Genomic DNA, 40,851 nt, shown 5'->3' with positions numbered 1-40,851 from the left:
TTAAAGCTGCTGACATCAAACTCACTACCACTGATAGTCCATGCCCCAGAGCCATCAGCCGTCACAGTACGCGATTGGTTATTCGAACCATCGCTGATAGTCACACTGACACTGGCATTGGCTTCTGCGCCAGAGCCGGTGATCAATACACTGCCATCTTCTACAGCATTGATCCGACCATCAACCTCAATCGGGGTGGCGATCGTCAAGGCACTCGGTGCTGCGTTATCTAAAATCACCGCGGTGCTGGCTGCGCTTGAAGTATTACCCGCCGCATCGCTTTGTGTGGCGCTGACGGTGAGCGTGCCATCATTAAAGCTGCTGACATCAAACTCACTACCACTGATAGTCCATGCCCCAGAGCCATCGGCCGTCACAGTCCGTGATAAGTTATTCGAACCATCGCTGATGGTCACATTAACCGTAGCGCCAGAGTCAGCGCCGCGACCTTGTATAAGCACATGCGCATCTTCCACAGCATTGATCCGACCATCTACTTCAATCGGGGTGGTAATACTCGGTGCACTCACGTTAGTATCAATGGTTATTGTAGTACTCGTTCCATTGGTAATATTACCAGCAGAGTCCGTCGCGCGTGCCACAATAGTATGCGAGCCACTCGTCATTGCTGAGCCCACGGTGATACTCCACACCCCACCACTAACAACAGTACTGCCTATTGAGCCATCAACACTTGAAATAAGAGTAATAGTGTCGCCTGTGGTGCCTGTACCTGTAAAAGTGGGTGTTGTATTATTGGTTATATTATCTGTACTCGAAGAACCACTATCACTGGCTGCTGTTAGATCGGCTGCGCTCGGTGCGCTCGGCGCGGTTGTGTCAATTGTCACTGTAAGTGCGCTTGAGCTACTACTTACATTACTTGCTGAGTCTGTTGCTTTTGCTGAAATAGCATGGTCTAAACCGGCAGTTAAAGTGCTAGTGGTAATTTGCCAATTGCCATCGGTCGCTATGCCAGACCCGATTACAGTTGCTCCAGCACCAACTTGGTCGCTGTAAAGACTAACTGTTGAACCGCTCTCAGCAGTGCCACTAAATGTTGGCGTGGTATCGTTGGTAATATTATCCGTAGTAGATAACCCTGAATCAGCAGCCGCATTTAAATCAGGGGTAGATGGCGCACTTGGCGCAACATTATCATTTACCGTTATAGTAAACGCTTTTTGAAAAGTTGTTGTTGCATCGTTACTTTGTACGCACACAATGTAACTTCCTGCACTAAGTGCAGCTTGCGTCTGAATTAAGGTGCCACTGATCTGAAAACTGCTATTGTTTGTGTCAGCGCTACATGTACCGTTTACACTTGCGCCTGAGCTTACAAACGTATAACTATGACTGTCGGTGGTATCTACATCTGAGGTAGTGAGCGCCCCTATATTAGCACCAGGTCCAGTTGATGATTGATTTATACTTGCCGATGAAAGTGAAATATCCGTTGGGGCATCATTTTGCCCAGTAATATTCACTATCGCTTGATTTGTACCCGCGCTGTTTGCTATCCCATCATTAAAGACATAATCCAAAGTCACTGATGATGATGGAGATTCGGAACTATTTTGATAGGTAATGCTTTGTAAAACTGAGTCAACAATTGCAGATGTAGCATTAGCATTAAAGGTCAGTACCAAGGTACCTGAGGAGTTAGTCGTTACCGTTCCGACTGTGGTCGAATTATAAGTAAACGTATTGCCCTCAATTAGCGCGCCCAATAAGTTATTGTTCGCAAAAACATCTTCAGTACTTGCCCCACCGTTTCGACTAATAGTTAAACTGGCATTATTATAATTACCCATCGCGCCATTAAGGGCATCGAGCTCAGTATCAGCGATAGTCACATCTGAGTCGATAACAATTGCAGAGCCATTTTCAATGAAGGTTGCACCGCCATTCAAACTACTAAATACGGGGGCGCTATTTGGCTCAACAAAAGTTATTATGGTATCGCTACCACTTTCAGCAACGCTAAAAGCTAAACTTGAGCCTGGTGAATTACTTAATGAGAGCGTAAGCTCAGAAATATTAAAATCGGTGGCATCTGTATCAACTTCTAATGTGCTAGTGCCATTAAATCGCACATTTGCACTTGAAAGCCCTGTCACGCCAGTAATCGTTAAGGTATCACCTACGGCTAGATCGGTGATGGTATCCCCTGATAATTGTGATGCACTGCCGACAAAATTATCGTTACCTGCATTGCCCGTCATCGAATCAGTACCACCGCCTGGGCGGATGGTATCTGCGCCGCTACCGCCAACAATAGTATCATCGCCATTGAAATTGCTGGCTGTAATCGTCAACATGTCACTGGCAAAGGCTGAAGCATTTATTGATAGGGCTGCTGTAATTTCACCGCCACTCGCATTTGACACTGATACTGCTTGACCATTGGCATTAAAGTTGTCAGTCAAGGTTATCGTGGCATTATTGTCAGTTCCTATTGCCACGCCTTCAACAGCAGACACTGAGGTACTGGTGAAATCAAACGCCCCACCATCCATAAGTTTCAGTGTTTCAGTGCCCGCACTACCCGTTATAGCAGTGCTAAAATTACCAATATTAGCGGCATCAATAGCCACTGTTGCGCCACTAGCTAACGAAAGAGTGCCTATATTTAAAAATCCACCGCCGCTAATGTCTGCACCATCAGTTACTTGTACTTGGTCGGCAACACTATTCTCGCCAATTAACGTGCCCGTGTATGCACTGTTACCAATTGCAAAAATTATGGCGTCGGTTGATGAACCAGCCGTAACATTAGTGGTCCCTGTTGATACGGTGATTGTTCTGGTATTTGTACTGTCATCAGCTACATCGTAGCTTTCAATACCAGTTAAGGTTGTGAAATCACCATCACCGGTGATAATAATCGTTTCTGAACCTGGCGCTGTTATGGTGCCCGTAAAACTGCCATGCTGGCTGGCCGTCATAGATACTGACGCACCCGAAGCAAGTGTTAAATTAGTCACATTACTAATCGTGGCATTACTAATGTTTGCGCCGCTACTCATAGACAATGTATCAGCAACACTATTTTCGCCGGTAATTGTTCCCGTATAAGCTAGTGTGCCAATGTCAAAAGTAATGGCATCAGTTACCGAGCTAGCTGTTACTGAGTGCCCCGCGGCGCTAATAGATACTGTACGCGCGTTCGTGCTATCGTCATTTAATGTGTAGCTTTCAATTGCTGATACTGTAGCGAAATTACCATCACCTAAAATATCTAGCGTCTCATTACCACTGCCTGATACAGTGCCTGAGAACAATGCTAGCTGTGATGCAGCAATACTTGCTGAACCGCCACTTGCTACCGTCAAGTTTTCAAAGCCGCTAATTGTGGCGCCAGAAATACTGCCACCACTACCAATAGATAACGTATCAGTGCCGGTGTTGCCCGCTAAAATACCGGTTGCGCTAACTGAGCCAATATTGAGAGTATCGTCGCCGGTGCTACCCGTAAGATTTTGCCCTGCAGCGCCAAGGGTGAATGCATTTGGTGCAGATAAAACATACGTTTCAATCGCACTGTTGCCTGTTAGTCCATCCGTTGCTGAGCTAATAGTTATCGTTTCTGTGCCTGGTGCTGTAAACGTTGTAAAACTATCGTGCTGCGCCTCAGTCATCAATACACTCGCACCACTGGCAAGTGTTAATGATTCAAAGGCAGATATTGTTGCACCACTAAGATCAGCACCAGTGCCAGCCTGCAATATATCGGTACCCGCAGCGCCGTTCAATGTACCTGTTACCGTGAAGGCATTAATATTAACGGTATCATCTGCGCTGCTGCCAGTTACATTTTGCGCTGCGCTACCAAGCGTAAAGGTCATCGCTGTGCCAAGCACATAGGTTTCAATATCAGTGTCGCCAGTGAGCGCTTGATCGCCATTGGCACTAGCGATAGTAAATTGATTTGTACCATTGCCATTTATAGTAGTGAAACTGTCATGCTGCGTTTCACTTAATGTCAATGAACCATTGTTATATGGCGTTAAGGTTTCAAAACCCGTTAAGCTTGTGAACCCAGTTAAGTCGCTCCCGGTAACAACACTGATTGTATCGGTACCGCCGCCGCCATCAGCCGTTGACCCTGTAATATGCGCTGCATTGTTAATATTTAATGTTTCATTATCGTCACTAAATGTAATTGCTGGGCTTAAATTTATACCGTTTAAGGTACTAAATCCAGCAGCGGCAGAACTCGCTGAAGTAATATTAGCAACCGAAATTGTCGCTGTACGACTTACACTATTTTCAGTGCCATCATTAATTACCACTGTCACCGTTCTAGCGGTTTCATTAGGTGAGCTAGAGGTATTGTTATAGGTTACCGCCTGAAGGAAACTTGCTACTTCAGCAGCGGTGGCCGTTGCCCCTGTAATGGAAATGGTGTCATTCAACGTAATATCTGCAGCACCAGAAACACCACTTAGCGCATTTTGCGCCGCAGCCGATACATTTAGCCCCTCCAATGCGCCATCTTGGTCATTGGTCAAGCTAATGGTTATGGTGGAAATAGTGTCGCCATCGGCTTCTGTAACAGCAGCATTACTAGCGATACTTACCGCACTGCCGCCTTCAGAGAAAGAGGCGCTGCTATTGTCACTCCCCGAGGTGGAGTCAAGGTCTACCTCAGGCGCAGTATTCGCAGTAGTGAAGTTAAAGGTAGTATCATCACTAATGCCAGCAAAACTATTGCCAGCTGCATCATCTACTGCTGTTGCATCAATGCGAATGGCGTAGTTACGGTTGCCGCTTAAGTTATTGGTTGGGTTAATGTAAATTTTATCATTTGTAATGCCAATACGACCTGCACTTGGGCTAGTCGTCGTACCGTCGCTTTCTGTCGCGACATCAAACACTTCAAAATCACTACTACCACTTACGTCACGAATAGTAATGCTACCCGTTCCAAGGGCTATATTTTCGTTGAAGTCAATAGTAATATTACTACTTCCCGTGACCCCTGTCGCATTGTCATTCGGTGTTGAGTTTCCACCATCTAACGTAGGTGCAACCTCATCGATATCTGTCACCGTGATGGTAATATTTTGTGTAGCCGTGTTGTTGCTACTTCCACCATCATTGGCAGTAACGATAATATTATAAATATTGTCGCCGCCGCTGTCTCCCGGCGATTCATAGTCCGGTGCAGTCTTAAACGTGATGACACCAGAGCTTGAGTTAATAGTGAACTGCGAAGCGTCTGTACCAGATAAAGTGTAAGTGATCCCTACGTCATTGCTACCGCTATCCCCATTGTCAGCATTAACATCAAGCACTGTGCCCGTGCCATTTTCTGCAAAGTTAGTAGATGGGTCGCTGTTAAAGGATGGAGAAGTATTACTAGGTGTTCCAGGATCCCAATTACAAAGCCCGGCCGTATCATTACACGAGGCCTCATCCGTGAAAATGGAACACGATGGGATCATACCCGTACACTGCAAAAACTCAAGCCGCCCCCAATTTGGATCGCGCGTGACCGTAATGGCTTTGCTAGTCAACCTTGACTGCACGTACTCTAGCGCTTGCTGATTAACAGCGGTATGAGCCGCCCCGCCCTGTAATGTCTCTGCATTTGCTAGCGTTGATGAAGCCACCGCCATAGGCAACTGAATAGCAGCACTGCATAGCAATGCGGCCTTAATATGGGTTTGTAGTTTACTGTACGTAAATACCATTGCGCTGTTATGTTCTGCATCCATAGTTTTATCCACATTTTATACCCAGAAGCTCACTTCCAAGGTAGGAACGACCTTTATCCAAATTGTTGTGTTATAAGTAGCTAACACAGCCGTTTAATTACTTTACTTACTCTGGTTGTCCAACGCTAAACCAGACACTTGAGCCAGCTTTTGTTTGACTTTACTTGCCGTTAGTTCGGGTTCAGCGGCCAACAGCAGTGCAATCATGCCCGTGCAATATGCCGCTGCGTAAGAAGTACCACCAAAACCACTGTATGCATTATTTCTTGCGATACCCCTAGCACTGTAACCTGGCATCCAAGCACTAACCGATTTACCAAAGTCGCTAAAACTTGCCGGCATACCGCTGCTATTTATTGCGCCCACCACCACCGCAGACGCAATACTCGCCTCTGTACTATTTGCTTTAATCATCTTCCCGCTGTTTCCAGCGGCTAATACCACTAAGGTTCCTTTACCGCCTCGGCCGGTTTGTGCTAGGCCATCAATGGCATCTTTTATTGGTTCTAATAGCAACTGCGTTTGCCAACTCATGTTAACAATGTCGGCTTGCGCCAGTTGCGCGATATGTAACGACTCCAATGTATGGCTTGTCCAGCTTCTTGTTTGCCTTATTGCAATAAGCCCGGCGTCGATTGCAAGACCCGCCATTTCAGCTGGCAGCAAGTTGGTTGCTCTGGCAAAGATCACTCCGACTACCTTAGTACCATGTTTATCAAAGCGGCTTTGCGGCTGTACGTCCTTGACTCGTCTTTCTATATCGTAGGTGAGTAATACCTTAGTTTTACTTAAGGCCTCATGTTTTAAATCAAAGCCATCATCGATAACAACGATTGTTACTCCCTCGCCTTGAGTCGATTGTTGTAGTTGTTTTTGCCATTTCTCTAACTGAAATAAACGAAAAGGTAAGCTTTTCATAGAATCTGATTGCGACAAGGTTTTTGTTAACCATTGCGCAGCGTTATGATTTTCAACTTCGAGCTTACTTTTTATTTGTAAAATATCTGGTTGAGCATATATTACCCCCTCCAAACCAATGGCAATCGCTAGTGCATCAGTCAAGCGCTTTACAGACGCGTCTTTTAGCGATACCACCATAAACTCGTGCTCTGCAAAGGGCCCAAAGGTGGCTAGCTGACCCACCTCTATTTTTTGTTTTAAGACGTTTGTAACGCCACCGCCCATCCCAGCCTTTATTTTTATGATTATTTTGTTACTCAGCTCTACCAATTGTTCTGAATTAGCAAACTTATAAACACTCTTAGGTTCAGCGCTGCTCTGTTCAAGTTTTATCTTGTTGCCAAAATTAACAAACTCAATTCCCTGTGCATTCGTCGTACCAATAGATAAAACAACAAATATAAAGCACAGCACCAGCTTTAACTTTATTAGATAAAAAAGCTGACAAACTTCTTTTTTACACATTGGTTACCACTCTTACAAACACCACAATAAGTTACTAATTTAAAAGCTATAATGACACTCAATTACCACCATAAAATATAAGTATTAGTAAGGATCAGCACCAACAACAAGCCAATCTCTTACCAATTCTTTGCGCCTTACTAAGCTAGTTCCTTGGTGGAAATGTACCATCTAGTGCCAATGCAAACTGAATCGCCAAAAATGGCTGGCGGTTTTCATGTCCAGCATTTGCCATGCCATTGGTACCAAGCGCAGCATAATCCATCGCTATCTGCTCTTGCGCATTAGGAGCGTTATCATAAATAGTACCAGTTGCAGACTGAGCGAGTAGATTCCCCTGCCCCGTACCAACCGTTCCGCCTAATGAAGTCGTACCATTAAGAGTATGGGTATGAGCAGGTAAGTTCGACTCATGTAACACAACTTCATTTGCGCCTTGCTTTTCAGTTAACATATTTGGTGTCAGGCCTGGACTTGTCCCCGTCCCCATCGGAACTCTACATTGTAAATTTGGTACCCCCATGGTGGTGCGACAATCACCGCCAAAGTTACAGCCTATTACCGCAAAAAGTGCTGAATTTTGCGATATAGGTAGTAGCTGTCCTTCACAACTGGTCCACCACTCTGGTGTAAAATTGCATACAAACATTCGAACTTCACCTAAAAAACAATCAGCCATTATTCTTCTCCTTAATTTCTAGGTGGATATATGCCATTTAGACATATGATAAAATTAACCCCAAGGCTAGGCATTTTGTTTTCATGAGCATGATTGCTTCCCGCAGAGGCAATAATGCCGTTATACATAGCTGAAGGGCCATCATTGTGCTGGGCCGTTGCTGGTTCACAGTAAATATCAGCTTTACCCAACACTTGCCCAGCAGGGTTTGTACCCGTAGCGGCGTTGTTACTTACCTGAAAATTATGGCTATGCGATGGTATTTGACTGATATCTAAGGTGACCGTTTCTACCCCTTTCATTGTTCCTATCTGTGTTGGCGTTAATCCGGGACCACTGCCGAACCCCATAGGTAACCGACCTCGCATATCAGGAAACCCAAAACTACTTCTACCATCTCCACCATAAGTATTCCCAAGCAAAGAGAATAACGCTTCATTCCCTGGAATTGCGGTGATCTGTCCGTAGCAAAACGCCCATTTAAACGGCGAGTAATTGCCGGCAAACATCGTTATCTGTCCAATAAACCCTTCCATTTACGACCTCCTTAGTTTCGGCTCGGATAAATGCCAGTGAGTGCAATGGCAAAGTTAAGAGATAAGCTAGGTTGCATATTATTGTGGCTCTGACCGCCGCCAATGCTTGATACCGTGGAGTCTGAGGTATTTACCAAACTTGTAGCTGCGGCATATATAGGCTCTGCCGTCTGCGTCGCCATTTGGTTTGGTCCCGGAATATTAGCAAGTGGAGAGTTAGCCGTTTTCGTACTTGCTTGCACGTCGTGGGTATGAGCGATATTTACTAAGGTTAACGTTACGTTTTCAGCGCCACCAGCATTGCCTCTATCGTAACTAGCGTTTCCTAAGTCACCAAGCCCCACTGGCACTCTGCCACGAAAGTCTGGTAAACCAAAGGTTGTTCTACCATCACCACCATACGCGGTGCCGGTGAGAGAATAAAGCGCTGGATTTTGGCTAATTTGAATTAGCTGACCGTTACATAAAGACCAATTTTTAGGTGCCCAATTGTAGCCATAGAGGGTAACCTGTCCAATATAGGGTTCTGACATTATTAAACTCCTTTATGCTTCTTTTTTTATGCTGATAATTATTTGATACTTATCTTTTTCGTATGCAGATAAAAACAGTGGCATTTCACCCAACTTTTGATGCTTTAATGTATACGTATCATCAGTAAGCGGAAAATTTGATTTGGCGGTTAACGTTACAGAAAATCCTTCGAATTCATTACTGTTTAGCTTGCACTCATCAATAGCATCAACTTGCAACTCGTTTAGCTTATGCTTGCCATCGGCCGTAAAAACTTCAACATCCTGACCGATTAAGTCTTCAAATAAACTACTAGTTAGTTTCACAACACTTGCTCCTTTGCTCATTAAGTTAGACTCGCTCTTGTTAACTAAAAAACAGTTATTAATACCAATGATCAAGCGAGGCGCTTTATTACCTTTCGTTCATTACCCCTCTTTTTAAATTAACCTAAAGCTATATTCCTAAAAGCTGGCGGATACCAAATTAGTAACTCATAAGGAGCCTTAATTGATTCAATTTTAAAGCCTAGCTTTTGATATAAACGCTTTGCAGCAAAATTATGTTGCTCAACGGTCAGTGTTAAAGGTGCACCAGATTGTAATGCGGCACTTTGAAACGATTGAATTATCGCTGAGCCAAAACCATGCCCTCTCGCACTTGGTAAAAAGCCAATATCGACGATACGAATTTCATTTGGGCCAAAATCAATGGTTGCCTTACCGATTGCTTCATGATGTTTTTCAATAATAAAGTACATTGCATTGGGGAACTTATCTCCATACCCTTGGGTTTGAGCTTTAAACTGCATTTCCACAATTGACTCTACAAAATCTTTTTCGCCATCAATTAACTGTAAGTCTTGTCGCATTAAACTATGCAGCTTTTCTAAAAAAGGCTTATCGTTTGCATTTGACGGTCTTATATTTAAGCCCTTAGGAATATTAAGTTTCATTACCTCTTTAGCTCCTTAGCTTACTTTTTTTACTACAATATGTTTTTTCTTTAGAGTTCATAATTAAATCCAACAACCACTCATTAACATTACAGTCTATGACAAGGTTGATTCTTGGTGTATCACCAGTATTTATTACAGAATGTTCCGCATCGGCATTTATATACCAACAGCTGCTCTGACTTATTGGAACTTTTAAATCATCCACTAAAAATTCAACATGTTCAGATGTCTCTAAAGAAATATGAATACGTGCCTGGGCTGATAGCTCAATACTCAATCCAAGGTCTCGGTGGGGTTTAATCAAAGAGTTGGGGGAAAGGCGCATAAGCCGTGCAGATAAAATATTACATTTAAATTCTGACAATAACTCACTAATAGAAGGTAAATATTGAAGGTGATCGCCATCAATAAAACTTGAGCTAGACTCAATTGCGAAAGATTGCAGAATCACATGCTTATCAGCATGTTCAACAGGCACTCTTAAAGGCAATACATCCCAATCGCCCTGATAACACTGGGTATTAACATGTCTAACCCATTCTAATTTTTTTGCTACAAGCAAATCGGCAGACATCTTTTTTACATTATAAAAAATTTCAAGTTTGGCAAACGAAATGACTGGAGAGACTATATTCTCACCAGCATTAACAACTTCAGGAATAAGTATGTCATCATTCATTATTTGTTCTCAAACGAAGAGAATGAATGAGCAAGTATTTAATCTTAAAACAAAGTGTATACAGGATGGGGGTGAAATCGATTTCTGTATGTATATTGTTGCGGTATGTTGAGCTACTTTCACTCACTATAACGGCTTTAGCACATGACTCTAATTGCATTTTAAGTAAAGACTTTAAATAACAAATTATTGGTTTTGCGCGCCGTAAACGCTTTGTAAGCTGTGAACTTTGTGCTTCCATACTGAAGTATTCCTTTGATATCCAATTATCGTGCTAAATTCTATTAGGGAATTAATACTACATTCAGTTAAGAGCTTAGTTTAAAAGCTATAGGGTACAACTTTAATTTTCATTTATTTTATATAGCTTTAATTTATTTGATTTATATCAAACATCATAAAAAACCATAAAAAAATAAAAGGCTTAGTAAATGCAGCTTAATTTAAATTATCTTGAGCATGGCACAGGAGTGTTATAAAAAACATTACACGTTATTACATGGCATCATTTTTATTCTTATAAATAACTGCAGGCTTGATTTTGCTTAGCTTTATAATGAGCTCATATTTATATATTGCACAATTCGAGGACTATTCGTCCTATTTGGACAACTACCATGCGGCAGTGTATGTTGCCAAACAATTAAACTGCCCGCTTTTGCAGGCAAAGGCGTACTGTGCCATTGTTGGCAATTAAAATGATGTGGATTGGTGTTTTTAGGTAAGCTAGCAAGCCAGCCGTCTATTTTTTTATGAAAACCAGGAACACAACTAAACGCACCTTGATCAGCGGTAACATCAGTAAGGTACAGTAACCCTTGCGTTGCAAAGGTGAGCGGTTTATTAAAATTAATATCCCAGTGCAGATTTGGCCCGGGAAACTGCCAACTCAATGTCTCTGGCGGGTTAAAACCAACCCTATCAGTACTTACAGTTAAATTACTTTTACCCCACAGTTGCTCAAAAACATCCCGCACCTGAGGCTGCTTCCGAATAGCTTGCATTGTTATATCATTAAAAATTTGTACCATAACTCCTTGTTTAAGATCATGATTTCGGTACCATGAAGCAGGATTGTGTTTATCCATATTCAAACGTTCATAAATCATATTACAAACGTTTTCACATAGCGTTTTTTCCACCAACTCAGGAATAATAACGTAACCATTATCATCCCAGCTTTGCCACTGCTGTGACGTTAAAACATAATGACGAGGCTGATTTAGTAATATTTTTTGTTGTTTTGGGTCTTTTTGCTGAAAAAATGCTGCTACCTTTTCATTTAACTTACTTTTAACTGTATTTGAAATAGCTATGCCATAACGCTGTTCTACCCAGTTTTCGAACGTTAAAAAACTATCCGATGAAAAAATGAATTCTATCGTCGGTGTGAGCCCTAAGCCTAAAGTATCCATGATCATGACATCAAGCGACCATTCGCCTTCTATTATTTTTTTATCCGCACAACCTTGTTTTTGTAATTGCGCTTTGTGCCACATTCGTTTTAATTGAAATAAACCTAAACGCCCAGTTTCTTTATAACAAGGTAGTATGCTCTGCGCTGTTGTGTGCAGAGATGGCACTTTTGCTATCAATTCATTTTGCATAATAACTCCTTTTTCTTGCCTGATTTTAGACAAGCAAAACACCTTAAATTGATTTATTAACGCTAACTAAACTTAGTTAGAATAGAGTGCTATATTACTGTAAGCAACAATTGTAATTGCTAAATACAGGGAGTGGTATGAACACTGAGATTGAAAAAATTCTCGCCTTTGTTACTCATATTGGAATAAAGCACAGGTATAAAACCTTAGACGAAAAAACCTTTCTACCCGGCCTTAAGCTAGAAAAAGGCGTTTTATTGCTTGATTTTGTCAATGGGTTCTATCCTGGTGACATCCTTCATGAAGCAGGGCATATTGCAGTAACCTCAGAGACAAACAGAACCTGTTTAACCGGCGATATGAAAAACCATGATCACCAAGCCGCTGAAGAAATGACCGCGATTGCATGGTCATGGGCCGCAGCCTGTTACTTAAATATTGCACCCGATGTTTTATTTCATCAACACGGTTATAAAGGCAGTTCAGCTAGCTTAATAACCGCTTTTAGCAATAATACTGGCTTTGGCTATCCGCTGTTGTATTCATGGTTTATGTGCGAACAACCTGATCACCCCAACGGTTATCCAAACATGTTAAGGTGGCTTAGAGATGACGCCTACACACAAGCTCAACTAAAAAAATTACAATAAATACGATAAGGAACATACGTGCTTGATAATAACTTTTCCTCAGAGCAGCTTACTTTACTATGTGCTGACTTAGCTCAACTAAGATTAATAGCCGATTTAACACTTGCGCCTAATATGCCTTACTTTGCTGAAAAACCTTATCCAATTGGCCGCTGTAGAGAAATAAGAGACGAGGTATTTACATTACTACAAGCACAACTGCCGCACACAAACAAACCAGGGCTTAGCTTATTAAAAGGTCTTATTGCACAGGGCAATCCTTTACAAAAAGCATGGGGTTCACTGCGGGATGAGTATTTTCAAAACGCATTTATTATTGGTCCTTGGTATATTGATGTTTCTAACGACACCGTGAATGCCAATAAACCCAGAGTAGAGATTTTGCCTTTAGCGACATCAAACTTTACCCCAATTAAAGATTTTACTCAGTTTGTAAAAATAGCCCGTAACTATTGGAAAGTTGAGGTGTATAGAAATGATGTATGCCCAGCACTTGCGCCTTATATGCCACTTTTATGTGTTGGCGATAACGGTACTAGCTGGCTAGGAGCCGCAAACGACGACATGCTAAACATCGCAATAAACAGCCAATTTACCCAATCAAAAGCAATATTAAAAGTTCTGCCAAGCCCACCAAAAGAAATAATACAGCGCTGGCAATCGCTGTTATTAAACTTCACTCACGACCCTTTATTGGTAACAAAAGGAGATGCAATCATCTTTTGTGATGAATACAGTAAAAAGTTACAGCACCCCGATCTAGCACACAGGGATGCCGCTGTGATTGCCTATTCATCGTTACCAAAGTCAGTGTGATTTAGAATATCAGTGCAACACTCATTGTAATGATGTGTAATAGAAAAGCCTGCCCTTGTTCCTGTACTCCTTAGAATTTATAAAGCGCTATGACACCTAGACTTATAGCGCTTTAACAAATTGTTAGCTAAAACGCTTGTAACCCCTGCCATGCCAATTGCAGCGCAAGTAAGGTTAAAACAACCCGAAAAATACGTTTAAACTTCTCGGCAGAAATACGGTGTAATAACTGTAAACCAAGCCACGTGCCAAGCGCACCACTGATGATCATTGCCGCAACTAAAGGCAACCACTGCCAAAACGAAAAACCTACAAAACCATACAAAATAGCTTTAAAAGTATGTTGCACACTCATACAAGCGGAAAAAGTAGCGGTATATCTTAGCTTTTCATAATTATTAACATACAAACAACTGCCCACTAACGGGCCACTTGCGCCAACAAACATCGATAAAAATGTTGTCACAGCACCAGCTGTACTGCGCCATAAAGCTGAGGTTTCACGCAACTTTGGCGTCACTCCCCACAATAAATAAAGTACAAACCCTACCACGACAATTTTCATCAATTCAAGTGGAATACGGGTCACAATAGACGACGCAGCAAACGCACCAATAAGCCCACCGAGTGAAAAGTACGCAAACATACTTTTATCAAGGTGTTTAAAAGTCAGCATAAACCTATTGGCATTTGAGCCCAGCTGCACTAACCCATGCACCGGAATAACAATACTCATAGGCAATAATGACGCCATCACCACCAACAACATCAACCCGCCACCAGCACCAAAAGCCGCCGAAATCATCGACGTTACAGCCGATAATATAATAAGCCCAATCACGCTGAGCGGCGTTAATAAATCGCCAGCTAAAAATTCCATGTAAGATCACTTGGCAAGTAAAAGAGTATAATGACGTTAACATGAGTAAAAATAAGATGCGAGTACCTAAAGCACCAGTAAAATGAAGCGCTCATTTCAATAAAATAAAAATAAGCGATGAGCTATTAAAACAATAAAACACTTCGCCTTAAACATAAAAAAACCCACCAACCTGATTGCTCAAATTGGTGGGTTTTTTAGGGTTTTTAAATCAACGAATTTAAAAACCGATATTGGTGGAGCTGGGGGGATTTGAACCCCCGTCCGAAAAGCCTCGACCGTCGGTACTACATGTTTAGTATTGTCATTTAATTAACCTTTAAGTCCCGGACAAACACGGTAAGTAAAGGCGAGGCCGCTTAGTTTTAGCGCTTCAACCCCGGCCAGGGTTTCCGTCGCGATCAGGTGTTAGGGTGACACTCCAAAATCCAGTCCACAAGAATACATGGAAGGAGCGCTAGCCAGCCTAAGCTGCTAGAGAGTAGTTATCGTCGTTTGCGATTACTTTAAATTGCGGCTTTTTAACGAGGCAAACCGCACCTCGACATGCACCTTGGGCTTCTTGAATTCCGTCGAATCCTAATCAGCCCCTGAATTAGTAAACTCATTCAGAGCGTGCAGCCAGTATAACCGAGTAACGCGCTGATACTCAAGGCCCTTTTATGCTTTATTTTATATTGCTATGGCGTTGCTGATTAAATATGCAAATATATGTTAATCCTCTTCATTGCACCAAACAATAAAATAACATTTACTTAACATTGCTTAGGGGTTATGCTCAGCAGCGTGTTAGTTTGAAAATACCCAAAAACGGTTTAGTCGAGCAGCATACAAATTAAAGCATCTAAATAAAAATAATAAAAACAGGCATATTACATAGGAAATCGATAAATGTCGTTGTTTATACATAACCCTGTAACGGGTTTTGTGTCACTGCTTGAGCACCCTAAAAATAGTGGTTTCCCAGTGACTAGCGCGCAACTTATTGAGTTAATCGAACAGTCCCCGTTCGCTGATTTCGATATAGTCAGTGCAAATATTGGTAAGTTATTCTCACCGAGCAAAAACTATCAGGATGATTCTTTAATTGTTGCTCGTGCACTCGATGCGTCGATATTCATTCAGGTTGATGAAAAAAATATGGTCGCTGAAGCCACATTAACCACTGCTAAAGGTGGGGCCTTAATGTCGATTGACAAGGCTCGCGAAGCACTGGTTGATGCTGGCGTATTACATGGCATTAGCACTCGTGCTCTGGACAATTTTTTAGGTCAGCAATTTGACAAGCCTGCGGGTGTTTCCTATAGAGCGATTGTTGCTCATGGTCGTAGACCAAAAGAAGGCAGCGACGCTAAATTTGTACGTTTGTGCGCTACAGCACAAGATCGTGTATTGAGTCCACAAGCAAAAGAAGGTGGTAAGGTCGATATGCGCAATTTAGGCGCGATCATCACTGTAAAACCGGGCACTCCTCTAATGCAGCGTGTTGCTGCAACTCCTGGGGAAGATGGTTATACGGTATTTGGTGATGTGCTGCCCGCCATACCAGGTAAAGATCTACCATTACAACCATTTGAAGGCACTAAACTCGATCCAACTAATCCCAATGTACTGATTGCAGATTGTAAAGGTGTGCCTGTCGCCCTCCCTCGTGGCATGCGCGTTGATGACGTGTTGTGTTTTGATAATGTTGATATTGGCACCGGTCATGTTGATTTTGACGGCAGCGTAATTATCAGTGGCGATATAAAAGATGGTATGCACGTGCGTGCCAGTGGTGATATCACGGTATTGGGATTTGTTGAATCAGGCCAGATCGAAAGTGCCAGTGCGGTCACAATTATGCTCGGTGCAATTGGTCGTAAGCGTGAAAATGACGAAGCGTTTACTTGCAAAATTAAAGCCGCTCGGACTATTTCAATTGGCTATGCCCAGTATTGCCATATTCATAGCGAACAAGATCTCTTTATTGAACGACAAGCATTACATTGTGACTTGAGTGCTCGGCGGTTGATCCGCGTTGGTAAAGCAAATAATCCGCGCGGTAAAATTATTGGCGGCAATATTTTAGATGCCATGCGAATTGAAACCGGAGAGCTAGGTGCCCCATCGGGCACAAAAACCCGAGTTTTCATCGCGCAGTATTGGCATGACTTGAGACAAAAACAATTGCAAATTGCCGATTTTGAAAAACTGTTAGCCACTAAATCCGCAGCATTAAAGCAAGCACGTAAAAAAGCAGTTAAAATTCCAGCACCAGCAAAACGACAATTATTTTTAGACAAAATTAGTGCCAGCGAGCAACAAATTAATATTCGTATTGCCAACACCAAACGTAAAAAACATCTAGTAAAACAAAAAATAGCACAGCTTTTAGCTACTAGCCGTTTAAAAATTAATGAGTTAATGCATCCCGGTGTGGAGCTAAAAATCGCAAAAGATTCAAAACACTTTTCGCGTATTTATCCGCCCCACTTAGTTAAAATGAGCGAAGGTAAAATTACTCAGTCGTTTTAACGGCTGAGTCTTCGTTGTCACCAGCTTGCTCTGCATCTTCCGGCACTTCTGCAGCTAAAGGCCAGCCACCCAGCTGTTGCCAACGATTAACTATCAAACAATATAGCTCTGCCGTACGTTCGGTGTCATATAATGCTGAATGAGCCTGTTTGTTGTCAAATTCAATGCCAGCTGCACGACATGCTTTAGCAAGTACCGTTTGACCAAGTGCCAAACCCGCTAATGAGGTTGTGTCAAAACTAACAAACGGATGAAATGGCGTACGCTTAATATTATTACGTTCTATTGCTGCATTTAAAAAACCATGGTCGAACGCCGCATTATGAGCCACTATGACTGAACGTTGACAACCCGCAGCTTTTTGAGCTTTACGTACCACTTTACAAATTTCTTTGATCGCTTCCTCTTCAGATACTGCGCCACGTAATGGCGAGAAAGGATCAATACCATTAAAATCAATAGCGGCTTGTTCAATGTTTGCGCCTTCAAATGGCTCAACATGAAAATGCACAGTATGATCAATACTGAGTAGGCCTTCATCATCCATTTTTAATACTGACACCGCAATTTCTAACAGTGCATCGGTTACTTTATTAAAGCCTGCAGTTTCAACATCAATAACCACCGGGAAAAAGCCACGAAAGCGTTTTGCGAAAAGAGTTTGTTCAGTATTTGCCATAGTATTCTTGGTTTGCCAGAGTAAGCTGGCTATTATGTCAAAAATCATAGTGGCTAGGCTAGCGCTTTACAGATTAAATTAACACTTACATTTAGGCATATAACTTGCTTTACTTAACTAGAACTAGAGCTAGCTAACGACACCTTGATGACTGTTAGCCTCTGTAAATGCAGCTTTTGCCAAGATATTGGCGTAATAAATTGTTGGAGATCCCGTAATGAAGCTTTCAATGCTGTTTATCAGTCTAAGCATTGCAACTGCATGCCTTTCAGATACGGCCAGCGCTGCAATGCGCCAGTACACAGCCACGGCAGATAACTCACAATGGGAAGTTGTAAAAACAACTCGCTTACAATGCCAATTAAATCATGAAGTTCCATATTATGGCGAAGCTATTTTCAGCGCTACCGCGAGCAAAAATAAAGACCTGCTATTTAACTTGGATATGGTTGTCCGTCCTGACAATTACAGTATTGCTGGTTTAAAAGCAGTCCCGCCAATCTGGCGAGCAGGTTTACCAGCACGTGATATTGCTGACATGAAATTACTACGAAAATTTGACGGCGAACTGGGTAACAAAACGGCATGGGAAATGTTGACCGAGCTTGAAAAAGGCTACCAACCTACTTTTTATTACCAAGACTGGCAAAATAGTGCCGATAAAATTGCCGTTGGCTTATCGAACATTAATTTTAAACAAGCCTATTGGGCATTTTTACAATGCCGCGATGAATTACTGCCATACAGCTTTGAAGATATTTCCTTCACGATTATGAATTATCAACCAAATACCAGTAAACTTACTAAATCATCAAAACAACGTTTAGATAAAATTGCTGAGTATTTAAAGTACGATACGACGATTGCGGCTATTTCGATTGACTCATACACAGATAGCTACGGTGGTCGTTGGAACAACTTAGAGCTGTCTAAAAAACGAGCTCAAGCGATCAAAGAATATATGGTGAGCCTAGGAATTGATGAAACTAAAGTTGAAACGCAAGGCTTTGGTGAAAAACGTCACGTAGCGACTAACGATAATATTTTGGGCCGCGATAAAAACCGCCGCTTAGTGATACAAATTGAGAAAATGTAGCTAAAAGAAGTAATGCCTTTTAGCTACATGACGACTGTTGTTAAGGGTTAAGCTTTTTAAACGTGGCTCTTTTTTTCAACCAACCATCACCAAACTGAAACACCGCTAAGCTCAGTAATATGATGGCAGCGCCAATAAGTAATTGTTGATCAATTGCTTCATTATTTAACCAGCCCCCTAAGCCAATCGCAAAGCTTGGTGTGATCAAGGTGGTTAGCGCCACGGTACTAGCTGGTAATTTTTGTAACACATGAAAATAAGCAAGCGAACCAACCAATGAGCCAAACACGCCCAAATACACAATTGACCACAGTGATTTTACTGTCCACGTACTCGTATTGAGCTCACCATCGAACAACCACCAAGTAATAAAAAATAAGGGCGTAACAAATACTAATGCACCAAATGTGGTCGCCATTGGATGAATAGCAATTTTTATTCGCTTGATCATCACCCCACTTAAACTAAAAAAGCACACAGCCATAAATACGTAAGCTAAACCCTGCATTTGCATCAATGAGCCTTGCATGTGTTTTTCACTTACCAAAAATAACCCCAATAGCGCAAATGCTAACGCAATTAGTTTAACAACGCTGAATTTTGGCTCGTTGAGTAATCGCTGTGCTAATAAACCAGATAAAATTGGTGCCAGACCAAACATTAATGATATCAGCCCTGATGGAACTGTTTTAGCTGCCATATAACTCAACAGCATGCCACCATATATGCCGATACTCGAATAACCATACAAAAAACACGCACGACGGTGCCAAGGGACACGAATATTAGCAATCGCCACAACTAATGCAGCCAGCACTAATCCTATCGACATCCGTAACAATACCGCGAGCGTTGGTGTAACAGACTCACTGCTCCAAACAATTCCCAAAGGCGTTGTTGACCAAATTAAGACCATTAAAAAATATGATGCTTTAACGCTCACAAGCGGATCCTTTTAGCAAAGTGGCGATAACAAAGAGGGAGGAGATACAGCACTAACCGCTTTGAAATCGCGGTTAGTAAAAAACAACTTAACCGCAGCGCAGCAATGGGCGCACAACTGATAGATTCAGCCATGGGCGCATGGTTAGGGCTCGGTTAACTTGTTGCATGTAAATAGTATTCTTAATAATAAATTGAATTTATAGAAATAGCAGAACTGGTTAATAAGTCAACTGCTAGAGGGGTTTTTATACCAAAAACTGACTTCACAATGATGGCTTGTAAATCATAAGTTACATTTAATTTCTTTGATTTGTAACAAAACTATTTAAGTTTGTGCCAACTAGTTATATCTTGCCTGCCTCTCACGATGTTTTAGGGGCAAAAAGTGCTTAAAAATAAAACAATAGGCAGCATGTTAATTGTTGCAGGTACCACTATCGGCGCAGGGATGTTGGCGCTACCAATCGCTTCTGCGGGACTTGGCTTTACAACCGCATTAGCATTAATTATTTCAATATGGGCGTTAATGACTTATACCGCATTATTAATGCTCGAATTACATCAACATGCTGATCGCGATGCGACGCTAAATACGTTAGCAAAATCATGGTTAGGTAAACGCGGCCAATATCTGGCTAATTTTTCGGTGATGTTTTTATTCTATGCGCTTTGCTCAGCTTACATTGCAGGTGGTGGTGCGCAACTACAAGAAAAAATAAATAACGGCTTTAGCCTCGATATTGCTCCGCAAGTAGGTTCAATCATTCTAGCGATTGTAATAGGCACAGTTGTTACCTTAGGCACCAGTAAGGTCGATAAGCTAAACCGAGTGTTATTTAGCATCAAAATTGTGGTACTGGCGAGCTTATTTTATATGTTAACCCCGTATGTTCATGGCCAACATTTACTCGAAATGCCCATTGAACAAGGCCTTATTTTATCAGCTATTCCTGTGGTATTTACCTCTTTTGGTTTTCATGGTTCGATCCCATCGATCGTTAAATATGTTGGTTTAGATATTAAAACCTTACGCCGTGTCATGATTGCCGGAGCAGCTTTACCGCTGGTTATTTACATTTTTTGGCAGTTGATCAGCCAAGGTATGATGAGTCAAGCTGAATTACTAAAAAGCTCTGGCTTACCAGGCTTTGTGGCAAGTATTGCCAGTATCGCTAATAACGCAGCTGTTGCCACTGCAGTTAACCTATTTGCAGACTTAGCACTGGCAACCTCATTTTTAGGGGTGAGCCTAGGATTATTTGATTTCTTTGCTGATGCCTTTAAAAAAGGAGATGGTAATAAAGATCGGATAAAAACAGCCCTCATTACTTTTATCCCGCCATTAGGATTTGCATTGTTTTACCCACAAGGTTTTATTATGGCGCTTGGCTATGCAGCTATCGCTTTAGTCGTACTAGCAGTGTTTTTACCCGTAGCAATGGTTTATAAGCAGCGTAGCAGCGATAAAGGCGGCTATACAGTGCGTGGTGGTAATTTTGGTCTGGCAGTAGCGGCGCTTTGCGGCGTGCTTATTATCAGCGCCCAAGGGCTGCAGATGGCAGGTTTAATCCCCGCGATAGGTTAATGCAAAAAGGCACCTAAATGGTGCCTTTTGGTATTTTAACTAACTTGAGTTAGATTAAACATGTGTTTAACTCAATCATCAAGCTTTGCAAATAGCTTTGGCAAATCTTGCTCTGCTATAGGCGGGCTGTAGTAATAACCTTGCACTATAAAGCAGTTATTGTTTTGTAAAAACTCCACTTGCTCTATAGTCTCAACGCCTTCGGCTACCACATTCAATTTTAGCTTTTGTGCCATCGCTATAATTGCCGCAGTGATCTCCATGTCATTTGGATCATCCGGTATATCTTTAACAAACGAGCGATCAACTTTTAAAATATCAACCGGAAAACGTTTTAAGTAGCTCAATGACGAATAACCCGTGCCAAAGTCATCTATCGATATTGACACCCCAAGCGCTTTTAACTGATGTAATTGCGAAATTGCCGCTTCCACATTCCCCATTAGCATGCTTTCGGTTAATTCCAGGTGTAACTGCTTAGCCGGCACCTTGGTTTTCTTAATAATCGATGCCAACAACGGCACTAACTTAGCATCTTTAAACTGACGAGCAGAGAGGTTAATCGAAATATTATTTTCTCGCCCTTGCGCTGCTAATCTTGCTGCAAATTCACACGCTTCTTGTAGCACCCAAGCACCTAACTCAACTATTAAACCTGTTGCCTCAGCTATTGGGATAAACTTGGTAGGCGGGATCATCCCTTCAGTTGGGTGGAACCAGCGGATCAAGGCTTCATAACCGACCACATGCTGCGTGCGACTATCAACTTGTGGTTGATAAAAAATCACAAATTGCCGAGCTTTGATTGCTAAGCGCAGTTCATTTTCAATAAACAACCGCTCATTCGCAGCGGCATCAAGTTCTTGACTATAAAAGTGATAAGTATTGCGCCCTTTAGCTTTGGCCTCATACATAGCTAAATCAGCGTGTTTTAATAACTGGTCTTCTTCTTGGCTATCATATGGTGCCATTGTGATGCCAATACTAGCACTAATAATGACCTCGTTATTGCCAAGCATAATTGGCACATTCAATGTTTTTTGAATAGTGTTAGCGACATCCATTGCATGCTCTTGACGCTCAATACCACTAAGTAAAACTGCAAACTCATCGCCACCTAAACGGGCAATTGTATCTTCCGCACGCAGTCGTTTTTTCAAACGGTTAGCAACTTCAACTAATAGCTGATCACCGGCATCATGACCAAGTGTGTCGTTAATACGCTTAAACTCATCTAAATCAAAATAGAATAAAGCAAACGCATAATGGCCACGCTCTGCAAGCGCCATTGACTTACGTAATTGCATTCTAAAGAAAGTACGGTTAGCCAGCCCTGTTAAGGTGTCGAAATAAGCCAATTGCTCCATTTTTCGCTGGCTTTCTTTAACAAACGAAATATCCTGTGCTGAGGCAACATAACTGGTGATGCTGCCACCGTCTTCGCGAATTGGTGAGATACTGAGCGATACCCAGATTGGCTTTTTATCTAAACCTTGGATCAAAGTATCGCCACGCCAATAATTTCGGCTGCGTAAATCGATATCAATGTCATCAACCAAAATAGCCATTTCTTTGGCGATAATGCTTAATAGCGGTGACTGCATAAAATGGTTTTCTTCAAACCCAGTCATTTCTAACATTTTTGGATTGACGTATTCAATCACGAAGTTTTGATCGGTGATCACTACCCCTGTGCCTGAGAAAGCAACTGCTTTAGATAATCGGTTAGCGGCTTTTTCGGCAATTTCTTTTTCTGTAATACGCTGATTCAGACCATCAATAAGCTTACGAATTTCAATCGCCATATCGCGAAAAGAACCATTTAAAGTACCAATTTCATCTTTGTTTTCTTTTGGAAATTCAATTTGTAAGTGCCCTTTGCCAAAACTGGTTACCGCATAAACTAAAGAATGAATACGGCGTAAAACGAGTTGGTAAAGTGCTTGATGTAATAACAGTGCGACTAAAATGGCATATAAAATAAACAATCCAAAAAACTTCACCTTTAGCTCTTCAAGCGCTGAAAGTGCTGATGAACGTTTTTTGTAAATACCAATATACCAGTCTAAATTATCAACTTTACGAATATTAATGATGTGCGTTTCACCATCTTGTACAAAAGAGTCTGCGTATTCTGGTAAATGCATTTTGATAGTTTGATTGATCAGCTCTTGTAGATCGCCATTAACAAAATCATGAGTACGTAATGGTTTGCCTGCTTTACCGTAGGTTTCGTAAAGGTTTTTATTCAGATCAGGATGAGCAAGTAATTGCCCTTGGCTATCAAAAACAAATAAGTGCTGCTCCTTGTCACCGATCGGTAATTGCGAAATAAGCGTATCGAGTGCTAAATCGCTGCCAGTAACACCTAAAAATTCATTTTCAAGATAAACTGGCACCAGTAAACTCACCACCCATTTATGCCAAATTTTATCGTAGTAAACTTTAGACCACACAGCCGAACGGGTTGGATTAAGCGCTTCTTTAGCGTAATTAAAACTTTGATTATCAATAAACTGATGAGAGCCTGGAACATTCAGAGCCCAATTAGGTGGCGCAATACGGATAAAATTATCTTTGGTGATTAAATAAAAGTTAAAGAAATCTTGGATCAAGGTAGGCGCTACGATTTTCCATAACGATTCAGAATCATTAATGAGTTTTTTATAAAAAGGTGAGTACTTATCTTGTGGCATAAAAGCCGCAGATAAACCATCATCAGAGGCGCTGCGAATACTGCCATCGGGGTCAAAGCTGAGCTGCGCACTTTGGCTACTGAGCAATTGCGAGGAATTATAGAATAATTGGCTAGAGACGACGTTATTCGCTTGCTCCGCAATATTAATTTTGGTTTTCACCAGAGTATTAAACTGACGGATCAGACGTTCGCTGGAATGCTTGAGAACTTCATGTTCTTCAAATACCAATTGTTTTTCTTCTGATTTTAGCATCAACACCGCCGCACAGATCCCAGCAATTAAACAAATTGCCGAAATTAACAGCGAAAGCTTCATACTCAACGAATTTACACCAAAGCGTGATGGTGGGCGTCTATACACCACAGGACAACCTTATTTTTAATAATTATTTTTATTTAAATTCACCTAAATAAATATACCAGATCCCTATTTAGATTTATAAATTTTTCGTTGAAATTACTGAAAAAATCCCATATCAAAAATAAACTATCCTTTGGCGGCGATAAAACCCGCTAGAGTGTTGACTTTATAGCCCACTCTCCATACATTAAGAGTATGAATATAATATTTTCGCAATTACATTTTTCGTTTTTTAGCTTCTTTAGATAGAAGAGGCTTACCTGTTTGCGAGATTAAATCAACCGAATAGCAAAGCCTCCCAATTGGGAGGCTTTTTTGTTTTTATTACCCAAAAGGTAATTTTTTGGAATGAGGAACCCAAAAATGACTAATGATGTACTTAATTCACTTAGACACGATATCAATGAAATTGATTCTGACCTATTAGTGCTATTAGCAAAACGTCGCCGTATTAGCCACGGCGTTGTAGAATATAAGATTGCTAATAATAAACCGATACGTGATGAGGCCCGTGAACTTGCCTTGTTAGAGAAACTCATCGGTTATGGTAAGTCTCTTGGTTTGGACGCTTATTATGTGAATAACGTTTTCCAAACAATTTTAGAAGATTCAGTACTTAATCAACAAGCCATGTTACAGAAGAACTTAAACCCAGATGCTATGAGTGAAACACACCGTGTTGCTTATTTAGGTGGTCAGGGTTCATACAGCCAACTTGCTTGTCATAAATATTTTAGCCGTCGCCCAGGTAAACTTGTTGAAATGGGCTGCTCTAGCTTTGAGCAGATCACTGGTAAAGTTGAAAATGGTCAAGCAGATTTTGGCTTATTACCCATTGAAAACACCAGCTCAGGCAGTATTAACGAAGTGTTTGATTTACTGCAACACGCACAAGTCTCCATCGTTGGTGAAGTAACCCACAGTGTTGAACATTGTTTACTGGTCACACCGGGTACTGAGCTTAGTCAGATCAGTAAGATTTTTGCTCACCCGCAACCATTCGCTCAATGTAGTCGCTTTTTACAAGGCTTAGGTGATATTCAACATGAAACCTGCGATTCAACCTCAAGCGCTCTGCAATTAGCATTAGATACCCCTAATAGCGCAGCAATTGGTTCAGCTCAAGCGGGTAAAAATGTGGGTTTAGAAGTAATTAAATCAGGCCTTGCGAATCAACGTGAAAATCATAGCCGTTTTATTGTGGTTGCCCGTAAGCCTCTTTATGTATCAAAACAGATCCCGACTAAAACCAGTTTAATTATGGCAACCAAGCAACAAGCAGGTTCTTTGGCTGATGCATTGATGATTTTCAAAGAACACAATATCAACTTAGTAAAACTAGAATCACGCCCAGTCCCAGGCAACCCGTGGGAAGAAGTATTTTATGTGGATTTAGAAGCAAACCTGGTTGATAACCATGTTAAACAAGCCTTAGAAGAGCTAAAAGAGCACACCCAATATGTACGCGTACTGGGCTGTTACCAAAGTGAATCGCTGCAAGCTGTGAATATAGAAAGTTAAGCGCTAAGTAAAATATAAAAAAGGGCTAAAATTAGCCCTTTTTCATTATCTACTTTTCACACAGCGGTTATCAATCAAGTACTTTCGCATCATTGGCTTTGTTTAACAGGCTGCGACTTTGCGTTAAGAAATGCGCAGTAGCATCTGAAAAATATGCTTTTGCATCCGCAAATGAATCAATTAAAGCGGCCTTATCACCCGCTTTTAATTTGGCCAAGGTACTTGCAAACGTGTCTTGGTATTGTGCAAGTAATGGCTCTACGTTATCAAATTGCGCTAGCATGATGTCAGAATAAAGCTCTGGTGATTGTGCGAATAAGCGCCCTACCATCATCAACTCTAATTGGTAAATCGGTGACGAACAACTGCGGAGCTCTTCGAGGGTATGACCTTGTTTTGCTAAAAACTGGCCGTATACAAAAGTGGTTAAATGGCGCATAACCTGAATAATTTGCATAGCTTCATCGTGCTTTTGCGCATCGAGTTCAACAAGTTGACAGCCCCACACTTGCAGTTGCGATAATAAACCTTGGGCAATCTCATGGTTACGGCCTTCGCAAACCACCACTGTTTGCTTTACCCAATGAGAAATATCAGGACCAAACATTGGATGTAAACCGACTACAGGACCGCTATGCACTGCTTTTAATACTTTTAACGGTGCTTGCTTAACTGAAGTAATATCAACTAATAAACAATCATCATCGAGCTTAGGTAAGGCAGTGACCACTGTTTCTAAGGCATTAATTGGCACACTGATCATCACCAGTTTTGCACCCGCTAATATTTCTTGCGCGTTACTTTGCTGTTCTTTGTCGAGTATTCTAACTTCATACCCTGAGCGGATAAATTGCTGAGCAAACAATTGCCCCATAGCGCCTTGACCACCAACAATCACAATAGGTGATAACTGTGGCGCGCTACATGCTAATTTAGCCTGTTGATTTTGGTAAGCTTCGCGCATCATACGGCGTAGGATATCTTCCACCAATTCAGGATTAACACCTTGGTTAATCGCTTCTTGGCGACGAGCAGCTAATAAAGTAGCTTCACGATCAGGCGCATGCAGTGGCGCACCCGTTTGTTGTTTGATTGCGCCGATCTGCTCGGTAATACTATTACGTCTAGCTAGCAGTGCAACCAACTGGGCATCACATTCATCGATCCCCTCTCTTAACTTATCTAACTCTTTTATATCCGCCACGCGACTACCACCTTAGAAACTGCAATTTCGTACATTTAAATTTACATAAAAGTAAACTAATCAATACGATAAATACTAACAGGATCGCTTAGTTGTTAAAAGGCTAAATAAGCAAAAGAATGAGGGTTTAAGCTTTAAGCGTTAAGCCATATGCTTTAAGGATGACTGAGTTATATTCGATGTAATGAGTAGTACTTGTTAGGATATTGCTTGTGGACTTAGCTGAGCTCTAATCAAGTTATGGTGATCACTTTAACGTTGAGCGATCTTAATCTTTTAACTTTACCCTCACTAGCCTTCTAATTCGATAACTTTACCCTAATTAACTTACTATCTCTAAAAACCAAAACGGGTTGCAGCCCGAAGGTTGCAACCCGTTTTTTTGCGTTGATAAACAGCGCGTATTAGTTAAGTTTTTCTCTAATACGTGCAGATTTACCAGAACGCTCACGTAGATAGTAAAGTTTCGCACGGCGAACTGCACCGCGACGCTTAACTGCTACGCTATCGATAAGAGGGCTGTGCGTTTGGAATACACGCTCAACACCTTCACCGTTCGAAATTTTACGAACTGTGAATGCTGAGTGAAGACCACGGTTACGCTTAGCGATTACAACACCTTCAAAGGCCTGTAGACGCTCTTTAGCACCTTCTTTTACTTTTACCTGTACAACCACTGTATCACCAGGGCCAAATGCAGGTACGTCTGTTTTAAGCTGCTCATCTTCAAGCGCTTTAATAATATTTTGGTTTACTTTTGCCATTATGTTTCTCACTTTCCTAGGTGTAACTGTCTTCTAGCCACAAGCTTTTTGGTACTCTTGCTGAAATTTCGCGAGTAATACCGCTTGCTCCTCAGTCAGAGCTAGGTTATGCAACAAGTCAGGACGGCGTAACCAAGTTCTGCCTAATGACTGCATCAGCCGCCATTTTGCTATCTCTTGGTGGTTTCCGCTGAGTAATACAGCAGGCACCTGTTTGTCGTCCAATGTTTCTGGCCGTGTATAGTGAGGACAATCCAGCAAGCCATCCGAAAATGAGTCTTGCTCTGCTGACTGGTTGTGTCCTAATACGCCCGGCACTAATCGCGCTACTGCGTCAATTAATGTCATGGCTGGTAGTTCACCACCACTCAAAATAAAATCACCAATTGACCATTCTTCGTCAACGTATGATTCTATTATTCTCTCGTCTATACCTTCATAGCGACCGGCAATTAAAATCAGTTTTTTAGAGCTTGCGAGTTCGCTTGCCCCTTGCTGATCTAATTTGCGCCCTTGCGGGGACATATAAATTACTTTTGCACCATCGCCTGCCGCCTGTTTGGCGTCAAGAATGGCTTGCTTTAGTGGTTCAACCATCATTAACATACCTGGACCGCCCCCGTAAGGACGATCATCCACGGTCCTATGCTTATCAATAGCATAATCTCGTGGGTTCCAGCAGTTAAAGTCGATCAGACCATTTTTTACTGCTCGACCAGTTACACCTTGCGTTGTAATGGCATCAAACATGTCCGGGAAAAGGCTGATAACCCCTACCCACAACGAACTCGTTTGACTCATTAAAAGCCAGGATCCCAGTCTACTGTAATTTCTTTTACATCGTGCTTAATCTCTTTGATAACTGAATCAGTTAAAAACGGAATTAAACGCTCTGCTTGGCCAAATGCATCTTTATTGTTTGCTTTCACAACCAATACGTCATTTGAGCCTGTCTCCATCAGGTCATCAACTATGCCTAAGTCATAACCTTTATCGGTTACAACAGACATGCCAATGAGATCTCGCCAATAGAACTCACCTTGCGGGAGTTCTGGTAATTGCGCTGCATCCATTGAGATTTCTGCATGGGTATAAGCCATTGCTTCGTCTCGATCGTTTACTTGCGCAAATTTAGCGATAAAGCCTTTGTTGTGGCGACGCCAGTCGACCACTTCTAAGGTCTGCCATTTACCTTGCTGCCCTATCAACCACGGGCTGAAATCGAAGATCCCTATGGGATCATCAGTAAATGAATGTACCTTAAGCCAGCCCTTTATACCATATGGGGCACCGAGCTTTCCTACGACAATTATTGATGAGGTGTTCTCTTGACTCATGGTTACACTTACGCCTATTAAGCCGCTTTACGAGCGTCTTTAACTAACTTATTTACGCGATCTGAAAGAGATGCGCCCTGACCTACCCAGTGTTCTACACGAGATAAATCTAAACGTACTTTTTCTTCTTGACCACTAGCAATTGGGTTAAAAAAGCCTACTTTCTCGATGAAGCGACCGTCACGCGAGAAACGGCTATCCGCAACCACAATTTGATAGAAAGGGCGTTTTTTAGCGCCACCACGTTGCAAACGAATAGTTACCATACCGTCCTCTAAATAGATTGACTGTTTTCATTAATAAGATTTACTCCCCAGTATGGGGAGCTGGGGAATTGTACGAGTTTTTAGCAACAATGCAAGTAAGAAGTGACTCGAAATGACTGTTAAGTTGATTAAACTATGATCTACGCGTTAAATCAGGCTATATAGAACTTTCAACGCATAATTTATCTACAAAAAAAGAGGCTATTTGCCTCTCTTTTTAGTTAACTGATTAGCTACATCTGCATGGCGTCAGTTAAAACATTAAAATTTAGGGCCACCGCCACCCATCATTCCTGGTGGTAACATGCCTTTCATGCCGCGCATCATTTTCATCATGCCGCCTTTACCTTTCATTTTTTTCATCATTTTTTGCATCTGCGTAAACTGTTTTAACAGCTTATTGATCTCTTGTACTTGCGTACCAGAGCCCGCTGCAATACGCTTTTTACGAGAGCCTTTAATGATCTCTGGACGTGCACGCTCTTTTTTCGTCATTGAGCTGATGATCGCTTCCATCTGAATAAAGGTTTTATCACCCATCTGACCTTTCACTGCATCAGGCAGGTTTTGCATACCAGGTAATTTATCAAGCATTGACATCATGCCGCCCATGCTTTTCATTTGCTTTAATTGATCAGCAAAATCATCAAGAGTAAATCCATCACCTTTAAATACTTTTTCAGCAACTTTTGCAGCTTGCTCTTTATCGACTTTCATTTCGACTTCTTCGATCAATGAAAGTACATCCCCCATACCAAGTATACGCGATGCGATACGATCTGGATGGAAAGGCTCAAGCGCATCAGTGCGCTCACCAACACCCATAAACTTAATAGGTTTGCCGGTAATATGACGGATTGATAGTGCAGCACCACCGCGCGCATCACCATCAGTCTTGGTTAGTATCACACCGGTCAGAGGTAATGCTTCATCAAACGCTTTGGCAGTATTGGCAGCATCTTGACCTGTCATGGCATCAACCACAAACAAGGTTTCGATTGGGTTAATAGCATGATGAAGATTTTTAATCTCGTCCATCATGTCATTATCAACATGCAAACGACCTGCGGTATCAACTAATACAACATCGATAAATTTCTTTTTCGCATGAGAAATAGCAGCCTTTGCAATATCAACCGGCTGTTGTGAAATATCACTTGGGAAAAACTCAACACCTACTTCATCGGCCAGTGTTTCCAACTGTTTAATAGCCGCAGGACGATAAACGTCGGCACTGACTACTAATACTGATTTCTTTTTACGTTCTTTTAAAAATTTGGCAAGCTTAGCAACACTGGTCGTTTTACCCGCACCTTGCAGACCCGCCATCATTACAACGGCTGGCGGTTGTGCGTTTAGGCTCAACTCTTCGTTTGCTTCACCCATGGCTTTTTCAAGCTCTTCGCGAACGATTTTAATGAACACTTGCCCAGGACTTAGGCTCTTAGTTACTTCAATACCTACCGCGCGCTCTTTAACTTGTTTAACAAACTCACGAACAACGGGTAAAGCGACGTCGGCTTCTAAAAAAGCCATACGCACTTCGCGTAGTGTATCTTTTATATTGTCTTCAGTAAGGCGTCCACGGCCGCTGATATTCTTTAAGGTTTTACCTAATCGTTCTTGGAGGTTCTCAAACATGTAAAGGTTCCGATCAAACGTGATATACCAATTTCCCAAACAACGTTATTGCCGCAAGTTTAGCACTTACTATTAATAGCGCTGATTTCATATAATCAGTATTAATAAAATTTTAATTAAAAACAGTATACCGTAAATGGTGGCGCACAATACAGTGTTCAAGTGGGCTGTTTGAGTTTCTTTTTACAAACTCTATGCATTTGCCTCACTATAAAATACAATGCCCTTACTCTAACAAGGAATATTTGACTCAAATTGAGTGGCCCAAGCACTATGCTGATTATTAGTTTAACTATTATTGCCAGTTTATTTTATATCTTCGCGACGTCTCACGTGCTGTCTCGGTTATTTCACCAACAAGGTCCGAGCCAAAAGCTGACGGTTATCCTCAGCACGGTGGCAATTTTAGCGCACATGTTATTACTGGTGAATTCAGTGTTTCGCGCCGATGGCCAAGATTTAAGTATTGTTAATGTATCACTATTAACCTGCTGGGTGATTGTGGTCTCTGTCACTACGGTGTCATTAAAATTCCCTGCCACATTATTACTACCTGTTGTCTATGGCTTTGCTGCTTTGCTAACAATTGCCAGCTTATTTATCCCGCATCATATTTTATTGCAAAGTATTGATGTTGAAATAGGTTTAGTCACTCATATTTCGCTTTCCCTGCTTGCATACTGTGTGTTAATTATTGCCACTTTATATGGCGTACAGTTTTACTTTATTGATAAACGTTTAAAACGAAAAGACTTAGCGATTGTGCATAGCCATTTACCGCCATTAATGGTGGTTGAACGCCAACTCTATCACTTATTAACGCTAGGCACGGTTTTGTTAACCTTAGCGTTATTATCTGGTTTTATTTTTCTTGATGGCATGTTTGCTAGTGAATTTATTCATAAAACTGTTTTATCATTAATTGCTTGGGCTATGTTTGCAACGGTGACAATTGGTCACTTAAAGCAAGGCTGGCGTGGGAAACCGGTCGTACTAGCTATCATGGCTGCTGCTTTTGTTTTAACGCTGGCTTATTTTGGCAGTCGTTTTGTGCAAGAGGTGATCCTGAATAAGTTTTAACTTGACTCAGGCAGCTCACTCCCGCTTAATACGCATTGGTTAAATAAAAAAGGATCCTTCTTTGGACGACATCTCTACAAGTGTTTTGTTTATAATACTTGGAATACTCATACTTTGTTCTGCATATTTTTCTGGTTCTGAAACGGGCATTATGTCAATTAACAGAATCCGCTTACGCCACCTTGCTAAAGAAAATCACCGCGCAGCAAAGCGTGTCAACAAACTTTTGAGCCGTCCTGATAGACTTATTGGCCTTATCCTCATCGGTAATAACTTGGTGAATATTGCTGCCGCGCAGGTTGCAACCATTATCGGTATTCGTTTATATGGTGATTTAGGTATCGCTATTGCCACTGGCGCACTAACTTTAGTAGTGCTTATATTTGCAGAAGTAACGCCTAAAACGCTAGCTGCGCTTTACCCTGAAAAAGTTGCCTTTCCTAGTTCGGTGATACTCAAAGGGTTACTAAAAATTCTCTTTCCATTCGTCGTCGTCGTTAACTGGATGACCAATGGCATATTACGCCTATTTGGTATTAGTGCTGCACAAATAGATGAGCACAGCATGAGTAAAGAAGAATTAAAAACGGTGCTGAATGAATCGGGTGCGCTGATCCCCGCGCGTCACCAAAGTATGTTGACCTCCATTTTAGATTTAGAGCAAGTCACTGTCGAAGATATTATGATCCCGCGCAACGAAATTGTTGCCATTGATATCAATGATGACTGGAAACTAATTAGTAAACAGCTTACCCATGCACAACACACGCGAGTACTTTTATATCGTGACCAAATTGATGATGCGGTAGGCTTTATTCACTCACGGGATGCACTGCGGTTATTAACGAAAGAGCAATTTGATAAACCATCATTGCTTCGCGCAGTTCGTGAGATTTATTTTATTCCTGAAGGTACGTCGCTCAATACTCAGCTATTTAAATTTCAGCAATCAAAAGAGCGTATCGGTTTAGTAGTTGATGAATATGGTGATATTCAAGGATTAGTTACCCTCGAAGATATTCTTGAAGAAGTGGTCGGTGACTTTACCACTACGCAAACACGTACTCCAAGTGAAGAAGTTGTGTCACAAGATGATGGCTCATTTTTAGTTGATGGCGGTGCTAACGTACGCGATCTAAACAAAGAAATGGATTGGGAGTTCCCTCTTGATGGCCCGAAAACATTAAGTGGCTTAATTGTCGAATACTTAGAAGACATTCCTGATGCCAACTTGAGTTTGCGTATTGCAGGCTATCCGATTGAAGTTGTTGAAGTAAAAGAGAACATGATCAAACTGGTGCGCATTCAAGCGAACAAGCGCAAAATATAAGCAATATCTGTAGAGTAACCTATGGTTACTCTACTCCCTCAGCTCATCCCCGCAACAAATTTTTTGTTCATTATTCTCTATAAAGTGTTAATTATTAGGCTATTATATTTGTAACTTTATAGATGTGGAAAATGCAATGGAAGATATCTCTATCGAGACCCTGTACACCAAAGCGATTGAAATGCTAATGACCTATGGCCCTCGATTTTTATTGGCAATCTTTGTTTTAATTGTTGGTTGGTGGTTTGTTGGCCGTATTGCCAGTATGGCTGAAAAATCAATGGCAAAGGTAAAATTTGAAGCCGGATTAAGTCATTTTTTGGTCTCCTTCTTATCGGTTATTTTAAAGTTGCTATTACTGATCTCAGTCGCATCAATGATTGGTATAGAAACAACCTCGTTCATTGCTATGCTCGGTGCTGCAGGCTTAGCGGTCGGTATGGCATTACAAGGCAGCCTAGCGAATTTCGCCGGTGGTGTGCTGATCTTATTTTTTAAACCATTTAAAATTGGTGATGTCATTGAAGCCCAAGGCTATATGGGTAAAGTGGTTGAAATTCAAATATTTGTTACCGTACTACTCACTTATGATAATGAAAAAATTATTATCCCAAATGGTGCACTTTCTAATGGCTGTGTAAAAAACAAGTTTGCAGAACCAACTCGCCGCGTCGATATTGAGTTTGGTATTAGCTACAGTGATGATGTGCTTAAAGCGCGAGAAGTACTAATGGGCGTGTTAAATAGCTACGAGTTAGTACTCAAAGATGAAGCAAAACAACCGGTTGTGCATGTAAGTCAGCATGGCGATAGCCATATCGGCATGTTGGTCTGGGCATGGGTTGATTCTGAAAATTACTGGCCAGTGTATTTTGGTTTATACGAACGCGTTAAAATTGCCTTCGATAAAGAAAATATTACCATTCCATTCCCACAGCGCGATGTACATATTCATCAATTCCCAGGGAAATAAACTAATACTAAAAAGCCCGCTGTGCGGGCTTTTTAAAATCTTGAATCTTGTCAGATCAGCTAAATAACCTTTCTAACCACCCTTTATCTAAATCGTCTTCACAACGTTTAAGCTGAGCCGCATAGCGACTTGCACGATTTTTTACTTTATTAGCCACGGCCATTAACCACTTTTTATTTTTATAGGTGCCGCGTTTATAACCGCCCCAGCCTTCGTGGTAATTTAGGTATTGCGCGTAGGCATCCCATTTCGAAATGCCATTAACTTTATGAGTTTTATAAACAAACCAGCCCATAAAGTCGATAGCGTCATCAAAATCATCGCGATCGGCGCCGCTATTACCCGTTTCACGAATATAATCAGACCAGGTGGGAGTTTTTGCTTGTGAGTAGCCGTAAGCTGAACTTGCTCGCCCTGTGGGAATGACCCACAAAAAGTATTCCATTGGCGGTGCAGCATCGTGTTTAAAGGAGCTTTCTTGATACATCATGCTCATTAGTACATGTTTAGGTGAGCCCCATTTTTCTTGGGCATCTTTTGCGTCATAGTACCAATCGCTTTTTTCTTCAAAAATTTTACATATATCATTAGGTTGCTTTGGAGGGGCTGTTGCGCAACCAGTTAACAGAGCCCCCAGCGATAAAATAATTAAACTATTTTTCATTTTTTTTGTTGCTCGCTGAACTTTTTATAAAAATATAAGTCATATTTTATGAATGCGCAGTTTAGCATTGTTTATCCCTGAAGAATCTTTACGCAGCCAACTTGGGCTGCGTTTTTTTGCCTGCTTACTTAGCTACAAACTTACTTAGTGGCAAAATAATCATCTAAAAATGCATTAAATGTTTGATTATCAGCGGCTTTCAACTCGCGTTCAGCAATAACTGACTGATCTGCTTGTTGTTTTAAATAGCTGTCTGAATACACTTTATATGGCGTATCTTGATGTTGTTGCTGGTAACTTTTTGCCAACGATAAGGCAAAATAACCATTATCAATACCAGACCCTTTCAGTTGACTAATGTAGCGCCCTGAGTATGTTAATTCAGGATCTGCTATCCATTGGCTTAATCGAGTAATCGTTTCGCTGTAATAGCTAACGCCGTAAGCATTATCCATGTAGGCTGCAACTTGTTGTAACTGTGCGAAGATCTCTGCTCCCCACGTTGCTAGACTGCATGAATTACCAGAGCGGTTTAACATCACTTCTAAAGCGCGACCTTGGCTTACAACCGTATCTAAATTTTCGGTGCTACGCTGTTGCGAATCCCAATCCATTGTTGGAGAATCTTTCAATAAGCAATAAGTCAGAAAAATATCTAGGAAATGAATTTGCTCAATATCAATTCCCGTTGCTGCAAATGGATTTACATCTAGAGCTCGGATTTCAATATACTCAATACCGCCACGTAACAGTGCGTCGGTCGGTGTTTCGCCACTTTTAGCATTGCGCTTAGGACGAATTGGCGAATAAAATTCGTTTTCAATCTGCAATACATTTTTATTCAATTGTTTAGGCTGGGCATCTTTATAATCAGCAAGCTGACCATAAATATCTGACGGTGAATGAATCGCACTTTTTAATCCTGCTACATATTCATCTAGTGAGTTATACAATACTTTTAGTGATGACTGAGCACTGTTGGTATAACCCAAATTACCTAAGCGCAAAGCTGTACCCACTTCAAGATAAAGCGTGCCTTTACCTAGCTTTTTAAAAGGAAGATCCGTACTGCGCCCTTGTAAAAATGAATTACACAGCGCTGGCGATGCTCCAAATAAATAACTGATCAGCCATAGTTCTCGCTTGAAGTTACGGATCAGTCCTAAATAACCGGCCGAAATAAACTCTTGTAATGAGCCAGTATCGCCTTTAATCGTTTGTAAGCTCAGCCAAAATGACTCTGGAAACGATATATTAAAGTGCACACCGGCAATCGCTTGCATCATGCTGCCATAACGATTTTTAAGACCTTCGCGGTACAAGGTTTTCATGCGTCCAATATTAGAATCACCAAATTGAGCTAATACAATGTCATCTTGGTGTTCTATAAAACACGGCATACTGATAGGCCATAATAATTCATCGCCCATCTGCGATAGGGTAAACTTTTGTAAGTCTTGTAGCTGATTTAACGTTTCTTCAGCAGATTCACTAACGGGTGTTATAAACTCCAATAAAGACTCAGAAAAATCAGTGGTGATATGCCCGTTAGTTAACGCACAACCAACCCCTTTTGGATGACCTTGCTGTGAAATTACACCATTTGGCTTGATCCGCAACGCTTCTCTTTCAATACCGCGTTGAATGCCTTTAATTGCGTATTTATGCTGTTCTGGGGCTAGCGCTGCTAACGCTTTAGTTAAATCATGTGTAGTCAAAAATGCTTCCTCGAGCCACGTGGCCTAATCCTAAGTCAATGGGGGCAAATTGATAATACTCAAGGTTTAATAATGGCATAACTCTAATTTCCACTATTTACCAAGAAGGTCACCGTATGTTTGTAAAGCAAACTTGCTGCGGGCCGTTAAGCTAACACCCAAATTTTTACTAATCTTGCCATTGTAAGAGCTAATATACAATTGCTTTAATGACACCAATGTTATGCGAGATGCTGACTAATTAATTGTTTACTATCTGCAATCCATCTCTGAGACTTACCGACTTATCAAACTAGAACCATAATATCTATGTATATATTCAGCAATTACACGATTACGAATACAGCTTTTACAAGTTTCTTTGTTCTAGATCACTAAAAAGTTATTTAAGATCAATTTTGCACCTGTGAACACTGAACCTGCTATCATTACGTTTGTATGAACTTTATAATCATCACTAATAATAAAGCATGTTTAAGGACTACCTATGCGTCGGGGTCAGCAGTTAATAAACGAAGAAGTCACCTTTTCAGATCACCAGCAGCTCGTCTCTACTACAGATGTACGTGGAGTGATAACCTATGCGAATAAAGAATTTTGCAATATCGCTGGCTTCAACCTTGAAGAACTCATTGGCAAAAATCATAATATTGTTCGCCACCCAGATATGCCCAAAGCGGCATTTAAAGAAATGTGGGAAAAACTTAAACAAGGCCATTCATGGCGCGGGATGGTAAAGAATCGCTGCAAGGATGGCCGCTATTATTGGGTTGATGCATTTGTTACTCCTATTTTTGAACATGGTCAACTCGTTGGCTATCAATCAGTACGAACAAAACCGAGCGAACAACTAAAACGACGAGCACAAAGCCTATACACTAAAATAAATGCCGGTAAATCGTTGTCTTCTTGGCGTGAATGGGTCGGTGTTCGCCAAAGTGCAGCCCTACTGATTGGCTTAATTGGTTTAGTACTATTAGCAGCTTTTGTATCTATTTCTGTTGCACTGATAACCGCGCTATTTAGTTTACTAATTATGCTATTAAATTATGATGAATTAGTTTTCACACCAGCAGCACTGAAACAGCTCAAGGTAGATAATGATTCTGTATCCCGCTATGTCTATGTCGGCCATTATCCATTTAGTATTAGTGAATATAACCAGCAAATGCTTAATGCTAAATTACGTACCGTATTAGGACGAGTAAAAGATACGACTGTCACGTTTACCGGTATTGCGGCTAATCTAGACCAACAATCAGCATTAACTGAAAAAGGCATTGCCGCACAAGGACAACGCCTTGGCCAAATGGCCACCGCAATGTCACAAATGAGCGCAACCATAGGTGAAATATCGGGCAACACTCATCATACCGCTGAAAAAGTAAATATTACTTACCAAAGCTGCACTGATATAAAACTACACATTGCAGACAATAGTGCCATGGTGTCTGATCTTGCTTTACAAGTTGAACAAGCAGCAAGTACCGCAAATTCCCTTGCAACCGAGGCGGATAAAATAGGTCAAGTAATGACTGAAATCGAAGGCATTGCAGAGCAAACCAATTTACTGGCATTAAATGCTGCAATTGAAGCCGCGCGTGCTGGTGAACATGGCCGAGGCTTTGCGGTAGTTGCCGATGAAGTGCGTGCATTATCTTCTCGTACTCAACGTGCTACTGCACAAATTCATAGCTCTATTAAAGAAATTCAAGATACCCTGTTTAGCTGGTCCACGGTCATGAAAAACACCAAGGCGCAAGCCGATGAATGTGTAAATACCACCGGACATACCCAAGTTGAACTGGATAGCATCTTCGCGCAAATAAGTGAAATATCGCAACTAGCGACACAAATATCTGCTGCCGCCGAGCAACAACAAACTGTCAGCCTCGATATTAGCGACAACATTACACAAATAAAAGGTTACAGTGACGAGAACTTAACGTTGAGCTTTAATGTCGCTAAAGGTGCTGCACAGCTTGTCGAAGGCTCACGTAAAGTTAACGATATTTTACTGACTTTTAAGGTTTAATTAAGCGCGGCTAAATGATAGGGGTTTATCTTTAATATTTACTTTATAACTTTTTATTCGCAGCGAGTTTAAGGCCAGCATATTCACTGGCCTTAAAACTCAGTTAATCAGTTAGCGTGATGAGAACACTAAACCATTTTCGTCAGCATCAATTACTATCATGTCACCACTTTGATATTCACCTGCGAGTAACTTCTGCGATAATGGGTTTTCAATGGTATGTTGAATAGCCCGTTTGAGTGGTCGTGCACCATAAACCGGGTCAAAACCACTGGCTGCAATTCGATCAAGAGCTGCATCACTTATTTGTAACAAGTAACCCATTCCTGTTAGGCGCTCACGTAACTTGCTTAACTGAATATCTGCAATCTCTTTGATATGTTCATTAGCAAGTGGGTGGAATACTACGGTTTCATCAATACGGTTAATAAATTCAGGTCTAAACTCATTAACCAAAACCCCCATCACTTTTTCTTTTAACGCTGCATAATCGTTGTTACCGGTTTGCTCTTGAATAATATCTGAGCCTAAATTTGAGGTCATGATGATCACCGTATTTTTAAAATCAACAGTACGACCTTGGCCATCCGTTAAACGACCATCATCTAACACTTGCAGCAGAATATTAAATACATCAGGATGTGCCTTTTCGATTTCATCAAGCAAAATTACAGAATATGGACGACGACGAACAGCTTCTGTTAAGTAGCCACCTTCTTCATAACCAACATAGCCCGGAGGCGCGCCAACTAAGCGAGCAACTGAGTGCTTTTCCATAAACTCAGACATATCAATTCGCACCATCGCGCTTTCAGTATCAAACATATATCCAGCTAACGCTTTAGTCAGCTCAGTTTTACCGACCCCGGTTGGGCCTAAAAATAAAAACGAACCGATTGGCCTATTTGGATCTGCAAGCCCTGCCCGTGAACGACGAATCGCATTCGCCACTGCCACTACCGCTTCGTCTTGACCGATCACTTTATGGTGTAAATGTTCTTCCATTTGCAGCAGTTTTTCACGCTCACCTTGAAGCATGCGCGATACAGGAATACCAGTCCAACGTGAAAGTATCTCAGCAATTTCATCTTCACCCACTTGGTTTTTAAGTAAGCTCATTTCTTGCATTTCAGCTTGTGAAGCTAAGTCGAGTTTACGTTCCAATTCTGGAATGCGGCCGTATTGCAGCTCTGACATACGTTGTAGATCAGTGGCACGGCGGGCAACATCTAAGTCTAATCGCGCTTGTTCAAGTTCAGCCTTAATTACTTGAGTACCTTGCAAAGAGGCTTTCTCAGCTGTCCATACTTCATCAAGTTCACGGTACTGGGCTTCAAGATCGGTGATCAGCTCCTGCATCTCAGAACGACGCTTTTGGCTGGCGTCATCTTTCTCTTTAGCAAGTGCATTATCTTCGAGTTTTAGCTGGATGATACGGCGCTCTAATTTATCTAATGATTCTGGTTTTGAATCGATTTGTAGGCGAATAGACGAACCCGCTTCATCAATTAAATCAATGGCTTTATCCGGTAGCTGGCGATCGCTAATGTAGCGGTGCGATAAATGCGCTGCGGCAACAATGGCTGGATCGGTAATTTCAACACAGTGATGTAACTCGTAACGCTCTTTCAAGCCTCGAAGAATCGCTATGGTATCTTCTACTGATGGTTCTTCAACAAGCACCTTTTGAAAACGACGTTCTAAAGCGGCATCTTTTTCAATATATTTACGATACTCATCAAGGGTTGTAGCACCGACACAATGCAGTTCACCTCGAGCCAATGCAGGTTTGAGCATATTACCCGCATCCATTGCACCATCAGATTTACCGGCGCCCACCATAGTATGAATTTCGTCAATAAACAAAATCACTTGGCCTTCTTCTTTAGCCAATTCATTAAGCACTGACTTTAAACGTTCTTCAAACTCACCACGGTATTTTGCACCGGCCACCAAGGCTCCTAAATCAAG

General features: G+C 41.4%; 32 protein-coding genes and 1 other RNA gene (1 of these 33 cut by a window edge). 10 read left to right on the top strand and 23 right to left on the bottom strand.

The annotated features are described in order from the left end of the window. The 9 genes from H5183_RS05280 to H5183_RS05240 all read right to left on the bottom strand — a co-directional run. The coding region (locus H5183_RS05280; protein WP_182731110.1) for an S-layer family protein at positions 1–5,723 on the bottom strand (5,723 nt) is incomplete at its 3' end. Positions 5,724–5,825: 102 nt separating this feature from the next. Further along, entirely contained in the window at positions 5,826–7,148 is a 1,323-nt protein-coding gene (locus H5183_RS05275) for a S8 family serine peptidase (protein WP_182731109.1), read from the bottom strand. A gap of 145 nt (positions 7,149–7,293) precedes the next feature. After that, on the bottom strand, positions 7,294–7,827 hold the full coding sequence (locus H5183_RS05270) for a phage tail protein (protein WP_182731108.1): 534 nt from the start codon (positions 7,825–7,827) through the stop codon (positions 7,294–7,296). 11 nt (positions 7,828–7,838) lie between these two features. Further along, a complete protein-coding gene (locus H5183_RS05265) occupies positions 7,839–8,363 on the bottom strand; it encodes a phage tail protein (protein ID WP_182731107.1) in 525 nt (174 codons plus the stop codon). Positions 8,364–8,374: 11 nt separating this feature from the next. Further along, the gene (locus H5183_RS05260) at positions 8,375–8,896 is read right to left on the bottom strand and encodes a phage tail protein (protein ID WP_182731106.1); all 522 of its coding nucleotides are present in this window, start codon (positions 8,894–8,896) and stop codon (positions 8,375–8,377) included. A gap of 12 nt (positions 8,897–8,908) precedes the next feature. Next, positions 8,909–9,202 carry a DUF6916 family protein gene (locus H5183_RS05255; protein ID WP_223192109.1) on the bottom strand — a complete coding sequence of 98 codons (294 nt, stop codon included), beginning with the start codon at positions 9,200–9,202 and terminating at the stop codon, positions 8,909–8,911. Between the two features lie 119 nt (positions 9,203–9,321). Continuing rightward, entirely contained in the window at positions 9,322–9,831 is a 510-nt protein-coding gene (locus H5183_RS05250) for a GNAT family N-acetyltransferase (protein ID WP_182731105.1), read from the bottom strand. 7 nt (positions 9,832–9,838) lie between these two features. Next, on the bottom strand, positions 9,839–10,513 hold the full coding sequence (locus H5183_RS05245; RefSeq protein WP_182731104.1) for an aspartyl/asparaginyl beta-hydroxylase domain-containing protein: 675 nt from the start codon (positions 10,511–10,513) through the stop codon (positions 9,839–9,841). A gap of 551 nt (positions 10,514–11,064) precedes the next feature. Continuing rightward, complete coding sequence (locus H5183_RS05240; protein ID WP_145242935.1) at positions 11,065–12,120, bottom strand: phytanoyl-CoA dioxygenase family protein; 1,056 nt, start codon at positions 12,118–12,120, stop codon at positions 11,065–11,067. 137 nt (positions 12,121–12,257) lie between these two features. On the opposite strand from H5183_RS05240, the gene H5183_RS05235 reads away from it, so the two are divergent. Together H5183_RS05235 and H5183_RS05230 are read left to right on the top strand one after the other, a co-directional pair. After that, a complete protein-coding gene (locus H5183_RS05235) occupies positions 12,258–12,770 on the top strand; it encodes a hypothetical protein (protein ID WP_182731103.1) in 513 nt (170 codons plus the stop codon). 18 nt (positions 12,771–12,788) lie between these two features. Continuing rightward, positions 12,789–13,586, top strand: coding sequence for a hypothetical protein (locus H5183_RS05230; RefSeq protein ID WP_182731102.1), 798 nt, complete (start codon positions 12,789–12,791; stop codon positions 13,584–13,586). Positions 13,587–13,713: 127 nt separating this feature from the next. Here the strand turns inward: H5183_RS05230 and H5183_RS05225 are convergent, their stop codons facing one another. After that, a complete protein-coding gene (locus tag H5183_RS05225; protein ID WP_182731101.1) occupies positions 13,714–14,466 on the bottom strand; it encodes a sulfite exporter TauE/SafE family protein in 753 nt (250 codons plus the stop codon). A gap of 234 nt (positions 14,467–14,700) precedes the next feature. Further along, positions 14,701–15,057, bottom strand: a transfer-messenger RNA (tmRNA) gene (ssrA, locus tag H5183_RS05220). 300 nt (positions 15,058–15,357) lie between these two features. On the opposite strand from ssrA, the gene H5183_RS05215 reads away from it, so the two are divergent. Beyond that, complete coding sequence (locus H5183_RS05215; RefSeq protein ID WP_145237159.1) at positions 15,358–16,983, top strand: DUF342 domain-containing protein; 1,626 nt, start codon at positions 15,358–15,360, stop codon at positions 16,981–16,983. Here H5183_RS05215 and rnt read toward each other — a convergent pair. After that, positions 16,967–17,662, bottom strand: a complete 696-nt coding sequence (gene rnt, locus H5183_RS05210) for a ribonuclease T (RefSeq protein ID WP_145237162.1) — start codon at positions 17,660–17,662, stop codon at positions 16,967–16,969. The genes H5183_RS05215 and rnt overlap by 17 nt on opposite strands. A 217-nt stretch (positions 17,663–17,879) precedes the next feature. Between rnt and H5183_RS05205 the strand changes: the two genes are divergently transcribed. After that, positions 17,880–18,758 carry an OmpA family protein gene (locus H5183_RS05205; protein WP_145237165.1) on the top strand — a complete coding sequence of 293 codons (879 nt, stop codon included), beginning with the start codon at positions 17,880–17,882 and terminating at the stop codon, positions 18,756–18,758. Positions 18,759–18,798: 40 nt separating this feature from the next. Here the strand turns inward: H5183_RS05205 and H5183_RS05200 are convergent, their stop codons facing one another. Continuing rightward, entirely contained in the window at positions 18,799–19,701 is a 903-nt protein-coding gene (locus tag H5183_RS05200) for a DMT family transporter (protein ID WP_145237168.1), read from the bottom strand. A gap of 387 nt (positions 19,702–20,088) precedes the next feature. On the opposite strand from H5183_RS05200, the gene H5183_RS05195 reads away from it, so the two are divergent. Next, a complete protein-coding gene (locus tag H5183_RS05195; protein WP_145237171.1) occupies positions 20,089–21,288 on the top strand; it encodes an aromatic amino acid transport family protein in 1,200 nt (399 codons plus the stop codon). 71 nt (positions 21,289–21,359) lie between these two features. Here H5183_RS05195 and H5183_RS05190 read toward each other — a convergent pair whose 3' ends face one another. After that, a complete protein-coding gene (locus H5183_RS05190) occupies positions 21,360–24,350 on the bottom strand; it encodes an EAL domain-containing protein (protein ID WP_145237174.1) in 2,991 nt (996 codons plus the stop codon). 360 nt (positions 24,351–24,710) lie between these two features. Here H5183_RS05190 and H5183_RS05185 point away from each other — a divergent pair, with 360 nt between their 5' ends. After that, a complete protein-coding gene (locus H5183_RS05185) occupies positions 24,711–25,868 on the top strand; it encodes a chorismate mutase (RefSeq protein WP_145237178.1) in 1,158 nt (385 codons plus the stop codon). Between the two features lie 70 nt (positions 25,869–25,938). Here H5183_RS05185 and tyrA read toward each other — a convergent pair whose 3' ends face one another. The 6 genes from tyrA to ffh form a co-directional block, all read right to left on the bottom strand. Beyond that, complete coding sequence (gene tyrA, locus H5183_RS05180) at positions 25,939–27,072, bottom strand: bifunctional chorismate mutase/prephenate dehydrogenase (protein ID WP_145237181.1); 1,134 nt, start codon at positions 27,070–27,072, stop codon at positions 25,939–25,941. 404 nt (positions 27,073–27,476) lie between these two features. After that, the gene (gene rplS / locus H5183_RS05175) at positions 27,477–27,836 is read right to left on the bottom strand and encodes a 50S ribosomal protein L19 (protein WP_002962189.1); all 360 of its coding nucleotides are present in this window, start codon (positions 27,834–27,836) and stop codon (positions 27,477–27,479) included. A 33-nt stretch (positions 27,837–27,869) separates the two neighbouring features. Beyond that, entirely contained in the window at positions 27,870–28,637 is a 768-nt protein-coding gene (trmD, locus tag H5183_RS05170; protein WP_145237185.1) for a tRNA (guanosine(37)-N1)-methyltransferase TrmD, read from the bottom strand. After that, positions 28,637–29,173 (bottom strand): ribosome maturation factor RimM, encoded by a 537-nt coding sequence (rimM, locus tag H5183_RS05165; RefSeq protein ID WP_145237188.1) that lies wholly within the window; start codon positions 29,171–29,173, stop codon positions 28,637–28,639. The genes trmD and rimM overlap by 1 nt, the downstream gene beginning before the upstream one ends. 17 nt (positions 29,174–29,190) lie before the next feature. Continuing rightward, a complete protein-coding gene (gene rpsP, locus H5183_RS05160; protein WP_145237191.1) occupies positions 29,191–29,439 on the bottom strand; it encodes a 30S ribosomal protein S16 in 249 nt (82 codons plus the stop codon). 261 nt (positions 29,440–29,700) lie between these two features. Further along, a complete protein-coding gene (gene ffh, locus H5183_RS05155) occupies positions 29,701–31,080 on the bottom strand; it encodes a signal recognition particle protein (RefSeq protein WP_145237194.1) in 1,380 nt (459 codons plus the stop codon). A 273-nt stretch (positions 31,081–31,353) separates the two neighbouring features. Between ffh and H5183_RS05150 the strand changes: the two genes are divergently transcribed. The 3 genes from H5183_RS05150 to H5183_RS05140 all read left to right on the top strand — a co-directional run bounded on the left by H5183_RS05150 (position 31,354) and on the right by H5183_RS05140 (position 34,463). Further along, a complete protein-coding gene (locus H5183_RS05150) occupies positions 31,354–32,160 on the top strand; it encodes an inner membrane protein YpjD (RefSeq protein ID WP_145237197.1) in 807 nt (268 codons plus the stop codon). 61 nt (positions 32,161–32,221) lie between these two features. Next, positions 32,222–33,490, top strand: a complete 1,269-nt coding sequence (locus H5183_RS05145; RefSeq protein WP_145237200.1) for an HlyC/CorC family transporter — start codon at positions 32,222–32,224, stop codon at positions 33,488–33,490. A gap of 136 nt (positions 33,491–33,626) precedes the next feature. Then, the gene (locus H5183_RS05140) at positions 33,627–34,463 is read left to right on the top strand and encodes a mechanosensitive ion channel family protein (protein WP_145237203.1); all 837 of its coding nucleotides are present in this window, start codon (positions 33,627–33,629) and stop codon (positions 34,461–34,463) included. A gap of 55 nt (positions 34,464–34,518) precedes the next feature. Here the strand turns inward: H5183_RS05140 and H5183_RS05135 are convergent, their stop codons facing one another. Both H5183_RS05135 and gshA read right to left on the bottom strand, forming a co-directional pair. Continuing rightward, positions 34,519–35,127, bottom strand: coding sequence for a hypothetical protein (locus H5183_RS05135; RefSeq protein WP_145237206.1), 609 nt, complete (start codon positions 35,125–35,127; stop codon positions 34,519–34,521). A 140-nt stretch (positions 35,128–35,267) separates the two neighbouring features. Continuing rightward, entirely contained in the window at positions 35,268–36,845 is a 1,578-nt protein-coding gene (gshA, locus tag H5183_RS05130; protein WP_182731100.1) for a glutamate--cysteine ligase, read from the bottom strand. Positions 36,846–37,332: 487 nt separating this feature from the next. Here gshA and H5183_RS05125 point away from each other — a divergent pair, with 487 nt between their 5' ends. Further along, positions 37,333–38,880: a PAS domain-containing methyl-accepting chemotaxis protein gene (locus H5183_RS05125; RefSeq protein ID WP_182731099.1), complete on the top strand. Its 1,548-nt coding sequence runs from the start codon at positions 37,333–37,335 to the stop codon at positions 38,878–38,880. A 111-nt stretch (positions 38,881–38,991) separates the two neighbouring features. Here the strand turns inward: H5183_RS05125 and clpB are convergent, their stop codons facing one another. After that, positions 38,992–40,851, bottom strand: partial view of an ATP-dependent chaperone ClpB gene (gene clpB / locus H5183_RS05120; RefSeq protein ID WP_149980795.1) — the 3' portion only. Its footprint extends 717 nt past the window's final position; 1,860 of the gene's 2,577 nt are visible here — the last part of the coding sequence; the start codon falls outside the window, past its right edge; the stop codon is at positions 38,992–38,994.

This window comes from Pseudoalteromonas sp. SR44-8, assembly GCF_014163635.1.
GTDB lineage: Bacteria > Pseudomonadota > Gammaproteobacteria > Enterobacterales > Alteromonadaceae > Pseudoalteromonas > Pseudoalteromonas rhizosphaerae.
This window is presented reverse-complemented; position numbering and strand designations above follow the sequence as displayed.

What these genes read in the sequence shown, in the direction of transcription:
- H5183_RS05275 (WP_182731109.1), bottom strand. Translation starts at nt 7,148, where the DNA reads ATGTGTAAAAAAGAAGTTTGTCAGCTTTTTTATCTAATAAAGTTAAAG.
- H5183_RS05270 (WP_182731108.1), bottom strand. Translation starts at nt 7,827, where the DNA reads ATGGCTGATTGTTTTTTAGGTGAAGTTCGAATGTTTGTATGCAATTTT.
- H5183_RS05265 (WP_182731107.1), bottom strand. Translation starts at nt 8,363, where the DNA reads ATGGAAGGGTTTATTGGACAGATAACGATGTTTGCCGGCAATTACTCG.
- H5183_RS05260 (WP_182731106.1), bottom strand. Translation starts at nt 8,896, where the DNA reads ATGTCAGAACCCTATATTGGACAGGTTACCCTCTATGGCTACAATTGG.
- H5183_RS05250 (WP_182731105.1), bottom strand. Translation starts at nt 9,831, where the DNA reads ATGAAACTTAATATTCCTAAGGGCTTAAATATAAGACCGTCAAATGCA.
- H5183_RS05245 (WP_182731104.1), bottom strand. Translation starts at nt 10,513, where the DNA reads ATGAATGATGACATACTTATTCCTGAAGTTGTTAATGCTGGTGAGAAT.
- H5183_RS05240 (WP_145242935.1), bottom strand. Translation starts at nt 12,120, where the DNA reads ATGCAAAATGAATTGATAGCAAAAGTGCCATCTCTGCACACAACAGCG.
- H5183_RS05235 (WP_182731103.1), top strand. Translation starts at nt 12,258, where the DNA reads ATGAACACTGAGATTGAAAAAATTCTCGCCTTTGTTACTCATATTGGA.
- H5183_RS05225 (WP_182731101.1), bottom strand. Translation starts at nt 14,466, where the DNA reads ATGGAATTTTTAGCTGGCGATTTATTAACGCCGCTCAGCGTGATTGGG.
- H5183_RS05215 (WP_145237159.1), top strand. Translation starts at nt 15,358, where the DNA reads ATGTCGTTGTTTATACATAACCCTGTAACGGGTTTTGTGTCACTGCTT.
- rnt (WP_145237162.1), bottom strand. Translation starts at nt 17,662, where the DNA reads ATGGCAAATACTGAACAAACTCTTTTCGCAAAACGCTTTCGTGGCTTT.
- H5183_RS05205 (WP_145237165.1), top strand. Translation starts at nt 17,880, where the DNA reads ATGAAGCTTTCAATGCTGTTTATCAGTCTAAGCATTGCAACTGCATGC.
- H5183_RS05185 (WP_145237178.1), top strand. Translation starts at nt 24,711, where the DNA reads ATGACTAATGATGTACTTAATTCACTTAGACACGATATCAATGAAATT.
- rplS (WP_002962189.1), bottom strand. Translation starts at nt 27,836, where the DNA reads ATGGCAAAAGTAAACCAAAATATTATTAAAGCGCTTGAAGATGAGCAG.
- trmD (WP_145237185.1), bottom strand. Translation starts at nt 28,637, where the DNA reads ATGAGTCAAACGAGTTCGTTGTGGGTAGGGGTTATCAGCCTTTTCCCG.
- rimM (WP_145237188.1), bottom strand. Translation starts at nt 29,173, where the DNA reads ATGAGTCAAGAGAACACCTCATCAATAATTGTCGTAGGAAAGCTCGGT.
- rpsP (WP_145237191.1), bottom strand. Translation starts at nt 29,439, where the DNA reads ATGGTAACTATTCGTTTGCAACGTGGTGGCGCTAAAAAACGCCCTTTC.
- ffh (WP_145237194.1), bottom strand. Translation starts at nt 31,080, where the DNA reads ATGTTTGAGAACCTCCAAGAACGATTAGGTAAAACCTTAAAGAATATC.
- H5183_RS05150 (WP_145237197.1), top strand. Translation starts at nt 31,354, where the DNA reads ATGCTGATTATTAGTTTAACTATTATTGCCAGTTTATTTTATATCTTC.
- H5183_RS05140 (WP_145237203.1), top strand. Translation starts at nt 33,627, where the DNA reads ATGGAAGATATCTCTATCGAGACCCTGTACACCAAAGCGATTGAAATG.
- H5183_RS05135 (WP_145237206.1), bottom strand. Translation starts at nt 35,127, where the DNA reads ATGAAAAATAGTTTAATTATTTTATCGCTGGGGGCTCTGTTAACTGGT.
- H5183_RS05125 (WP_182731099.1), top strand. Translation starts at nt 37,333, where the DNA reads ATGCGTCGGGGTCAGCAGTTAATAAACGAAGAAGTCACCTTTTCAGAT.